General features: G+C 60.0%; 54 protein-coding genes, 2 tRNA genes and 1 pseudogene (2 of these 57 cut by a window edge). 30 read left to right on the top strand and 27 right to left on the bottom strand.

The genetic code is table 11. The features are described from left to right. The 5 genes from PSH86_RS25680 to PSH86_RS30735 all read right to left on the bottom strand — a co-directional run. Nucleotides 1–786, bottom strand: the 5' portion of a protein-coding gene (locus PSH86_RS25680; RefSeq protein WP_305485779.1) for a hypothetical protein. The gene continues 111 nt to the left of window position 1, outside the view; only the first 786 of its 897 coding nucleotides appear in the window; its start codon is at nucleotides 784–786; the stop codon falls past the left edge of the window. Nucleotides 787–960: 174 nt separating this feature from the next. After that, complete coding sequence (locus PSH86_RS25675; protein ID WP_212801452.1) at nucleotides 961–1,188, bottom strand: hypothetical protein; 228 nt, start codon at nucleotides 1,186–1,188, stop codon at nucleotides 961–963. A 307-nt stretch (nucleotides 1,189–1,495) separates the two neighbouring features. Next, on the bottom strand, nucleotides 1,496–1,936 hold the full coding sequence (locus tag PSH86_RS25670; protein ID WP_212801451.1) for a hypothetical protein: 441 nt from the start codon (nucleotides 1,934–1,936) through the stop codon (nucleotides 1,496–1,498). A 508-nt stretch (nucleotides 1,937–2,444) separates the two neighbouring features. Continuing rightward, nucleotides 2,445–2,521 (bottom strand) — tRNA-Met (locus tag PSH86_RS25665). Nucleotides 2,522–2,624: 103 nt separating this feature from the next. Further along, nucleotides 2,625–3,368 carry a methyl-accepting chemotaxis protein gene (locus PSH86_RS30735; RefSeq protein WP_370873835.1) on the bottom strand — a complete coding sequence of 248 codons (744 nt, stop codon included), beginning with the start codon at nucleotides 3,366–3,368 and terminating at the stop codon, nucleotides 2,625–2,627. 1,645 nt (nucleotides 3,369–5,013) lie between these two features. On the opposite strand from PSH86_RS30735, the gene PSH86_RS25655 reads away from it, so the two are divergent. After that, on the top strand, nucleotides 5,014–6,231 hold the full coding sequence (locus PSH86_RS25655) for an MFS transporter (RefSeq protein ID WP_305485774.1): 1,218 nt from the start codon (nucleotides 5,014–5,016) through the stop codon (nucleotides 6,229–6,231). A gap of 222 nt (nucleotides 6,232–6,453) precedes the next feature. Here PSH86_RS25655 and PSH86_RS25650 read toward each other — a convergent pair whose 3' ends face one another. Next, nucleotides 6,454–8,754: a calcium up-regulated protein gene (locus tag PSH86_RS25650; protein ID WP_116833451.1), complete on the bottom strand. Its 2,301-nt coding sequence runs from the start codon at nucleotides 8,752–8,754 to the stop codon at nucleotides 6,454–6,456. Between the two features lie 511 nt (nucleotides 8,755–9,265). Between PSH86_RS25650 and PSH86_RS25645 the strand changes: the two genes are divergently transcribed. From PSH86_RS25645 to PSH86_RS25600, 11 genes and pseudogenes are all read left to right on the top strand, one after another. Further along, the gene (locus PSH86_RS25645) at nucleotides 9,266–9,835 is read left to right on the top strand and encodes a hypothetical protein (RefSeq protein WP_249015555.1); all 570 of its coding nucleotides are present in this window, start codon (nucleotides 9,266–9,268) and stop codon (nucleotides 9,833–9,835) included. A gap of 38 nt (nucleotides 9,836–9,873) precedes the next feature. Next, a complete protein-coding gene (locus PSH86_RS25640; protein WP_305485770.1) occupies nucleotides 9,874–10,974 on the top strand; it encodes an ankyrin repeat domain-containing protein in 1,101 nt (366 codons plus the stop codon). Nucleotides 10,975–11,507: 533 nt separating this feature from the next. Next, nucleotides 11,508–12,722 (top strand): annotated as a pseudogene (locus PSH86_RS30730) (chemotaxis protein); the annotation flags it as partial. A gap of 42 nt (nucleotides 12,723–12,764) precedes the next feature. After that, a complete protein-coding gene (locus PSH86_RS30725) occupies nucleotides 12,765–13,670 on the top strand; it encodes a methyl-accepting chemotaxis protein (RefSeq protein WP_370873834.1) in 906 nt (301 codons plus the stop codon). A 195-nt stretch (nucleotides 13,671–13,865) separates the two neighbouring features. Next, the gene (locus PSH86_RS25630) at nucleotides 13,866–14,324 is read left to right on the top strand and encodes a hypothetical protein (protein WP_305485764.1); all 459 of its coding nucleotides are present in this window, start codon (nucleotides 13,866–13,868) and stop codon (nucleotides 14,322–14,324) included. After that, nucleotides 14,321–15,781: an ATPase domain-containing protein gene (locus PSH86_RS25625; protein ID WP_163856664.1), complete on the top strand. Its 1,461-nt coding sequence runs from the start codon at nucleotides 14,321–14,323 to the stop codon at nucleotides 15,779–15,781. Before PSH86_RS25630 ends, PSH86_RS25625 begins: the two co-directional genes overlap by 4 nt. Nucleotides 15,782–15,790: 9 nt before the next feature. Beyond that, nucleotides 15,791–16,828: a HAMP domain-containing sensor histidine kinase gene (locus PSH86_RS25620; protein WP_163856669.1), complete on the top strand. Its 1,038-nt coding sequence runs from the start codon at nucleotides 15,791–15,793 to the stop codon at nucleotides 16,826–16,828. 94 nt (nucleotides 16,829–16,922) lie between these two features. Next, nucleotides 16,923–18,119: an enoyl-ACP reductase FabV gene (gene fabV, locus PSH86_RS25615; RefSeq protein ID WP_109754918.1), complete on the top strand. Its 1,197-nt coding sequence runs from the start codon at nucleotides 16,923–16,925 to the stop codon at nucleotides 18,117–18,119. Between the two features lie 140 nt (nucleotides 18,120–18,259). Then, on the top strand, nucleotides 18,260–18,703 hold the full coding sequence (locus PSH86_RS25610; protein ID WP_109754917.1) for a DUF3592 domain-containing protein: 444 nt from the start codon (nucleotides 18,260–18,262) through the stop codon (nucleotides 18,701–18,703). A gap of 3 nt (nucleotides 18,704–18,706) precedes the next feature. Then, nucleotides 18,707–19,294: a hypothetical protein gene (locus tag PSH86_RS25605; RefSeq protein WP_109754916.1), complete on the top strand. Its 588-nt coding sequence runs from the start codon at nucleotides 18,707–18,709 to the stop codon at nucleotides 19,292–19,294. A 216-nt stretch (nucleotides 19,295–19,510) separates the two neighbouring features. Further along, on the top strand, nucleotides 19,511–21,574 hold the full coding sequence (locus PSH86_RS25600; RefSeq protein WP_305485758.1) for a calcium-binding protein: 2,064 nt from the start codon (nucleotides 19,511–19,513) through the stop codon (nucleotides 21,572–21,574). Between the two features lie 61 nt (nucleotides 21,575–21,635). On the opposite strand, the gene ychF is transcribed toward PSH86_RS25600, so the two are convergent. The 8 genes from ychF to PSH86_RS25560 all read right to left on the bottom strand — a co-directional run bounded on the left by ychF (nucleotide 21,636) and on the right by PSH86_RS25560 (nucleotide 28,556). Continuing rightward, nucleotides 21,636–22,736 (bottom strand): redox-regulated ATPase YchF, encoded by a 1,101-nt coding sequence (gene ychF, locus PSH86_RS25595; protein ID WP_109754914.1) that lies wholly within the window; start codon nucleotides 22,734–22,736, stop codon nucleotides 21,636–21,638. Nucleotides 22,737–22,758: 22 nt separating this feature from the next. Further along, nucleotides 22,759–23,343, bottom strand: a complete 585-nt coding sequence (gene pth / locus PSH86_RS25590) for an aminoacyl-tRNA hydrolase (protein WP_003185374.1) — start codon at nucleotides 23,341–23,343, stop codon at nucleotides 22,759–22,761. 166 nt (nucleotides 23,344–23,509) lie between these two features. Beyond that, nucleotides 23,510–24,112, bottom strand: coding sequence for a 50S ribosomal protein L25/general stress protein Ctc (locus tag PSH86_RS25585; protein ID WP_109754913.1), 603 nt, complete (start codon nucleotides 24,110–24,112; stop codon nucleotides 23,510–23,512). Nucleotides 24,113–24,255: 143 nt separating this feature from the next. After that, nucleotides 24,256–25,197, bottom strand: coding sequence for a ribose-phosphate pyrophosphokinase (locus tag PSH86_RS25580; RefSeq protein WP_003171603.1), 942 nt, complete (start codon nucleotides 25,195–25,197; stop codon nucleotides 24,256–24,258). A 47-nt stretch (nucleotides 25,198–25,244) separates the two neighbouring features. Then, a tRNA-Gln gene (locus PSH86_RS25575) sits at nucleotides 25,245–25,319 on the bottom strand. Between the two features lie 37 nt (nucleotides 25,320–25,356). After that, nucleotides 25,357–26,208, bottom strand: a complete 852-nt coding sequence (gene ispE / locus PSH86_RS25570; protein WP_109754912.1) for a 4-(cytidine 5'-diphospho)-2-C-methyl-D-erythritol kinase — start codon at nucleotides 26,206–26,208, stop codon at nucleotides 25,357–25,359. A 1-nt stretch (nucleotide 26,209) separates the two neighbouring features. After that, nucleotides 26,210–26,827 (bottom strand): lipoprotein insertase outer membrane protein LolB, encoded by a 618-nt coding sequence (gene lolB, locus PSH86_RS25565; RefSeq protein ID WP_109754911.1) that lies wholly within the window; start codon nucleotides 26,825–26,827, stop codon nucleotides 26,210–26,212. 4 nt (nucleotides 26,828–26,831) lie between these two features. Further along, nucleotides 26,832–28,556, bottom strand: a complete 1,725-nt coding sequence (locus tag PSH86_RS25560; RefSeq protein ID WP_060740651.1) for a tetratricopeptide repeat protein — start codon at nucleotides 28,554–28,556, stop codon at nucleotides 26,832–26,834. 172 nt (nucleotides 28,557–28,728) lie between these two features. Here PSH86_RS25560 and hemA point away from each other — a divergent pair, with 172 nt between their 5' ends. The 6 genes from hemA (at nucleotide 28,729) to PSH86_RS25530 (ending at nucleotide 34,108) form a co-directional block, all read left to right on the top strand. Then, a complete protein-coding gene (hemA, locus tag PSH86_RS25555; RefSeq protein ID WP_116833445.1) occupies nucleotides 28,729–30,018 on the top strand; it encodes a glutamyl-tRNA reductase in 1,290 nt (429 codons plus the stop codon). Then, a complete protein-coding gene (prfA, locus tag PSH86_RS25550; RefSeq protein WP_063324387.1) occupies nucleotides 30,015–31,097 on the top strand; it encodes a peptide chain release factor 1 in 1,083 nt (360 codons plus the stop codon). Before hemA ends, prfA begins: the two co-directional genes overlap by 4 nt. Nucleotides 31,098–31,111: 14 nt before the next feature. Beyond that, a complete protein-coding gene (prmC, locus tag PSH86_RS25545) occupies nucleotides 31,112–31,942 on the top strand; it encodes a peptide chain release factor N(5)-glutamine methyltransferase (protein ID WP_305485746.1) in 831 nt (276 codons plus the stop codon). After that, entirely contained in the window at nucleotides 31,936–32,691 is a 756-nt protein-coding gene (locus PSH86_RS25540) for a molybdopterin-synthase adenylyltransferase MoeB (protein WP_176689141.1), read from the top strand. The genes prmC and PSH86_RS25540 overlap by 7 nt, the downstream gene beginning before the upstream one ends. Next, nucleotides 32,684–33,475: a glutamate racemase gene (gene murI, locus PSH86_RS25535; RefSeq protein WP_163856691.1), complete on the top strand. Its 792-nt coding sequence runs from the start codon at nucleotides 32,684–32,686 to the stop codon at nucleotides 33,473–33,475. The genes PSH86_RS25540 and murI overlap by 8 nt, the downstream gene beginning before the upstream one ends. 114 nt (nucleotides 33,476–33,589) lie before the next feature. After that, nucleotides 33,590–34,108, top strand: coding sequence for an acyloxyacyl hydrolase (locus PSH86_RS25530; RefSeq protein ID WP_025215451.1), 519 nt, complete (start codon nucleotides 33,590–33,592; stop codon nucleotides 34,106–34,108). A gap of 72 nt (nucleotides 34,109–34,180) precedes the next feature. Here the strand turns inward: PSH86_RS25530 and PSH86_RS25525 are convergent, their stop codons facing one another. The 6 genes from PSH86_RS25525 to PSH86_RS25500 form a co-directional block, all read right to left on the bottom strand. Further along, complete coding sequence (locus PSH86_RS25525; RefSeq protein WP_163856702.1) at nucleotides 34,181–34,486, bottom strand: YkgJ family cysteine cluster protein; 306 nt, start codon at nucleotides 34,484–34,486, stop codon at nucleotides 34,181–34,183. A 27-nt stretch (nucleotides 34,487–34,513) separates the two neighbouring features. After that, nucleotides 34,514–35,287, bottom strand: a complete 774-nt coding sequence (locus tag PSH86_RS25520; protein WP_163858949.1) for an SDR family oxidoreductase — start codon at nucleotides 35,285–35,287, stop codon at nucleotides 34,514–34,516. Nucleotides 35,288–35,410: 123 nt separating this feature from the next. Next, the gene (gene phrB / locus PSH86_RS25515) at nucleotides 35,411–36,862 is read right to left on the bottom strand and encodes a deoxyribodipyrimidine photo-lyase (RefSeq protein WP_305485733.1); all 1,452 of its coding nucleotides are present in this window, start codon (nucleotides 36,860–36,862) and stop codon (nucleotides 35,411–35,413) included. A gap of 14 nt (nucleotides 36,863–36,876) precedes the next feature. Beyond that, nucleotides 36,877–37,824, bottom strand: a complete 948-nt coding sequence (locus PSH86_RS25510; RefSeq protein WP_305485731.1) for a MerR family transcriptional regulator — start codon at nucleotides 37,822–37,824, stop codon at nucleotides 36,877–36,879. Next, nucleotides 37,824–38,786: a DUF523 and DUF1722 domain-containing protein gene (locus PSH86_RS25505; RefSeq protein WP_305485729.1), complete on the bottom strand. Its 963-nt coding sequence runs from the start codon at nucleotides 38,784–38,786 to the stop codon at nucleotides 37,824–37,826. The genes PSH86_RS25510 and PSH86_RS25505 overlap by 1 nt, the downstream gene beginning before the upstream one ends. 174 nt (nucleotides 38,787–38,960) lie before the next feature. Beyond that, a complete protein-coding gene (locus PSH86_RS25500; RefSeq protein WP_109754903.1) occupies nucleotides 38,961–39,947 on the bottom strand; it encodes an NAD(P)/FAD-dependent oxidoreductase in 987 nt (328 codons plus the stop codon). 196 nt (nucleotides 39,948–40,143) lie between these two features. On the opposite strand from PSH86_RS25500, the gene PSH86_RS25495 reads away from it, so the two are divergent. Together PSH86_RS25495 and hemH are read left to right on the top strand one after the other, a co-directional pair. Next, a complete protein-coding gene (locus tag PSH86_RS25495; RefSeq protein ID WP_232201169.1) occupies nucleotides 40,144–41,043 on the top strand; it encodes a TIGR01777 family oxidoreductase in 900 nt (299 codons plus the stop codon). Between the two features lie 13 nt (nucleotides 41,044–41,056). Continuing rightward, nucleotides 41,057–42,082, top strand: a complete 1,026-nt coding sequence (gene hemH, locus PSH86_RS25490; protein WP_116833440.1) for a ferrochelatase — start codon at nucleotides 41,057–41,059, stop codon at nucleotides 42,080–42,082. A gap of 142 nt (nucleotides 42,083–42,224) precedes the next feature. Here hemH and PSH86_RS25485 read toward each other — a convergent pair whose 3' ends face one another. Then, nucleotides 42,225–43,499, bottom strand: a complete 1,275-nt coding sequence (locus tag PSH86_RS25485) for a uracil-xanthine permease family protein (RefSeq protein ID WP_305485722.1) — start codon at nucleotides 43,497–43,499, stop codon at nucleotides 42,225–42,227. A 2-nt stretch (nucleotides 43,500–43,501) separates the two neighbouring features. Continuing rightward, entirely contained in the window at nucleotides 43,502–44,140 is a 639-nt protein-coding gene (upp, locus tag PSH86_RS25480; RefSeq protein WP_003185330.1) for a uracil phosphoribosyltransferase, read from the bottom strand. Between the two features lie 173 nt (nucleotides 44,141–44,313). Between upp and PSH86_RS25475 the strand changes: the two genes are divergently transcribed. Continuing rightward, nucleotides 44,314–44,871, top strand: coding sequence for a hypoxanthine-guanine phosphoribosyltransferase (locus PSH86_RS25475; protein ID WP_060614135.1), 558 nt, complete (start codon nucleotides 44,314–44,316; stop codon nucleotides 44,869–44,871). Nucleotides 44,872–44,874: 3 nt separating this feature from the next. Then, nucleotides 44,875–45,348, top strand: a complete 474-nt coding sequence (locus tag PSH86_RS25470) for a WbuC family cupin fold metalloprotein (RefSeq protein WP_109754899.1) — start codon at nucleotides 44,875–44,877, stop codon at nucleotides 45,346–45,348. A 135-nt stretch (nucleotides 45,349–45,483) separates the two neighbouring features. On the opposite strand, the gene dauA is transcribed toward PSH86_RS25470, so the two are convergent. Continuing rightward, entirely contained in the window at nucleotides 45,484–47,226 is a 1,743-nt protein-coding gene (gene dauA / locus PSH86_RS25465; protein WP_109754898.1) for a C4-dicarboxylic acid transporter DauA, read from the bottom strand. 286 nt (nucleotides 47,227–47,512) lie between these two features. On the opposite strand from dauA, the gene PSH86_RS25460 reads away from it, so the two are divergent. The 3 genes from PSH86_RS25460 to PSH86_RS25450 all read left to right on the top strand — a co-directional run bounded on the left by PSH86_RS25460 (nucleotide 47,513) and on the right by PSH86_RS25450 (nucleotide 48,998). Next, on the top strand, nucleotides 47,513–47,998 hold the full coding sequence (locus PSH86_RS25460) for a hypothetical protein (RefSeq protein ID WP_249015548.1): 486 nt from the start codon (nucleotides 47,513–47,515) through the stop codon (nucleotides 47,996–47,998). A gap of 60 nt (nucleotides 47,999–48,058) precedes the next feature. Beyond that, nucleotides 48,059–48,346: a PA4642 family protein gene (locus PSH86_RS25455; protein ID WP_109754896.1), complete on the top strand. Its 288-nt coding sequence runs from the start codon at nucleotides 48,059–48,061 to the stop codon at nucleotides 48,344–48,346. A gap of 187 nt (nucleotides 48,347–48,533) precedes the next feature. Next, complete coding sequence (locus PSH86_RS25450; protein ID WP_109754895.1) at nucleotides 48,534–48,998, top strand: hypothetical protein; 465 nt, start codon at nucleotides 48,534–48,536, stop codon at nucleotides 48,996–48,998. Nucleotides 48,999–49,052: 54 nt separating this feature from the next. Here the strand turns inward: PSH86_RS25450 and mqo are convergent, their stop codons facing one another. Both mqo and PSH86_RS25440 read right to left on the bottom strand, forming a co-directional pair. After that, entirely contained in the window at nucleotides 49,053–50,558 is a 1,506-nt protein-coding gene (gene mqo, locus PSH86_RS25445; RefSeq protein ID WP_116833437.1) for a malate dehydrogenase (quinone), read from the bottom strand. A gap of 737 nt (nucleotides 50,559–51,295) precedes the next feature. Next, a complete protein-coding gene (locus PSH86_RS25440; protein WP_109754893.1) occupies nucleotides 51,296–51,529 on the bottom strand; it encodes a hypothetical protein in 234 nt (77 codons plus the stop codon). Nucleotides 51,530–51,713: 184 nt separating this feature from the next. Here PSH86_RS25440 and PSH86_RS25435 point away from each other — a divergent pair, with 184 nt between their 5' ends. Then, nucleotides 51,714–52,298 (top strand): YajG family lipoprotein, encoded by a 585-nt coding sequence (locus tag PSH86_RS25435; RefSeq protein ID WP_003205489.1) that lies wholly within the window; start codon nucleotides 51,714–51,716, stop codon nucleotides 52,296–52,298. A 133-nt stretch (nucleotides 52,299–52,431) separates the two neighbouring features. Here PSH86_RS25435 and PSH86_RS25430 read toward each other — a convergent pair whose 3' ends face one another. Further along, entirely contained in the window at nucleotides 52,432–52,638 is a 207-nt protein-coding gene (locus tag PSH86_RS25430) for a hypothetical protein (protein ID WP_047735959.1), read from the bottom strand. 340 nt (nucleotides 52,639–52,978) lie between these two features. Between PSH86_RS25430 and PSH86_RS25425 the strand changes: the two genes are divergently transcribed. Beyond that, a complete protein-coding gene (locus tag PSH86_RS25425; RefSeq protein ID WP_109754892.1) occupies nucleotides 52,979–53,260 on the top strand; it encodes a hypothetical protein in 282 nt (93 codons plus the stop codon). A gap of 299 nt (nucleotides 53,261–53,559) precedes the next feature. Here PSH86_RS25425 and PSH86_RS25420 read toward each other — a convergent pair whose 3' ends face one another. Continuing rightward, on the bottom strand, nucleotides 53,560–54,726 hold the full coding sequence (locus tag PSH86_RS25420) for a 1-acyl-sn-glycerol-3-phosphate acyltransferase (RefSeq protein ID WP_109754891.1): 1,167 nt from the start codon (nucleotides 54,724–54,726) through the stop codon (nucleotides 53,560–53,562). A 138-nt stretch (nucleotides 54,727–54,864) separates the two neighbouring features. Here PSH86_RS25420 and PSH86_RS25415 point away from each other — a divergent pair, with 138 nt between their 5' ends. The 3 genes in view from PSH86_RS25415 to PSH86_RS25405 are tightly spaced (at most 36 nt apart) and all read left to right on the top strand, a layout consistent with a single transcriptional unit that may run on beyond the window. Next, nucleotides 54,865–55,047: a CPXCG motif-containing cysteine-rich protein gene (locus PSH86_RS25415; protein WP_109754890.1), complete on the top strand. Its 183-nt coding sequence runs from the start codon at nucleotides 54,865–54,867 to the stop codon at nucleotides 55,045–55,047. 11 nt (nucleotides 55,048–55,058) lie between these two features. After that, nucleotides 55,059–55,319: a putative signal transducing protein gene (locus PSH86_RS25410; RefSeq protein WP_109754941.1), complete on the top strand. Its 261-nt coding sequence runs from the start codon at nucleotides 55,059–55,061 to the stop codon at nucleotides 55,317–55,319. A 36-nt stretch (nucleotides 55,320–55,355) separates the two neighbouring features. Continuing rightward, on the top strand, nucleotides 55,356–55,893 hold the 5' portion of the coding sequence (locus PSH86_RS25405) for an SOS response-associated peptidase (protein ID WP_109754889.1). The gene runs 86 nt beyond the window's last position; only the first 538 of its 624 coding nucleotides appear in the window; the start codon lies at nucleotides 55,356–55,358; its stop codon lies off the right edge, out of view.

Raw genomic sequence — 55,893 nt, 5'->3', positions numbered from 1 at the left:
ATCTGTCAGCACTAGGCTGACTCTGATATCAGCGCCTTCTAAGTAACCACGCTTATGAAGTTCGGGAAGCAGTTTTGGCATCAGTCCGGGGATGAGTCGCTCCAGACATTCGAGAAAGTCATGCTCTTTATCCATCTCTGTAATCGCAAATATGCTGTGGCCAGAGAACACATATCCACCGCCAATAGGTGCATATGTAGTGCCATCGCTTACTTGAACGAATGAGTTGTATCGTTTCTTGCGCAGTGTTTTGCGCTGATCAGATGTCAGTTTCTCTGCTGGCTGCATTCCTTTGAGAACCCAATGTGCAATCGACTCAGGCCAATTTCTGTGGATCGTTTCTACTATGTCAGCATCCGTCCAATCATCATGGCTGTAGATGCTGATTGCGTAAAAGTCGTCCTCGGTTACTCGAGCAAAGAGGAGCGGTCCTGTTCGGGCAATGTAGCGACCCTTTAGCTCTGTGCCTAGATGTAAGTGATATACACCCCAATCGCTGAGCATCAGATCAGTTTTACCAATTTCATCTATGAGCTTGCTCAGGTGCGGGGACAGGTCCTGACCTTGTTCTACTTTTTTTTTGATCTGTGTCCAGCCAAGTAGGTGTTCTGGCGGGCAATGAAAAACATCCGATACTAGGAGCGCTCGAGGCTTCACGGGTATACGTCGTTGCGCTGCGTTGAAGTAGTGGACGGGCACGTCCTCAGTGATTCCTTTCGTGTCGAGCCCCCATTTCGCTCCCATAATTTCTTTGAGCATGTCGTGCCAGTCGGCCTTAAAGTCCATTATCAATTCCATTTTGGCGCCCTCCGGCTCGCGTCTTTTGATCTTATACGCCTAGTACTATTTGTAAGGGGTGCCGAGCTTGTCGGTCCGGCACGCCTAGAAACATGGATGCGAACTGCGATTTGATCGTGTATGCAGAACTCGTCCATGGAAGTGTTCTCAAATCTGCTTTGGTTAAGCGTACACAGTCAATTTCATGCCAGTCGCGACCACTTGGTACTCGGTCTCAGAAACCTGGTTCACAGCTCCGCCTCCCTGAATTTGATAACGCTTCAATCCAGGCGTGTGCCTTACCTCGCCACTAAGCAATCGTTCTGTGAGCACGTCTTGGAATACCTGAATCTGATAATCCAAATTGTCTGGCCCTACCGCAACGATTTGTCCCGCGTACTGTTCAGCCATTTTGGTGTCTCCGTTGAGTTTGAACAGCAACAATAGCCGCAGTTTGTTCATGCCGTGGGGGGAAATTGCAGCGATCCGTCTGTGGAAAAAGTATCGGAGAGTTGCTCCCCATTCGGGGGCAGCGGTTCGCGCACAATGGTGGTTACGAGCCTGCTGGCAGTTGATCGTGCATACCAGCGTCGCGCAGCTCGCTCCTAGAGAGAATACGCGGGTTCCAGGGGGCGTTAAGGAGGTGCGTGAAGCCATGCGTGAATTGCTCAGCCTTGAGTCCGACGGAGTTCGTCCATGCAACGGTTTTAGCGTTGCGCTACTGCGACGGCTCAATGAGCTCGACGTGAAAAACTACCTCACTTGGAATCGTCACACCCGCCTCTGGGCGAATTGAGACCTCCTGCTCTTCTGGAAATTTTGGTTGCTCTGACTCCATGGCGATCACGCCGTATCTGTCAAACAGCGCGTCATCGATCCAGTAGACAACACCTGGCACTACGTTCCCCTCTCTATCATGCGTAGCGAAGAATTCTGCAGTCTCTTTGTTTCGCGTCGTGGAGATAAACGCGGAGCCCCACGTCCCTGTTTCTATCTGTTGAGCATTAACGGCGTTTTCTATGGAGTCTCCATAGGTGAAAGTCCCATCATGGCGTGCTTTGCCGTCGTATTTTGGGGTCACCGTTGTCTTCTCGCCGCTCACCTTGATCAAACCTGCTGATGCGGTGTGAGTCGTGAGCGAGACGCCTCTATAGAGCATATTTCCACCTCTCGATGAGCGTAAACGGTAGGTATCAGAATGGATACTGGGTCGTCTGATGAGGGCCAGCGATTTAACAAAACTCAACATCTGATCGAGGAGACGAATCTATCAAAACCTGACATTTATTTGAGTGCTGTGCCTAGCGCGATGTTGAGAAATGTTGAAGTGGTACCTAGTCGGAGCGGATTTGTGCGTGGCCAACACGGCCTGTTAGCAAATGTTAGTGTCCTAGCGGGTGTAGGCGGTCGCTCTGTTACCCATTGCGGATGTGGTTGTGGAGGAGGGCGGACCTTGCAGGCGATGAAGATTCGGTTTGAGGTATGTAAGCACGTGTCACTCCATCCGTGGGCTTGGGATATAGAGGCTGACTGTAGCCATGGGAGGCGTGTGGCGCAAATCACTCATTCCCTGAACGTAGGAGCTGCCTCGCGATGGGTGTCAGGCCGGTTTGTTTTCTTCGGGCATAAAAAAACGGCTTATCTTTCGATAAGCCGTTTTTAGTACTTGGTGGCTACACAGGGACTTGAACCCCGGACCCCAGCATTATGAATGCTATGCTCTAACCAACTGAGCTATGTAGCCAAGTGGCGCGCATTATTCGCCGGTAACGAAGATGTGTCAAGCGTAAATCTGAAATATTTCTCTGCGCTTTCAACCGCTTAACAATCCTCGCTGCAAATCCTTGTCAGCCGAGCTGAAATCTCCCGGTGTTGGCGCTCAAGGCCTGGCTTCCCTGGCTCAGCGTGTCCGCCGCCAGGTTCACCGCTCGTGCGCCTTCGAGCAAGCGCATCGCCGCCTGGTCGACCTGCTGGATATTGCCACTGACCTCATCGGCGGTGCTGGCTTGTTCATCCACGGCAGTGGCGATCTGCGCCAGGGTGTCGGTGACGCTTTGCACCGCGCTGGCAATTTCTCCCAGGCGTTCGCCAAGGCCGGTGACCGCTTGGGCGTCGGTCTGGGCCTGGCCGCAGGCAGCTTCCATCAGGCTGACGGCTTCGTTGACCGTGGCGCGCAGGCTGTCGACAGTGGCGGCAATCTGTTGCGTGGAGGACTGGGTGCGTTGTGACAGGCTGCGCACCTCGTCGGCCACTACCGCGAAACCACGGCCCTGTTCTCCGGCGCGAGCCGCTTCAATGGCGGCATTGAGGGCCAGCAGATTGGTCTGCTCGGCCACGCCACGGATGGTATCGACCACCAGTTGAATCTGTTGCCCCTGTTCACTGACTCGCCCCAATGCGGCGGCGGTTTCGTTGAGGCGCTGGTTGAGCTGCTGGATGCTCGCCGTGGTGCGTTGGCTGTCGCGGCTGCTGTCGGTGGCAATGCGGCGGGTTTGCTGGGCGCTGTCGGATGCCTGTTCACAGCTCTTCGCCACGCCTTGGGAGGTGGCGGCCAGTTGCGTCGCGGCGGCAGCGATCTGGCTGATCTGCATCTGTTGGGCCTCGACTTCTCCCAAGGCGCCGCTGGAGTGCGTATTGAGGGTGCGCACGGCATTGCTCAACTGCAACGTTTCGTGGTCCACCCCCAGCAGGCTGGTGCGCAACTGCACCACGGCGACGTTGAGGGCAGTGCTGATGGCCGCCAGTTCATCGCGCCCTTGCACCGGCACTTGCAGGCTGAGATTGCCGTCGCGCAGGGCTTCGGCCAGCAGGGTGATACCACTGGCGCTGCGCCGGATCGACGCTTGCAGGCAAACAAAAAGATACAGCGCGGCCAGCAGCAGGCAGCCCAGCACCGTCGCTACCAGGGTGAACTGGCGGATCGCCGAACCGTGGTAATGGTCCAGGCGCGTATCCAGTGCCACCAGCGACTGTTGCCGCAGGGTCGCCAGATCAGCGAGAAGGGCATCCATGTGTTTCTCGAAGTCTTCGGGCTTGAGGTTGATGGAGCCGCCGAACACGCCGTCATCCAGCACTTTCAGGCCAGCATCCAAGTGCTTGAGGCTGCCCTGGTACTGTCCGGCCCAGGTTTGCAATTCGCTGGGCAGGCGGGTTTCCAGGAGTGCTCCGGTCTTGACCAGTTGGTCCCGTGCGTCACCGATACGGCTGCGCAGGTCCCGCAGTTGCAGGCGACTCTGCAGCGTGAACTGGCCCGACACCACGGAGGCCTGGCCGACGCTGGCCAGGCGGCCGACCCGTTCGATCAGGTCGGGCGTCTGCTGAGTTGAAATCTGGGTCAGCAGATAGGTTTCCAACCAGGAGGCGAGGGTCAGGCGGTTGTCCATGACCATCTGCTCGCGCAAGGCTTGCAGGGCGCTGAGAGCGGCGGTGAAGCGGTCGTAGCCGTCGGGCCACCAGCCCACGCTGCCCAGGCTTTTCGAATCCAGACCGTTGAGGCTGGTTTGCAGAGCTTGATAGCGGGCGAGGGTATCGGCTTCAGCGCCTTCGGTTTGCAGGGTAGTGGCCAGGTCACTGGCGGCCTGGTTGAGGGCCGGTTGAACGGCATCGAATGCCGCCATGGCAGCCAGCGTCGCCGGGGTTGGTTGCCGATTGGTTTCGGTGGCACGCCAGCGGGCGGCGCGGTTGCGCTGGGCGGTGAGCAAGTTGTCGAGGTTATCCAGGGCCAGCAATTGGCGCACCCCGGTGCGTTCCCCGGAAATCAGACTGAGTTTGTCGCGATAATCCTGGCCGATTAGCCACAGGCTGCCCATGAGCGGCAGGATAAAAAGCAGGAACAGCAATTGGAATTTGCGGGCGAAGCCGAAGTGCCCCAACAATCTGATTCCGGGTGATAAAAAAGCCTGCATGCCCATACTCCCCTGAACACCTTTGCACTGTTTTTGTGCGTTTCTACACAAGTGCTGAAACAGGTGCCCTTTTAAAAGGCCTCGAAAGTTTGTCCAAATCGGCTCGGTAGGCCAGCTCTGTAGCGAAACTTCCCATTCTCGGTCCCCTTTGTAAGGGGCCGCGTTGTAGCTGATTAACAAGGCAAGATTCAGACCATGGCGTTGAGCTATCACCTTGGATTTCGACAATTTTTCAAGGTCGATAGCTAGCTAAGGGGATAGCCTTGCTGCACCGAAAAATGGCACATTGACGCACCTGCCCGCGTGCGCCCTCTGTCGTATGGAAACTCCCATGGCTATCAGCAATACCCAGGCTGTCACCCCACCCGTTACTGCCCCGGCGCAAAGCAGCCCGCTGGTCATGCGGATCATCGGCGCCGTGGCGCTGGCGCACCTGATCAACGACTTGATCCAGGCGGTGCTGCCCTCGATTTATCCAATGCTCAAGGACAGCTATGGCCTGACGTTCACCCAGGTTGGCTTGATCACCTTGACGTTCCAGTTGACCGCTTCTTTGTTGCAGCCTTGGGTCGGTTATCACACTGACCGCCACCCCAAGCCCTGGCTGCTGCCGGCCGGAACGGTGTGTACGCTGGTCGGCATTGTGATGATGTCCATGGTCGGCAGTTTTGCCTTGATCCTGTTGGCGGCGGCATTGATCGGCATCGGTTCGTCGACCTTCCACCCGGAAGCGTCGCGGGTGGCGCGATTGGCCTCGGGCGGCCGCTTCGGGCTGGCGCAATCGACGTTCCAGGTGGGCGGTAACGCCGGCTCGGCCTTCGGCCCGCTGCTGGCGGCGGCGATCATCATTCCCTACGGGCAAGGCAATGTGGCCTGGTTCGGGTTGTTCGCACTGTTTGCGCTGTTCGTGCTGTACCGCATCAGCCGCTGGTACGCCAACCACCTGAGCTTGTTCAAGCTCAAGCAAGGCCAGGCGGCCACCCATGGCCTATCCAAGGGCCGGGTCTTGAGTGCGCTGGTGGTGCTGGGGCTGCTGGTGTTTTCCAAGTACTTCTACATGGCCAGCTTCACCAGCTACTTCACGTTCTATCTGATCGAGAAGTTCGACCTGTCGGTGGCCTCTTCGCAGTTGCACCTGTTCCTGTTTCTCGGAGCGGTGGCGGCGGGGACTTTCTTCGGCGGGCCGATTGGCGACCGGATCGGGCGCAAGGCGGTGATCTGGTTCTCGATCCTCGGCGTGGCACCGTTCACCTTGATCCTGCCTCACGTCGACCTGTTGTGGACCAGTATCCTCAGCGTGGCCATCGGTTTCATCCTGGCCTCGGCGTTCTCGGCCATCGTCGTGTATGCCCAGGAATTGGTGCCGGGCAATGTCGGGATGATCGCCGGCGTGTTCTTCGGGCTGATGTTCGGTTTCGGCGGGATTGGCGCCGCGTTGCTGGGGCATCTGGCGGACATCCGTGGCATCGAGTACGTGTATTGGTTGTGCTCGTTCCTGCCGTTGTTCGGGGTATTGGCGATTTTCTTGCCGAGGACTCGAAAGGCCTGAGGCGGGGAGCATCGATGTGACTGAGCCTGCGCAATCGCGAGCAGGCTCGCTTCCACATGGGGTTCGGGTGTTCATAGCATCTGGGCACGACACAAAAACCTGTGGGAGCGAGCTTGCTCGCGAAGGCGTCGGCACCTCCAGTATCAATGCAAACTGACCCTGCGCAATCGCGAGCAGGCTCGCTCCTACAGGGTCCCGCTCCTCATGCCTGCGATTCACCCCTCAAGGACGGTAGATACTGGCCTGGATGGCGCCAGGGTATTGCTTGTACCCGCCCGTGTTGCACAGTGGTGTCGACAGTTGGTAGTCGCCCGCCGTCGTGGCGTTGGCGGTGCGCACATTACCGGCCGCGAACCCAGAGTAATCCTGAAAGGCATCGAACGAGGCGATTGGCTCGTCGAAGTAGTTGCCACGGGAAGGGTCGAAGATCGAGAGAGTGATCGCTACGCCACCAGGATATGCAGCTTCGGCCTCGATCAACACCGTCTCGTAGGGATACAGGGTTTGTGGGGACGGCCCGGCGGAGGTGGGGGATGGATTGAACACCGTGGCCACCAGCGTGTTCGGGCTCAGGTTGGTCAGCGCGATGACCAGGTAATTGGCGGCGTTGCCGCTGTAGGTGTAGGGCCGCGTCAAGGCGAACGCCCAACCGTTCCTGCTGTTAAAGAAGTCGTCCTTCGAGCCACCGTTGTCCCACACTTGGGTGAGCGCGATTTCTTCCGGATAGATTGACCAGTCCGTCGAGTCGGCGATCCAGTATTTGAAGTAGGTCCCGTCGATCGCCGCAGTGATGTACTGCGCATAGGCGGGCACACCGTCGATGGGGTTGTCATTGACGTCCAGGTATTGGTAGATCTGGAATTTGGCCGGCAGCAGCATCTGCATCACCGACAGCACGTAACCGTGCTTGGCGGCTGTCACCATGTTTCCGGTTTCACCGGAGTTCCAGAACAACCCGTCGGGCGCTTTGGAGGCGATCAGCGTATAGGTGACCTCCAGCTTGGCCCAGTCGGTCAGTATCGCGTTTTCCATGCTGCCGAAAGTGCTCAGCAACCCTTCGAAGGTAGCGCTCAATTGCCCCCAGAGGTCGGCGTAGGCCACCTGGAACAGGCTGGGAGAAACACTCGAACTCTGGGCCGCGACCGCCACATTGATGCCGCTCTGGAGAACGTTGGCCGCGACGGCGAAATAATTGATGTCGCCTTCCATCGTCTCCGCCGAGAGCACGGTGTAGATGACGCCCGAGAGCACCGCCAGGATGATGCCGCCGATGTTGGTCGAGTCACCGTCCTCGAAGCCGGCATCCTGGCCCAGCTCGGAGAGCAGCGCCCCCTGGTCCACGAACAACTGGGTGTGGAAGCTGCTGTAGCAGGCGAACAGGCTGTTAACAGCGCTCGCTGCGCTGAGCTCCAACTTGAGTTGATCGACCACGGGTTGCCAGACTTGCGGCTCGAATGCGCTGTAGTCCAGGCCGAGCATGTCTTGTCGGTAACCATCCAGGGTGCTGGCGCCGTTGGTGTACTGTTCGCGCAGGATCAAATGGGGTTGATTGTTCATGGCGGCCAGTTTGCTGTTGATCCAGTCGTAGACCACCTGTTGGTCAGGCGTAAAGGCTGGAAAGGGCGGGTCGGACGCCGGCAAGGCCATGATGCTGTCCAGGGGAGTGGTGGGCATGAAGTACCATTGGCCCGAGGTGTCGGTATCTTGCATCTGTACCGAGCCCTCTGCGATGTCGACACTCAGGTACTGGTTCGAACCGCTGTTCTGGAGGGTGGTGGGGCCCAGTCCCGTTCCCCAGAGCCAGGTCTGCTCGACCGGGACGGGCACGTTCTGTGTTGTGTTGATTGCCGTACTGCTGCCTGCATCCTGACCCAACACCAACCCGCCGAGCAGCCCACTGAGCAGCCGTCCATCGGCGGTGATTTGCCAGATTTGGTTGGGCGAACCGGCCACGAAGGGGCTCAACGTCATGCCGTCGGAACCGGCGGTGAGTACAAAGGGCACGCCTTTCACGGGCGCGACGAGGCTGCTTTGCACATTGACCCAACGAGTCGGTGGCCAGACCTGATAGTGATTGCTGCTCGAGGCCCAGCAGGCTTGGCCGAGGGTGTTGTACAGCACCAGGTTACCGTCGTTCTGTACGCGCAATTCCTGAGGGTCGATGCCGTTGGTATAAGGCGACCACGCCACGTTGCCGTCGCTGGTACCCAGGACCAGGTTGCCATCGGTCTGGACGTCGAAATAGGCACCGTCGTCGGTGTTCGTGGCCCAGATCGCGCTACCGGTGAACGAGCTGTTGGCCGACACGGGCCCCGTGACGACCTGGTACAGCACCAGATTGCCGTCAGTCTGCAGCAGCAACACATAGCCGTTGCCGGCCGCTGCCGCCCACTGACCGGGCAGCATCCGCGTATTGGGTGGAATGTTGCCGCTGTCGGCCTGGACCGGCTCGCCGAGTGGCACGGTGCGGAAAATGCTGGGGTTGGTGGATGTTGCCAGCGCTGTATCGCTCAGGTTGTTCATGTGAATCTCCTTTTCACTGCATTGGATGGACGCCTTGCGGTTGTTGTCGGAAATGAGCGACGGGGCATGGGCCGGGCTGCGGTCGCACAAATACCGCGCGTCTATGCCCACTGCGCCGACTCGATCGGTCGGGAAACCTTGCAAGTTTGGTGTTGCAACCAGGCCTGGAGGCGCATCAACAGATCCAGGAGGTGGTTTGGATGAGGGGGTCAGCCAGGCTGATGTCTTGCAATGCGGCCAGTCGCTGGCGACGGTGTGGAAACGGAGGGGGCAGGTCTCTTTATATATCCATAGGTTGCGAGACGGTTCATACGAATCTCCCTATCTGCGGATGAAGGCGTTTGAGTGATATGCCTTGCAGAACGCGCATGAAGTGTAGCCCGGCATTCATACCCTGCCTGAGGTTCTTCGAAGCGATTCCGGGAGGTGTCATACTTCGCTGAACCCACGTACTGCCATATCGAGCGGGCGCCTGCCTCCAGCCGTCGCTCAGGCCAAACGCGAGACTTTCATGGAAGTAACGGCACATCACATCGCAAAGAATCGGCATCTGGCACAGACCTTGGCGACCGCGTTCGATATTGATTTCGCTCCTGTGCCTGACGAGTCGGTATGGTTTACCGTCAAGGCGCCAGAGTCTTTCCTGCCTATCGCCACCGAAGGCGCTGGCGGTGTATTCCTGCAGGGGGGGGCCAGCGATTCGATTCTCTACGTCACCTCTGAGGGGCAGGCTGGAATAGTCGCGGCTTCGCTCGCGGAGTTTTTGCAACTGGTGATGGCTCATCCCTATTGGTTTGATCTGTTGAAATTCTCTGGAGGCGGCCAACTGCGAGAAATGGAGCGAGTTGCCCGGTACCTCGAAGAGGATCTGCTTGAAGATAAACCTAGCATTCAGATGTCTCGTGACATCGTTGCGCAGGCATTACTACTCGCTAGCGCACCAGGTCCGATTTCCGCACTTCACTTTGCTGTTACAAGTATCGGTGCAGGGGTCTCAGTGCAGGCACCGGATGGCACCGAGTGCAGTGGGCTCTTTGGTTCATTTGTCGTGGAAGACAATCGGATGTGGCGTGAGGTTTAACCCCATCGAGATGGCTGTTACCAATGAAATCCAGTTTTATGATGAAGACCTTTTTGATCAGAACGGTGACCGCCACCATGGGTAAGCGTAAACGCAAGACATTGCCGAAGGATTTCGCTCAGTTGCTGGAGCACGCCTCGTTTGCCGAGCTGGTCGCCGTGTTCGATGAATGCGAGCTTGAAGCCACCGGCGGTTACAGCAAGAGCACCGCGCTGGGCTTCTACAACTGTCCCGATGAACTGGCCCGCTGGCTGGTGGAGCAGGGCGCCGACATCAATGCCCGCGACACTTACCAACGAACACCCCTGCACCATCGCAGTTCGAGTTGGATCGGCGGTGTCGACCTGCTACTGGATCTGGGCGCCGATATCGAGGCGCAGGATTACCAGGGCTACACGCCGCTGCATGCCGCGGCCAACAGTCACAAAGCCGAGGCCATCGCTGCCCTGATCCGCCGCGGCGCCAGCGTCGATGCCAGGAGTCGGCAGGGACAGGATGTGCTGCATATTGCCCTGGCGACTACCCGCAATGCCGATATCGAGGCCACCGCGAAAATCGCCCAGACTCTGCTGGCCGCAGGGCTGCAATCCGATGACGGCATGCTCGCCGAGGTGCAGCGCATCGGCCGTGAATTCGAATTTCATCGGGCCTCTTTCAACCCGGACTATCTCGAGGCAACGGACGCTGCCCTGGCCAGTCTTTATCGTCTTTTCGACGTCACTCCCGTTGCCTCCCGCAAGGTTCACGACGGTCAGGCCGCTATCGTCGTCACGGCCAATGGCTGGCCTGACCAGCATCAGCAACTGTGGGAGCTGCTGGTGCCATCCTCTGGCGCCGCAGCGACGACGCAAGGTGAGGTGATCCGCATCAGTGGCCGTATCTCCCGAGAGATTCACCACAACGGCTCGGCCAACTGGGACGCGGATTTCAAAGCGATGTTGGCGGCTCTGGTTGACCACGTGGGCAGCGCCGTGTCCTTGCCGGCGGCCGAACTCGCTGAAACACGGGCGCTGGCAGTTGCTCTGCGCAATGGCAACGATGACGCCGAGCACACTGATCGTCTTTGTGAATTGGCTGTGCGCTGGGTCATCGCCAACCCGCAGCCGGTGCCATTGGCGATGCCCTCCTATAGTCGATAACGCGACGGGGTGCCCAGCCCTTTTCAGGATCAAATGGCCCGGCGTGACGCCTCAGATATTCCCGGTAAGGCACGGTGTTCACGTCGCTTGTGGACACTTTCATCCGGATGATGGGGCCCGGCGAATTACGCCTAAAGCACTATTTTGTATAAGTCCTAAGTTCGATTTTGTACAAATCTCGACCGTGTTAATTTGCTGTTGTGGTTATTGGTCTGAATGGATTCTGCGGCATTATTCAAGGGTGACCCTGTGGTTACTGGACAAGCAGGCTTCGCATTCTTTCCAGCTATCGCCCTTACTGTCCTGGACATAAGGCCTTCGGTTCCTGACTTGAATACCTCTACTGCTTTTGTGCCCCCAACCTGCCACGTTTCAAATACTTATAAAGCAGCTGTATCGCCGTGCCCTTTCCAGGCAATTGCCTCGTAGGCCGCGTAAACAGCCGTGATCGATGCTTATTCGCTGCGTCGTGCATGAGTTAGAGACCGTCGTCTTTAACGCTGGCAATAAATAGAAATCAGGCAGGGGATGATATGAAGTTCAAGTCATTGCAGGCACGCATTTGTGTCACGGCAGGCGTTTGCCTGTTTGTTTCATCGGTCAGCCTGATTATCTACGGGCTCTTTACCGCACGGGCCAATGAGCAATACGTGGCCACCGAAGTCTCGGCGCTGGTGGAAAAATCAACCATCCGGGAAATTCAGAACCTGGCCGAATCCCGGGCCAACGCCATTCAGGCCAAGTTGCAAAATGCCCTGGATGCGGCCCGCACCATGGCCAATGCATTTGCCGCCAGCAAGGCCACGCAAAGCCCCCTGGCATTGGGCCGGGAGCAGATCAATACGGTGTTGCTCGGCGTCCTCAAGGACAACCCCGATTTCAATGGCACCTATTCCTGCTGGGAACCGGATGCGCTGGACGGACAGGATCTGGCATCGCGCAACACCCAGGATGGCAGTAATCCACAGACAGGGCGCTTCACGCCTTACTGGACCCGCAGCGCCGGTGGCCATGTCGCGGTGCAGCCGTTGGTCGAGTATGACTCGCCGGATCGTCACCCCAATGGTGTGCCTAAAGGCGGTTGGTACAGCGGCCCGCGCGACACCCTGAAGGAAAGCGTGCTGGACCCCATTCCTTACGTGGTCCAGGGTAAAAACGTATGGCTGACCACCTTGTCGGTTCCGATCGTCGCCAATGGCAAGTTCTATGGTGTGGTCGGGGCGGACTACGATATCGCCTTTATCCAGAAACTCAGCGAGCAGATGTCCGCCGAGCTCTACGGTGGCAAGGGCACGGTGTCGATCCTGAGTAACCAGGGGCTGGTAGTCGCGGACAGCCAGCGCACTGATCTGATTGGTCAGTCCATCAAGGCCTTGCTGCCTGAGTCCTGGGAAAAAGTGCTGAGTGATATCCAGGGCGGTCGTAGTGACGGCTTGCTCAACCCTCAAACCCAGAATATCGAAGTGCTGATGCCCATTACGCTCGGTCGTACTGGCAAGCCCTGGGCGGTACTGATTCGCCTGCCCAAGGCCGTGGTCATGAGCCAGGCCATTGCCCTGGAGCAGGAGTTGCAGGCGCGCAGTATCAGCAACAGCATCTGGCAAGTCTCGGTAGGCTTGGGTATTTCGCTGCTGGCCCTGGCCGCCCTGTGGTTTGCCGCCGCGAAAATCGTCGGGCCGATCCGCGAGGCCGCGGCCTTGGCCGCCAACATCAGCCTTGGGGATTTCTCCCGGCGTCTGGTGCAGAAATCCGAGGATGAAGTCGGGCAGTTGTCTGCGGCCCTTAACGACATGTCTGAAAGCCTGCAACGGCAAGTGCGGGTGGCCGAGCGCATTTCCGAGGGAGACCTGGACCTGGAGGTTCGCTTGTCTTCGCCCCACGATACCCTGGGCAAGTCACTGGAGAAGATGGTCAGCAACCTCAACCAACTGATTTCCGAGGTTCAAATCAGCGCCACGCAGATTACCGGCAGCTCGGCGCAGGTTACCGACCTGAGCCAGTCACTGTCCGATGGCGCGTCCAATTCCGCCTCGTCCATCACCGAAATCAGTGCGGTGATGACGCAAATGGCGGCGCAGACCCGGGACAACGCCGCCAACGCCAAGAAAGCCGATGAGCAATCCCAGGCGTCGCGAGCCGATGCGGGGGAGAGCGATAAACTGATGAGCGAGCTGATTGCCGCCATGGCCGAGATCGACAATTCGGGCAAGGACATCACCGCGATCATCACCACCATCGACAACATCGCTGCACAAACCAATTTGCTGGCCCTGAACGCGGCCATCGAAGCGGCCCGGGCCGGTGAGCTTGGGCGCGGTTTTGCCGTAGTGGCCGATGAAGTGCGCAGCCTGGCCGCCCGCAGCGCCGAGGCCGCCCAGCAGACGGCCGCGCTGATCGCCGACTCCTCGAGCAAGACCCAGCGCGGCATGATCATCGCCGGCCGGACCGCCGAATCGCTGAAAAACATCGTCAATGGAACCAGCGCGGTTTCCAACCTGGTTTCGCTGATCTATCAAGCCTCCAGCGAGCAGGCTTCGGGCTTGCAGCAGGCCAGCATCGGTTTGGAGCAGATCGATGAAGTGACACAGAAAAACCAGTCCAACTCACAAGAGTGCGCGGTGGCGGCCAAGGACCTTTCGGAGCGGGCATCGCTGATGCAGCGTGTGCTGGGGCGCTTCAAGGTCAAAAGGGGTTAGTTTTTTCCAGCCCGCTCCAGGCGCCAGCCTGGGGCGTGATGATGCTAAATCCCCTGTATCAGCGAGTGATACCGGGGATTTTTCAGTTTAGGTAAGTGGCCTGGCTGGGTTTATCCGCTGACTGCGGATGATCGCAATTGCATTGCTTTGCCCAGCGCAAGCTCGATAACGCCCTTGAGGGTGTACTATCGATACTTGCCCATCGGATATCAGTTAGCTATGTCCACGCTAAGCGAAGAGAGCCGTCAGATCGTAGCTTCTCTGACGCACCGCGTCGGCCCCAACGCTGACATTGCCAAGACCGCCGACGCGATCATTTCGATTTTGCAGGATATCGAGGCGGCCCTTACGCCCGTCATCGGCCAGCAAGGGGTTGCCGCGCTTTATCGCCGCAGCCTGCATCTGTGTGGGGCTGCCCATCCGCGCCTGACCAGTACCTGCGACAAGGTACAGCCCGGGCAGGTCCTAACGGCCCTTAAATCCGTACTCGTTGAGCAAAGCGAAGCCGATGCGCTGTTTTTCGGTGAAATGTTGCTGACTATTTTCTACGAGTTGCTGACCACGTTGATCGGGCCTTCGCTCACCGCGCGTTTGCTTCGTGGCGTGTGGGAACCTTCCTTGAGCGACACCCCTTCGCAGGAAAATTCGCCATGAGCACCAAAGTGACTATCAACCGCTTGGCCACCGGCGTGCCAGGGCTGGACGAGGTCTTGGGCGGAGGATTGCCGGAGTTTTCCTTCAATCTGATCGCCGGCCCGCCCGGTTGCGGCAAGACCACCCTCGCGCACCAGATGATGTTTGCCCTGGCGACCCCCGAGCGTCCCGCGCTGTTTTTTACCGTGCTGGGCGAGCCGCCGCTGAAGATGCTGCGTTATCAGCAGCAGTTCGATTTCTTCGACAGCGACGCGATCAATCAGTCGATTCGCTACGTCAACCTGGCTGACGACACCCTGGCCGGGGATCTGGACGAAGTGCTGCGACGCATTGTCAGCGAGGTGGAGGCTCACTCCCCGGCGCTGGTGTTCGTTGACTCGTTCCGTTCGGTGGTGCTGGCCAGTCAGACCCAGGACAACCCGAATAACAACCTGCCGCAGTTCGTCCAGCAACTGGGCATGTTGATGACCACCTGGCAGGCCACGACTTTCCTGATCGGCGAATACTTTACCGAAACCGATACCAACCCGATTTTCACCGTGGCCGATGGGCTGATCTGGCTGCGCCAGAGCGTCCAGCGCAACTCCATGGTGCGCAAGATGGAAATCATGAAGATGCGCGGCCAGCCGACGCTGCCGGGTCTGCACACCTTCCGTATCGCTTCGTCGGGGATCAAGGTATTTTCCCCCGCACCCTTCAACCCGGGCGAATCGCCACTGGCATTTCCCATCAAGCGCCTGGCCATGGGCGTACCGCAGCTCGATGAAATGCTCGGCGGTGGCCTGCCACGCGGGTATTCCTTGTTAGTGGCGGGGCCGTCCGGTTCGGGCAAGAGCATCCTGGCGGCGTCCTTTCTCGCCGAAGGCGTGCGCAACGGTGAAACCGGCGTGATTGCGGTGTTTGAACAGCGTCCCAATCATTCCCAGAACCCCACGCTCGCCAACCTGATTCAATCTGGAAAAATCGGCCTGGTGGATAGCCGCGCGCCGGATCTGTCCATCGATGAAATCGTGCACTTGCTGCTCAGCGAGATCGCCCGCCTGAAAGCGACTCGGGTGGTCATCGATTCGCTGTCGGGCTTCGAACTGGCGCTGGCGCCGACCTTCCGCGAAGACTTTCGCGAGTCGTTGTCGCGCATGGTCACGGCGCTGACCAGCGCCGGCGTCACGGTGTTGCTGACTTCGGAGCTGGAGGATCGCTACACCGACCTGCGTTTCAGTCCTTACGGCACGGCGTTCCTCACCGACGCCATCATCGTTCAACGCTACATTGAAGTGCAGAGCCGTTTATTGCGCATCATGGCCGTGGTCAAGGTCCGCGCCAGCGCTCACTCCGATGAGTTACGCCTTTATCGCATCGACGACAACGGTTTACAGATCGGCGAAATGTTGCCGGATCGGGAGGGGTTGCTCGGCGGCCGGCCTACCCTGCAACGTTCCGGCCATGGCACGGGATGAGTCACGGTCATGGATAAGGGCAATGGCAAGAGTGAGCAAGCGAAGGCCACGGTCGCTCGCGAGTTGTTCTTGCTTGGTCAGAAAACCGTCGAGGCGCGGGCGGTGTTGGCGGCGTTGCAGAAGGAACTGAGCGACGCCAACACCCAACTCGCCGATAAGCAACAGATCGAGCAATTGATCGAGGCCAACCAGCAGTTGGTCCTGGCGATCCTGTCGGCCCAGTCCGAGGCTGAAAAGCCAAAAAACACACCGGCGGCAGAGCAACAACAGCTGTATCTGGACATGCGCGAAGCCAATGAACTATTGGTTATCGCCGCCCTCAGTGCGCAACACCTGAAGGCCTCGGCCGAACGCGCGCTGGAGCGCCAGCGTAGCGTCCTCGCCCTGGTGGCCCATGAACTGCGCAATCCGCTGGCCCCCATCAGCATGATTGCCGGCCGGCTGTCGCGGGTGCCCAGTGAAGAACTGCCGCGCATGCAGAAGTTGATCGAAGGCCAGGTGCGGCACATGTCTCGATTGGTCGAAGACTTGCTCGACGTCTCTCGGGTCAAGACCGGTAAGTTTCGCCTCGATTGCCAGGTTGTCGATATCGTCCAGATCATTCGTGAGTGCATCGACAACTGTCGGCCGGTCATGCTCGCGTGTGACTTGCATTTGAGGACCGAATTACCCGAGTGTGCCTTGTCGATGAACGGAGACCCGGTGCGGCTGGCTCAGATACTCGGCAACTTGCTGGGCAATGCCGCCAAGTACACGCCCGCTGGCGGCACCGTCAGGCTTTCGGCTACCGTCGAGGCCGGCCTGTTGGAGATCAGCATCCGCGATAGCGGCATCGGGATCTCGGCCCAGGCGCTGCCGTTCATTTTCGAGCCATTCGTGCAGGACGTTCACGCCGTCGGTTTCAATGGTGCTGGCTTGGGTATTGGTTTGACGGTGGTGCGCGAGTTGGTCGAAAGCCATGGCGGCACAGTGATTGGCAAGAGCGGGGGGGATGGCCAGGGGAGCGAGTTCATCGTGAGGTTGCCATTGGTGAGTCAAGCCACGTAAGGCTACATTCACCGTGACGCTTCCACTTTCCAGGCGTCTACGACTTTAATGGCCAGTGTTGGCGCTCTACATCCTGGAAGAGGCAGATCCTTTTATGATCATCAAACCGCGCGTTCGTGGCTTTGTCTGTGTGACCACCCACCCCACTGGCTGTGAAGCCAACGTCAAGAGTCAGATCGACTACGTGACCGCCCAAGGTCCCATCACCGCTGGGCCAAAGAACGTACTCGTGATCGGTGCATCGACCGGCTACGGGCTGGCTGCGCGGATAACCGCCGCTTTTGGTTGTGGCGCCAAGACCCTGGGGGTGTTTTTCGAGCGTGAAGGTGATCCAGGCAAGCTTGGCACCGCTGGTTGGTACAACACTGCGGCCTTTCACTCGTTCGCCGAGTCAGAGGGCCTCTACGCCAAGAGCATCAACGGCGATGCGTTTTCCGATGAAATCAAACAACAGACCATCGACGTCATCAAACGCGACTTGGGCAAGATCGACCTCGTTGTCTACAGCCTGGCCGCGCCACGCCGGACACACCCCAAGACCGGTGTGGTATTGAGTTCTACCCTCAAGCCGCTCGATAAGGCCGTGACTTTGCGGGGCCTGGACACGGATAAAGAAGTGGTCAAGGACACGACCCTGGAACCGGCGACCCAGAGCGAAATCGATGGCACGGTGGCCGTAATGGGCGGCGAAGACTGGCAAATGTGGATCGATGCGCTGCACGACGCAGGTGTCCTGGCCGACGGGGCGAAAACGACCGCGTTCACCTACCTGGGCGAAAAGCTGACGCATGACATCTACTGGAATGGCTCCATTGGCGCGGCCAAGAAGGACCTGGACCAGAAAGTCCTTGGCATTCGTGAGCGACTGGCTGCCCTGGGGGGCGATGCGCGGGTCTCGGTATTGAAAGCCGTGGTGACTCAGGCCAGCTCAGCGATCCCGATCATGCCGCTGTACCTGTCATTGCTGTTTAAAGTCATGAAGGCGCAGGGCACGCACGAGGGGTGTATCGAACAGGTCCATGCGCTCTACAAAGACAGCCTGTACGGCCATTCTCCCGTGATGGATGAGGAGGGGCGCCTGCGCGTGGACTACAAGGAACTGGCTCCCGAAGTCCAGGATCGCGTCAAGCAACTCTGGGATCAGGTCAGCACCGATAACCTTTACGAGCTGACTGATTTTGTCGGTTACAAGGCGGAGTTCCTGCGTCTCTTCGGTTTCGGCATCGAAGGGGTGGACTACGAGGCTGACGTCGATCCGGACGTCAAGATTGCCAACCTGGTCCAGGCATAGGTCATAGGTCTGGAAGCTGCCTCGACGCTTCATGCAAGAGGCAGCGGCTTCTCCTGGCCCTGAATAATTTTGTTGGGGGGATAGCGAGACTTCTTTGTTATCCTGACGGCCTCTTTCATGGATGAACGCCGAGATAAACCATGGCTAACGACACCCCGTCACGTATCGGGACAATTCTGCTGGGCCTGCTTTTTGCCCTGATTGGCATTGGCTTGTTGGGCATTGCCGTCAATCTCACAATCGATCGACGCGACTTTCTCGCCCGGGCACAGACTGCCGATGGCATTGTCAGCCACTTGAATGCCGGTGGTTCGCATCCTGAGATCGCTTTCACCACCGCCAGCGGCGAAAAGATCTCCTACCCCCAAGGCGGTTTTATCTTCGGTTACCAGAAGGACCAGCCGGTGCGGGTGCATTATTTGCCCGAGCAGCCGGCGGGCAGCGCCATCGTCGATGCCCCGGCCGCCCTGTGGGGCACCTCTGGAGTATTGGGATTCATCGGCCTGGTGTTCACTTTTGTCGGCCTGCTAAAAGCCATCCGGCCGCGCGGCCGCGGTGCGGTTCATTCACATAAAGGACTTTGACGTATGAGCTACAACATCCCACTCCCGGTCAATGAAAGTCGTTGGCAGTACCAGACCGCCAGCGGTGGAGGCCTGACTGTGGTCATGGTGGCGGGCAGTGGCGGCTCGATTATCCTGCGCTCGCCCCAAGGCGAAGACATCAGCTACCGCTATGGCGGGGTCGGCGTGGGGGCCGGGTTTGGCGCGAGGCTGCCGCGCTTCGGCAAGATCAATATCCAGATCAAGGGCAAGGGCGTGAGTGCGGCCGGCGCGGCTGAGGCGTTTCCCAGCACCGGCAAGGTGTTCGTCAGCGACGCCCTGGTCAGTCGTGACCTGACCAGTGACGACATCACTGGCCCTTGCATGTATACCGAAGTGGGCGTGGGCCTGGGGATTGGCGGCTCGGCCACGGCCCTGCTGTTCGGGCTCGATCCCAAGCTGCTGGCATTGTCGATGGCGCTGAACGCCAACCCGGCGACCGCGCTCATTGCGTCCACCACGGTCAACCGGCAGTTGGCGAAGTCGGCCAAGGGCGCGTTGGTCATGGCAGGCATTAATGCTGGTTTGCAGGCCGGTGGTGGCGGGGCGATCTATATAGGCTATCTGTTCTAGGCCGTAGCGAATCTCAAGTACCTCTATGCCACGCCCATGAAAAAGCCGCGAACCAACGCGGCTTTTTGCTATGCGCACCTTTTTCAGCCCTCCAGCGAGGCCAGACGGCTAAAAAAAGCCATCGGTCGGACGCTGCTCGTGTCAGCGATGGGGCCGCGTGCAAATCCTTCCTGCTCCACTAGAGTGACGGATCCAATGCCCTTAAAGGATTAACCCATGGCAACCACCGACAACACGACGGTCAGTACTCATACCGTGAGAACTGGCCCGGGCACAGTCCAGGTCGACCTCACCGGCCAGTTCGATGATAACCAGAGCATCGTTATCCAGCCGGACGGCAAGATCCTGGTCGGTGGCTATGCGGAGTACCTGGCATGGGGCTACCCCGGGGCGCCAGGCGAGGAAAGCTACGGCTACGAACAGAACCATAGCGTTATCCGCCTGAACGCAGATGGTAGCCTGGACACCGGCTTCCATGACGGCGGTGTCGACATCGTCCCCGCCGCGACAGCCCCGGCGTCGCGCTACGAGCTGACGGCGGTGCAACCTGATGGCAAGGTGCTGATCGCCACAGCGCTGAACACCGGCGTTCAGGTGGAGCGCTTCAACAGCGACGGGACGCGCGATGCGACCTTCGGTCAAAACGGCGCTATCACGGTCGATATCAGCCATGACTTCAAGGACATCGACCTGACGGTCAATACGGATGGCACGTTCCAGATCAGCGCCCGCGGGTTTGACCAGGCTACAGTGACCAGGCTCGACAATGACGGCACTTTCGTCGATGGCTTTGGCGACCATGGCGTGCTGACCGTCAACATTCCCGAAGACGAATACTACAACGGCGCAATTTCCACTGCGGTACAGGCCGATGGCGGCGTCGTGGTCGGGGCTGCGTACAATGCCGCCGGCGCGGGTGAGCCGACGTACGCGTTGCAGCACTTCAATCCCGACGGTCAGCTGGATACCCATTTCGGTGATGGCGGTGTTCTCTACTTGAGTGCTGCCATGGGGTTTGGCGAAGACTCAGTGGTCACCGTGCAGGCTGACGGCAAGATCATCGTCATGGGCCATGGCGAAGGCTCCACCTCGGCTACTGTGGTGCGGTTTAACGCTGACGGTTCCTTTGACACCAGTTTTGGCTCCAATGGCAGGGTGACCTTCGAGGCCGACACGCCTGTGGCTGTGACGGTGCAGGCCGATGGCAAGATCCTGGCGACCGGTACGAGCGGTGGGGATTTCAGCATCATCCGCTGGAACGCGGATGGCAGTGTGGATACAAGCTTCGGCAGCCAGGACGGCAAGCTCCATGTGGACGGGTACGTCGGTGAAGAAATCTTGCAGGGTAGCGACGCCGCCGAAATTATCCGTGGCCTGGCGGGAGATGATGTGCTTCAAGGCAACGGCGGGCGCGACCTTCTGCAAGGTGGCGTTGGCGCTGACATCTTCCGCTTCACCGAACTGAGCGACAGTTTTCGCACTGCGACGCAAAGCCACAGCGACCGGGTCCAGGACTTCGACGCCTCTCGGGACCGCATCGACCTGATTGCCTTGGGCTTCACCGGCATTGGCGACGGCCATGACGGCACCTTGGCCGTCCAGGCCAGCACAGACGGCACGCTCACCTACCTCAAGAGCTACGACGCCGATGCCTCCGGGCTACGATTTGAACTGGCCTTGGACGGTAACCTGGTGGGGCAATTGAACAGCACCAACCTGGTGTTCACCGCGCCCACTGTTGAAGGTGCGTCTACCGCGGATACGATTACCGGTTCTGCCTTGTCGGAAGTCATCTATGGCCTGGACGGCAATGACCGTATCGACGGCGGCGCTGGAGCGGATGTAATCATTGGCGGCGCGGGCGCCGACCGTCTCAACGGCGGAGACAGAGCCGACATCTCGTTGTGGACCGATAACCGGGAAAACGCCGACGTGTTCCGCTACACCTCTACCGAAGACAGCTACCGTACTGACAGCCAGAGCTTTACCGACCTTATCGAAGGCTTCACGGTTGACGACAAGATCGATGTGGCGACGCTGGGCTATACCGGCTTCGGAGACGGTACGGGCACTACGCTGAAGATGGTTTACAACCAGGAACTGGACCGCACTTATCTGGCGGATGTGGGAGCAGACGCCCAAGGCCATCGGTTCCAGATCGCGCTGGCCGGGGATTGGCGGGAAAACCTCGACGAAGATGACATGATCTTTGCGCCCGACGCCGGGATAGGGCTGATCGGGGTAGCGGCAGAGGTCGATCAAGGGCATCTATTGACGTGACGTCTGCTTGAGAAGGTCGCGTGGCAGTGAGTGCTGCCACGCGATAGGCTCAGGAAAGCCGTCAGACGTTGAAACGGAAGTGCATCACGTCGCCATCCTTGACGATGTATTCCTTGCCTTCCAGGCGCCATTTACCGGCTTCCTTGGCACCGGCTTCGCCCTTGTACTGGATGAAATCGTCATAGGCGATGACTTCGGCGCGGATGAAGCCTTTTTCGAAGTCGGTGTGGATCACGGCCGCGGCTTGTGGCGCGGTGGCACCGACGCGAACGGTCCAGGCGCGGACTTCTTTTACGCCTGCGGTGAAGTACGTCTGCAGGTTGAGCATTTCATAGCCGGCGCGGATCACGCGGTTCAGGCCAGGTTCTTCCAGGCCCAGGGCCTCCAGGAACATGTCCTTCTCTTCGCCGTCTTCAAGCTCGGCGATTTCCGCTTCGATCTTGTTGCAGACCGGGACGACCATGGCGCCTTCTTCTTCGGCAATGGCCTTGACCACATCCAGGTGCGGGTTGTTCTCGAAGCCGTCTTCAGCGACGTTGGCGATGTACATGACCGGTTTGGTGGTCAGGAGGTGGAAGCCGCGAATGATCTGCTTCTCATCGGCACCCATGTTCTTGATCAGACTGCGGGCCGGCTTGCCCAAGGTGAAGTGGGCGATCAACTGTTCGAGCAGGGCTTTCTGGGCGACGGCTTCTTTGTCGCCACCCTTGGCGTTGCGAGCGACTTTCTGCAGTTGCTTTTCGCAGCTGTCGAGGTCAGCGAAGATCAGTTCCAGGTCGATGATCTCGATATCGCGTTTCGGGTCGACGCTGTTGGAGACGTGAATCACGTTTTCGTCTTCGAAGCAGCGGACCACGTGGGCGATGGCGTCGGTCTCGCGGATGTTGGCCAGGAACTTGTTGCCCAGGCCTTCGCCCTTCGAGGCCCCGGCCACCAGGCCGGCGATGTCGACGAACTCCATGGTGGTCGGCAGCACGCGTTCCGGGATCACGATGGCCGCCAGGGCCTCCAGGCGTGGGTCGGGCATCGGCACGATGCCGGTGTTCGGCTCGATGGTGCAGAAGGGGAAGTTCTCGGCCGCGATACCGGATTTGGTCAGGGCGTTGAACAGGGTGGACTTGCCGACGTTAGGCAGGCCGACGATGCCGCAATTGAATCCCATGGTGTTTCCCCTCGGATAAGTGTCAGGCCTTCTGGCTGTGCAGGTTTTTCATCGCGCGGTTCCATTCACCGGCGAGGATATCCGGCAGCACGCCGAGGGCAAAGTCGATGCTGGCATCGAGTTTTTCCTGTTCGGCGCGAGGCGCACGACCCAGGACAAAGTTTGAAACCATACTGGCTACGCCCGGGTGGCCGATGCCGAGCCGCAGGCGGTGAAAGGTATTCTGATTACCCAATTGCGCGATGATGTCGCGCAACCCGTTGTGCCCGCCATGGCCGCCGCCTTGCTTGAGCTTGGCAACGCCCGGAGGCAGGTCGAGTTCGTCGTGGGCCACCAGGATTTCTTCAGGCTTGATGCGGAAGAAACCGGCCAATGCCGCCACGGCCTGGCCGCTGCGGTTCATGTAGGTGGTGGGGATCAACAGACGAACATCCTGACCCTGATGCGAGAAGCGCCCGGTCAGGCCGAAATATTTGCGATCGGCCGCCAGGCTGACGCCTTGTGCGTGCGCGATGCGCTCAACAAAAAGGGCCCCTGCGTTATGCCGGGTCTGTTCGTATTCAGCGCCTGGATTTCCCAGGCCAACGATCAGTTTAATGGCAGTCACGATAGGGGCCCTTCCTGGAGTGTGGATAACAATGTCGCAATCAGGCGGTGTTGCGACAGTGGACGAAAATGGAGGATTTACCGTTAAGTAAACTTCGCGTTCTCGCCCGCTGTCTCGCTACGTTCCAGTCCGCGATGTTTCCGGTCACTCCGGCGACAGAGTGAAATTACTCTGCAGCGCCTTCTTCAGTGGCTTCTGGAGCAACACGTGGAGCGTGGACGTTGGCAACAGCCTTGTCATCGCCGTGTGCCAGAGCAACAAACTCAACGCCTTTAGGAGCCTTGAGGTCGGACAGGTGAATGATCGTGCCGACTTCGGCGTTAGCCAGGTCGACTTCGATGAATTCAGGCAGGTCTTTCGGCAGGCAGGTCACTTCGATTTCCGAAACAACGTGCGAGATTTCGCCGCCTTTCTTGATCGGAGCAGCTTCGCCAACGAAGTGCACAGGCACGATAGCGGTCAGTTTCTGGCCAGCTACTACGCGTACGAAGTCGGCGTGCATCACGTGGCCTTTGGCCGGGTGACGCTGCAGGGCCTTGATCACGACGTTTTGCTTGGTGCCACCAACGTTCAGCTCGATGATGTGGCTGTAGGCCGCTTCGTTTTCGAGCAGTTTGGCAACTTCTTTGGCCAGCATGCTGATGGACTCAGGGGCTTTGTCACCACCGTAGACTACAGCTGGAACCAGGCTTGCGAGACGACGCAGGCGGCGGCTCGCACCTTTCCCCAGGTCGGAACGCACTTCAGCATTCAGAGTAAAATCGTTCATGTTGTATCTCCAAAGTAACCACATTCACCCCAGCGCTTGCGACCAGCGCTAAAGGCGATATGGGCAAAAAAGCCCCGCCCCGACAGTGAATGTCGGGGCGGGGCGCTTTTCGTCAACGAGATGTCGCGGTGAGGGCAGGGCCCTTAGCGGAACATCGCGCTGATCGATTCTTCATTGCTGATGCGGCGAACCGCTTCGGCAACAACCGGTGCGATATCCAGTTGACGGATACGCGCACAGGCTTGTGCTGCTGCGGACAACGGGATGGTGTTGGTCACCACCAGTTCGTCCAGCACGGAATTTTCAATGTTTTCGATCGCTCGACCCGACAGCACAGGGTGTGTGCAGTAGGCAAAGACCTTGGCGGCGCCATGCTCTTTCAGGGCCTTGGCCGCGTGGCACAGGGTGCCGGCGGTATCGACCATGTCGTCGACCAGAATACAGGTACGCCCTTCGACGTCGCCGATGATGTGCATCACTTCGGAGTGATTGGCTTTCTCACGGCGTTTGTCGATGATACCCAGATCCACGCCCAGGGATTTGGCAACGGCCCGTGCACGCACGACGCCACCAATGTCCGGGGACACGATCATGAGGTTTTCGAAGCGCTGATCTTCGATATCATCCACCAGGACCGGGGAGCCGTAGATGTTATCCACGGGAATATCGAAGAAGCCCTGAATCTGGTCAGCATGCAAGTCAACCGTGAGGACACGATCGATGCCGACTACGGTAAGCATGTCAGCCACGACTTTCGCGCTGATTGCCACACGTGCGGAACGCGGACGGCGATCCTGACGGGCATAACCAAAGTAAGGAATAACAGCAGTGATACGAGTAGCCGAGGAACGGCGGAAGGCATCAGCCATCACGACGAGTTCCATCAGGTTATCGTTGGTCGGAGCGCAAGTCGGCTGAATAATGAAGACGTCTTTACCGCGAACGTTTTCATTGATCTCGGCAGTGATTTCGCCGTCGGAGAACTTACCGACAGAAATGTCACCGAGAGGGATATGCAGCTGACGTACGACACGCCGAGCCAGATCGGGGTTGGCGTTCCCCGTAAAGACCATCATCTTGGACACGCGCAGTACCTGAAGGCTGAGGGTATACCTGGATGAGTATAGGAAAATGGCAGGGGCGGCTGGATTCGAACCAACGCATGGCAGGATCAAAACCTGCTGCCTTACCGCTTGGCGACGCCCCTGTATCTGTTGCTGCGAGTGCCCAGCACTCGATTCCTTTTAGAGCAGGTTTTGTAGCTTGCGATGCAACATCGAAACGTTGCTTCCTTTTGCTACAAACCCCGTAAGGGTCTCTGTCAGAAGGGCCGAGACTTTATCAGCTTCAGCTTTGCTTGGGAAGCCCCCAAACACACAACTTCCAGTTCCGGTGAGTTTTGCTTCGGTAAATTTACCTAACAAATTCAATGCGTTACGAACATCTGGATAACGCCTTGCTACCACCGGTAAGCAGTCATTTCGACTGTTTCCCTTGGGAACGGGGCGCACTTTAATGGGAGGAGAGTTACGTGTCAACAGCGGATCTGAAAAAATTTCTGCTGTACTTACAGAGACTTGCGGCACCAGTACCAAGTACCAGGGTTCTTCGGGTTCCACCGGGGTGAGTTTCTCCCCTACGCCTTCGGCGAAAGCGGCGTGGCCACGCACGAAAACCGGCACGTCGGCACCCAGTGTCAGGCCCAGCGCCGCCAGGCGATCCGCGTCCCAGCCCAACTGCCAGAGGTGGTTTAGCCCCAGTAAGGTCGTCGCGGCATTTGAGCTGCCGCCACCGATACCACCGCCCATGGGCAGGATTTTTTCGATCCAGATATCGATGCCCAGCGAACACCCGGATTGTTCCTGGAGTTTTTTCGCCGCCTTGACGATCAGGTTGCTGTCGTGGGGGACGCCATCGAATTCGGTGTGCAGGTGAATCACACCGTCGTCGCGCACGGCAAACGTGATTTCGTCGCCGTAGTCCAGGAACTGAAAAATCGTCTGCAGCTCGTGATAGCCGTCGGGGCGGCGACCGAGGATGTGCAGCATCAGGTTGAGCTTGGCCGGGGAGGGCAGGGTCAGGCGTGCAGCGGTCATGTCATTGCCCCAGCTTGCGCGGCTGCCATTGCTTGATCACCAGCGTGACGTCGAGATTGCTGCCATGCAGCTTGATGCGCTCGGGCAGCCAGTAGCCGTTCTGCTGGGCATAGCTCAAGTATTCGATCTGCCAGTCATCCTGGTCCAGGTTGGACAGGCGGCTGTCGGCGTCGAGGGTCAGGCGGCTTTTACTGTCCGGTGCCGGCAGCCCGCGAACCCACCAGGTCAGGTGGGATACCGGCAGTTTCCAGCCCAATTGTTCTTCCAGCAGCGCTTCGGGGGTGGGTGCCTCGTAGCGTCCCTGGTTGGCGACTTCCAGCGAAACCTGGCCCGGCCGGCCGGTCAATCGTGCCGCGCCGCGACCCAGTGGGCCCGACAGGCGAATGTCGTAGTAGTCCTGGCGTTGCAGCCAGAAAAGCGTGCCACTGCCCGAGTCCTTCGGCGCGCGAATGCCGATCTTGCCGTCGATCTGCCAGCCGTCGAGGCCGCTCAGTTGTTGCTTGTGCTCGCGCCACTGGGCCTGGTTGCCCTGGCCCTGGACGGATTCACGGGCGCCGAAGCCCGCGCAACCGGCGAGCAAGGCAATGAAGCTGAAAACGATGAAATGGCGCAAAAACATGATTTTAAAGAGTCTCGGATCCGGTCAGGCGTTTGATGGTGCTGCGCAGGATAGGGCTGTCAGGCTGATCCTTGAGGAATCGGCTCCAGATCTGCCGCGCTTCACGTTGCTTGCCGTTGGCCCACAGGACCTCGCCCAGGTGAGCGGCGACTTCCTGGTCGGGAAAACGCTCCAGGGCCTGGCGCAACAGGCGTTCGGCTTCGTCGAGATTGCCCAGGCGGAAATTCACCCAGCCGAGGCTGTCGAGCACCGCCGGGTCTTCCGGGTTGATCTGGTGGGCCTGTTCGATGAGCAGCTTGGCTTCGTCATAGCGGGTGGTGCGATCCGACAGCGTGTAGCCCAGGGCGTTGAGGGCCATGGCGTTGTCCGGGTCGCGCTGGATGATCAGGCGCAGGTCTTTTTCCATCTGGGCCAGGTCGTTGCGTTTTTCCGCCAGCATCGCACGGGTGTACAACAGGTTCAGATCGTCCGGGTACTGCTTCAAGGCTTGTTGCAGCACGTTCCAGGCCTTGTCGCCCTGATTGTTGGCCGACAGGGTTTCGGCTTCGATCAGGTACAGCTGGATGCCGTAGTCCGGCTGGGAATCGCGCTGTACGGCTAGGCGGCTCTGGGCGTCGGCGGTCTTGCCATTGCTGATCAGGATATCGGCCTGGCGCAACTGCGCCGGCAGATAGTCATTGCCCGGGCCGACCTGGGCGTACTCGATCAGTGCGCTCTCGGGGTCATTGCGTTCCTCGGCGATGCGACCCAGGTTCAGGTGGGCCGAGTCGACATGGCTTTCCCGGGCGATCAGGTCCTCCAGGTAGCCCTTGGCCTCTTCCCAGGCCTTGGCTTCCAGGCAGACCAGTGCCAGGGAGTAGCGCAACTCGTCGTCTTCCGGGTATTGCTGGACCAGGCTGGAGAACTCCACCTTGGCGTCGTCCATGCGGTTGTTTTCCACCAGCATGCGGGCATAGGTGAGGCGCAGGCGTTTGTCGTCCGGGTATTTCTTGATGCTTTTTTCCAGCAGTGGCAGCGCTTCGTCGCCGCGATTCAAGCCTTGCAGCAGGCGCGCGCGCAGGAGGATAGGTGCCACCTCGCCGGCTTCCGGCGGGTTGTCTTCCAGCAGGGTGAGGGCGCCCTGGGTGTCACCATCCTGTTGCAGCAGCAAGGCCTTGCCGAAAATCAGCTGGCCGTTGTTCGGGTGGCGCTGCAACAGGCGATCGAAGCTTTTCATCAGGCCGTTGCGGGTTTCCTGGTCGGTATCGGCGGCGGACAGCGCCAGGAAATCGAAATGGGTGTCGCCCTTGCCCAGCAGGACCTTCTCCATATACACCATGGAGTCGTCGTAGCGCCCGGCCCGGGCCAGTTGCACGGCGGCGGCGCGCTGCGCTTCCAGGTCATCGGGAGCATTCCTGGCCCAGATCAGTGCGGTATCCAGCGCGGGCTGGTCGGCGCCCAGGTATTCGGCAATGCGAAAGGCCCGCTCGGAGATGCCCGGGTCCTGGGTGTTGATGGCCTGGGTCACGTAGTTGTCCAGCGCGATGTCGAAGCGATTGCGCTGGCCTGCCAGTTCGGCGCTCAACAGGCTGAAGATGGTTTCTTCGCTGAACGAACCGTAGACCTTGGGTTTTTCAGGTGCCTGCACGCTGTCTTCGACCGGCGGCGTACCGTCCGTCGAAACGGGGGCCATGGACTGGCAGCCGCTGAGCAAGGCAAGGGCGAGGAGCAACGCGGAAGATCTATTCATATAGGAAGAGGACGACTAACCTGCGGTCGGATCATCATGACACAAGCCTTGAGTCAAACATAACCGCCCCGTCGATTTACCATCCCGGGCAGGGCGATAGAGATCGAGTGGTTGTTCTGAATCTGACGAAGTAGGACAATTGCCGGCTTCACGTCACCATCAGCGACCTTGAATGGCCTTCCTTGCACTCGGTATTAACCACAAGACTGCTTCAGTAGACGTCCGCGAGCGCGTGGCCTTTACGCCTGAGCAGCTGGTTGAGGCCTTGCAGCAGCTCTGCCGACTCACCGACAGTCGCGAAGCTGCGATCCTCTCCACCTGCAATCGCAGCGAGCTTTATATAGAACAGGATCACGTTTCAGCCGATTCAGTCCTGCGCTGGCTGGCCGAATATCACAACCTGAGCCTTGAAGAGTTGCGCGCCAGTGCCTATGTGCACGAAGACGATGCGGCCGTTCGTCACATGATGCGTGTCGCCTCGGGGCTCGACTCGCTGGTGTTGGGCGAACCACAGATCCTCGGCCAGATGAAGTCGGCCTATGCCGTGGCCCGTGAGGCCGGCACCGTCGGCCCGCTGCTGGGGCGCCTGTTCCAGGCTACGTTCAACGCCGCCAAGCAGGTGCGTACCGACACGGCCATCGGCGAGAACCCGGTGTCCGTGGCGTTTGCCGCTGTCAGCCTGGCAAAACAGATTTTCAGTGATTTGCAACGCAGCCAGGCGCTGCTGATCGGCGCTGGCGAGACCATTACCCTGGTCGCCCGCCATCTCCACGACCTGGGTGTGAAGCGCATTGTCGTCGCCAACCGCACCCTGGAGCGGGCCAGTAGCCTGGCCGAGCAGTTCGGCGCCCATGCGGTGCTGCTCTCGGACATCCCGGCCGAACTGGTACACAGCGACATCGTCATCAGTTCCACCGCCAGCCAGTTGCCGATCCTCGGCAAGGGCGCTGTGGAAAGTGCCCTGAAGCTGCGCAAGCACAAACCGATTTTCATGGTGGACATTGCCGTTCCCCGGGACATTGAGCCGGAAGTCGGCGAGCTGGACGACGTTTACCTCTACAGCGTCGACGATCTGCACGAGGTGGTCGCCGAGAACCTCAAGAGCCGGCAGGGCGCGGCCCAGGCGGCGGAAGAGATGATCAGCGTCGGTGCCGACGACTTCATGGTGCGCCTGCGCGAGCTGGCCGCGGTGGATGTGCTCAAGGCGTATCGTCAGCAGAGCGAACGCCTGCGCGACGAGGAACTGCAAAAAGCCCAGCGCCTGCTGGCCAACGGCGGCAGTGCCGAAGAGGTGCTGGTGCAACTGGCCCGCGGCCTGACCAACAAATTGCTCCACGCCCCCAGCGTCCAGCTCAAGAAGCTGACCGCCGAAGGTCGCCTCGATGCGCTGGCCATGGCCCAGGAACTCTTTGCCCTCGGTGAGGGCTCACCGGATAGCTTTTCGGATAAAAAACCGCAATGAAAGCGTCACTGCTCAACAAGCTGGACATCCTCCAGGACCGTTTCGAAGAACTGACCGCCTTGCTGGGCGATGGCGAGGTCATTTCCGACCAGAACAAGTTCCGCACCTATTCCAAGGAATACGCGGAAGTCGAGCCGATCGTCGCCACTTATAAACAGCTGCTCAAGGTGCAGGGCGACCTCGAAGGTGCCCAGGCGCTGCTCAAGGACAGCGATCCGGATATGCGCGAGATGGCGGTGGAGGAAGTTCGCGAAGCCAAGGAGCAGTTGCTCGAACTGGAAAGCAACCTGCAACGCATGCTGCTGCCCAAGGACCCGAATGACGGGCGAAACGTATTTCTTGAAATTCGTGCCGGTACCGGCGGTGACGAGGCGGCGATTTTCTCCGGTGACCTGTTCCGCATGTATTCACGCTACGCCGAGCGGCGCGGCTGGCGGGTGGAGATTCTCTCGGAGAACGAAGGCGAGCACGGCGGCTATAAAGAAGTCATCGCCCGGGTCGAAGGCGACAATGTCTACGGCAAACTGAAATTCGAATCCGGCGCCCATCGCGTGCAACGCGTGCCGGCCACCGAGTCCCAGGGACGCATCCATACCTCGGCTTGCACCGTGGCGGTATTGCCCGAGCCGGACGAGCAGGAAGCCATCGAGATCAACCCGGCGGACCTGCGGGTCGATACTTATCGTTCCTCCGGCGCGGGCGGCCAGCACGTCAACAAGACCGACTCGGCGATCCGCATCACGCACTTGCCGTCGGGCATCGTGGTCGAGTGCCAGGAAGAACGTTCCCAGCACAAGAACCGCGCGCGGGCGATGGCCTGGTTGTCGGCCAAGCTCAACGACCAGCAGACCAGCGCCGCCGCCAATGCCATCGCCAGCGAGCGCAAGCTGCTGGTGGGCTCGGGGGATCGTTCCGAGCGGATCCGTACTTACAACTTCGCCCAGGGCCGAGTCACCGACCATCGTGTCAACCTGACCCTGTATTCCCTCGACGAGATTCTTGCCGGTGGTGTCGATGCGGTGATCGAGCCGTTGCTGGCCGAATACCAGGCCGACCAGTTGGCTGCGATTGGCGAGTAAGCACAGGTGAATAAATGACCATCATCGCCAGTCTGTTACGCGCCGCCGAACTGCCGGATTCGCCCACGCCGCGGCTGGACGCCGAGTTGTTGCTGGCCGCTGCGCTGGGCAAGTCCCGCAGTTTCCTGCACACCTGGCCCGAGCGGATCGTGCCCAGCGAGGCGGCGTTGCTGTTCTCCGAATACCTGCGCCGGCGTCGTTCCGGCGAGCCGGTGGCGTACATCCTCGGGCAGCAGGGCTTCTGGAAGCTCGACCTGGAAGTCGCGCCCCACACCCTGATCCCGCGTCCCGACACCGAGTTGCTGGTGGAAACCGCGCTGGCGTTGCTGCCGGCGACCCCGGCCTGGGTCCTGGACCTGGGCACCGGTAGCGGCGCCATTGCCTTGGCATTGGCCAGTGAGCGAGCGGCCTGGAAAGTCACGGCGGTCGACCGGGTGCTGGAAGCCGTGGCCCTGGCCGAACGTAATCGCCAGCGCCTGGACCTGGGCAACGTCACGGTGTTGAGCAGCCACTGGTTCAGCGCGTTGGAGGGCGAGCGTTTTACATTGATCATCAGTAATCCGCCTTACATCGCGGCCAGCGATCCGCATCTGGTCGAGGGCGACGTGCGTTTCGAGCCGGCCAGTGCCCTGGTCGCGGGACCGGACGGTCTGGATGACCTGCGCCAGATCATTGCCCAGGCCCCCGGGCATCTTGAACCGGGCGGCTGGTTGATGCTTGAACACGGTTACGATCAGGCCGAAGCGGTGCGTGATTTGCTGCGAGCCCAAGGCTTTGTTGAAGTCCATAGCCGCAAGGACCTGGGCGGTCACGAGCGCATCAGCCTGGGGTGCCTGCCGTGCTGAACGATCAGGAGCTGTTGCGTTACAGCCGGCAGATTCTGTTGCAGCACGTCGACATCGACGGCCAATTGCGTCTCAAGCAAAGCCGCGTGCTGATCGTCGGTCTTGGCGGTCTTGGCGCCCCGGTGGCGTTGTACCTGGCCGCCGCCGGGGTGGGGGAGATGCACTTGGCGGATTTCGACACCGTCGACCTGACCAACCTGCAACGCCAGATCATTCATGACACCGACAGCGTCGGCCTGAGCAAGGTCGATTCGGCGATGCGTCGCCTGACGGCGATCAACCCCGAGGTCCGGCTGGTGCCTCACCTGGCGGCCATGGATGAAGACAGCCTGGCCGCGGCGGTCGCGGCGGTGGATGTGGTGCTCGATTGCTCCGACAACTTTTCGACCCGCGAGGCGGTGAACGCGGCCTGTGTCGCGGCGGCTAAACCGCTGGTCAGTGGCGCGGCGATTCGCCTGGAAGGGCAGTTGTCGGTGTTCGATCCGCGTCGCCCCGAAAGCCCTTGCTACCACTGCCTCTACGGCCACGGCAGCGAAGCCGAGCTGACCTGCAGCGAAGCCGGCGTGATCGGGCCGTTGGTGGGCTTGGTAGGCAGTCTGCAAGCCCTTGAAGCCTTGAAGTTGCTGGTCGGTTTCGGTGAGCCGTTGGTGGGGCGCCTGCTATTGATCGATGCATTGGGCACGCGTTTCCGTGAACTGCGGGTCAAGCGTGATCCAGGCTGCAGCGTCTGTGGTGGTCGGCATGAGTGAAGCGCCGGTCGGTGTGCTTGACTCGGGTGTCGGCGGGTTGTCGGTGCTGGGGGAAATCCGTCGGTTGCTGCCCGATGAGTCGCTGTTGTACGTGGCTGACTGTGGGCATATTCCCTACGGCGAGAAAACCCCGGAATACATCCGACAACGCTGCTCGATCATTGCCGACTTTCTCCTGGGCCAGGGCGCCAAGGCGCTGGTCGTGGCGTGCAACACCGCAACGGTGGCTGCCGTTGCCGATCTGCGCCGTGATTTCCCCGATTGGCCCATCGTCGGCATGGAGCCGGCGGTCAAGCCGGCGGCTGCCGCGACCCGCAGCGGTGTCGTCGGTGTGCTGGCCACCACCGGTACCTTGCAGAGCGCCAAGTTCGCCGCGCTGCTCGACCGTTTCGCCACCGATGTGCGGGTCATCACGCAACCCTGTCCGGGGCTGGTGGAACTGATCGAGGCGGGTGATCTGCACAGCCCGGCCTTGTATCAGTTGCTGCAACATTACGTCGAGCCCTTGCTGGCGGCTGGCTGTGACACGTTGATCCTGGGTTGCACGCACTATCCGTTCCTCAAGCCATTGCTCGCTCGGATGATTCCGGAGCACATCAGCCTGATCGACACCGGTGCCGCCGTGGCCCGGCAACTCCAGCGCCTCTTGACTGAGCGCGGGCTGTTGGCGGAGGGGCCAGCCAGTGAAACGCATTTCTGGACGAGTGCAGACCCGATACATTTAAGAAAAATCCTACCCACGCTATGGCATTCGTCTGGCGTTGTGCGAAGCTTTGATCTGTAAAAAAAACGTGAAAATTGTGTAAAACAGGCTGAACTTCTGTTTTAGCGCAGATTTCTATAGCTCTGTCTGTTTGTAAGAAAATCAACTAAGTCTGTTCGGAAAAGGATGTTTCTAATGAAGCGCTTATTCTGTTTTGCCGCGTTTGCGGCTGCATTGTTGGGGCACACTTACACTGCACAAGCAGCGGGAGTGGAGTTTGGGGTTGGCCAGACCAGCGACTCGACCATGACTTATCGCCTGGGCATGCAGTTCGACTGGGACAAGAGTTGGCTGCAAAGTGATGTCGGTCGCCTGACCGGCTACTGGAGCGGCGCCTATACCTATTGGGAGGGGGACGAGACGTCCAGCAACCACAGCCTGTCGTTCTCGCCTGTGTTTGTGTATGAGTTTTCCGGCCAGAACGTGAAGCCTTACATTGAGGCGGGTGTCGGTGTGGCGTTGTTCGCCAATACCGAAGTGGAAGACAACAAGCTCGGTACGGCTTTCCAGTTTGAAGATCGCATCGGGTTCGGCCTGCGCTTCAACGGTGGACATGAAGTGGGCATTCGCGCCACTCATTACTCCAACGCCGGCATCAAGTCGACCAACGACGGTGTAGAAAGCTACGCGCTCCACTACACGATGCCGCTGTAACAAAACAGCTTGAGAACTGTGGGAGCGAGCAGGCTCGCTCCCACAGTAAATCAGCTCTGTCAGATCATTCCTTTATCGATACGCCGTCGCAATCCCCTGGCGTTCTTCCAGGCATTCCGGCGCCCCCATCTCGAATTCGCGGCAGATCAGCGGGCGCTTTTCGTAGATGCTGCACATCATGCTGTCCCGATCCAGGGCCGCGCACCACCCGTCATCAAGCCGCAGCATGACCTCGCCACCCCAATCGTCCGTGTCGATAAAACGCTCCGGGACCCCGGTGTCGGTGATCAGCATCACTTCCAGCTGGCAGCAGCATGCCGCGCACGTCGAACACGTGACAGCCGGTGCCGGGATTTCATGCAGGGGGATGGTTTTCATGGCGCGCAGTGTAAGGCAATCGACGGCTCAGGGTTGTCCCTTGATCGGATAGCCGTTTTTTGCCTGGCATGAGTCGGTATCGGCCGGCATGGTTTCGGTCGAAGAAGGTAAGGGCCAGAGTGCGGTCATGCATGCGATGGGGAGCGCGACTTCCTGCGGGCGTTCGACCAGTTGTTCGAGCACATACCGCGCCGCTTCGTCCGCTGACTGGTGGGCCTGCGTTGGAAAGCAACTGTCGGGCCCCAGCGATGGACCGTCATACCCAGGGTGCACCAACGTCACATCGATACCTGCGGATGCCAGCCCAGCTCGATCCGATGTGAACAGATAACGCATTGCATTGCCACCCGTTTCGTTTTGCGAGGGCGGCAGATAAGTTACCGGGCTGGCAATGCCCACCAGATGAGGTTCGGCCCCGGCGCGCAGCAAAGGCATGGCCACTTCAATGCAGAAACTGGCGGCCAGCAGGTTGCTGCGCACGATGTGTTCTATCAAGGTGTGATCGGCCGGCTGTCCGTCAACGTACTCAGCCGTTCCGAGATTGAGGATCACGCTGTCCAAGGCGCCCCATTGGCGGGCGATTTGTTCGCCGATTTCGCGCACGCTCTGACTGTCAGTCAAATTGCCAGGCACTGTCAGCACTTGTCCTGGATAACGTACCGAAAGGCTGTCGCACGATCGGGCCGAGCGCGAACTGACGGCCAGATATGCGCCTGTCTCCAGGATCGCTTCAGCCAACGAAGCGCCGATTCCGTTGCCAGCCCCGGTGAGCCAATAGCGCCGCGGCAGTCTTAGACCCATTCCATGCTCCTTTCGATTGGACAGCGTACTGATTAAGCGCATTTTCAGTAGAGTCCATACGACTTGTAAGACTATATGTCATCGGGTAAATAATGCACCCCACAGGCCGGCATTTCTTGTTCGCTAATCGCCCATCCCTTCAGTACCTGCATCCTGGCGCGCTGGCAGGTTTCTGAACGCTGCCAGCGCACGCGCCCTGGATTCGCGCAAATCGACGATCGGTGCCGGATAATCCACTGCGCCAAACAAGCCGCCTTGGGTATTTGGGCTATGGACCCGTTGGCTGTCCAGATCGTTCAGTCCAGGTAACCAGCGTTTGATGAACAGGCCTTCGCGATCAAATTTTTCCGACTGGCTCATTGGGTTGAAGATGCGGAACCAGGGCGCCGAATCGGTGCCGGTGGAGGCGCTCCACTGCCAGCCGCCATTGTTGGCGGCCAGGTCGCCGTCGATCAAGTGCTGCATGAAAAAACGCTCGCCTTCGCGCCAATCGATCAACAGATTCTTGGTCAGGAACATCGCCACGACCATCCGCAAACGGTTGTGCATCCAGCCGGTCTCCAGCAACTGGCGCATGGCCGCATCGATAATCGGCAGGCCGGTGCGTGCTTGCTTCCATGCCTCCAGTTCTGCGGGGGCCTCGCGCCACGCCAGCGCCTCGGTTTCCGGGCGAAAGGCGCGATGGCGCGACACGCGTGGATAGCCCACCAAAATATGTTTATAGAACTCGCGCCAGAGCAGTTCATTGATCCAGGTCACTGTTCCGGCACTTCCGCTTTCGAATTCACCCTGGTTGGCTTGTAGCGCGGCGTGCAGGCACTGACGCGGCGACACCACCCCTGCCACCAGATAGGCCGATAGCTGGCTGGTGCCCGGCCTGGCGGGAAAGTCCCGTTCGTTCTGGTAGTCGCCGATGTGTTGGTCGACAAAGGTGTCCAGGCGCCGACGGGCTTCGGTTTCGCCAGCGGGCCAGAGGGCGCGTAGCGCTTCGCTGGGTGGGGGGAATCCAGCGACTTGCGTCGGCACCGGATCACGGGCAATGCCGGTGGGAGCCTGCCGGAGCGGTGTGGCGACCAGGCTCGGCAAGGAGAAATGCAGGCGGCTGTAGCAGACCTTGCGGAACTGGCTGAACACTTGGAAATAGTTGCCGGTCTTGGTCAGTACGCTGCCGGGCTTGAACAGCAATTGGTCGAGATGGCTGTGAAATTCAATGCCTTGGTCATTCAAGGCGCGGGCGACCTCGGCGTCGCGTCGCGTTTCATTCAGGCCGTACTCTTCGTTGACATGCACGGCGCCGATGTTCAGCTCGCGACACAGTTTGAGCAGCACCTCTGGGGCCTGGTGCCAATGCGCTGCGTCGCGGATCAGCAGCGCAATGTTCAATTCGTCCAGGGCCGCGCTCAACGCGCCGAGGTTACGTAGCCAGAAATCGATCTTGCACGGTGCATCGTCATGGGCGCGCCATTGTTCGGGGCTGGTCAGGTACACCGCCACGCATGGGCCCTGGGCCGCTGCCGCCGCCAGGGCGGTGTTGTCGTGCAGGCGCAAGTCGCTGCGCAGCCAGATCAGTTGCATGCTGTTTTTTCCATCTAAAGGAGTGCTCTGCGGCTCAGTTCGCGATGAGCCGATAACGGGTCTACGGCCCAGGACACGTCAACCAGCGAGACGCCTGTGGATAACCTGGCGTGGTGGATAGACGCGGCCGGGCCGGCAATGATGATCGGGCAATCGATGCCGCCCAACAGCCGGGGCAGTTGGGAAAGGTTGAGGGCATGACTGGAATACAGCAGTACGCCCCGGGCCTTGAGGCGTTCCACCGCCAGGGCCAGTTCGCCCGGCGGTAGAGGGCTGTCGAATACTTCCACCGGGCAGTCAGCGCTGCTGGCCAGCCAGGCAGTGAGCCACAGGTGCGGCTCCTGGGGCGAGTCTGAATGATTGACCAGCAACAATGGTGCGCCGCGCAGCTGACGGTTGTTGTGGTAGATGCGGCTGCCGAATTTGCTGCGCAGCCACGAGTACAGGAAGACCCGTTCCAGCTGCGCGCCGAACTGGCCCTGCCAGTGCAGGTGCAGCTCGGCCAGCAACGGCAAGAGCAATTGCTCGCACACGGTCCAGGGCGGGTATAGCGCCATCGCCTGATTGACCAGGTCATCGATCTGGCGCTCGGCCAGTTGCGTCACCGCCAGCACCAGGGCATGACGTTGGGGCTGCCAGTCATTCTCTGGCGCCTGCGTGGGTTCGCTCGGCGGCTGCGGTGTGTCCAGCAAGGGTTTGATCTTGCTCACGGCAACGCCACGATCGATCCAGGTGAGGATGTTCAGGATCCGTTGCACATGATCGGCATTGAACAGTCGGTGGCCCTTGGGCGTGCGGTGCGGCACGATCAGGCCGTAACGGCGCTCCCAGGCCCGCAGCGTGACGGCGTTGACACCGGTTTGCCGGGAGACCTCGCGTATGGGCAGCCAGCCTTGTGCCAGGGCCTGGGCAAAATCGGCCCCGAGGTCTTCGCGGGCGCTGGAGTCGGGCTCGTTGCTCATCAAATAGCGTTTCGCAGGCTGAGGTTTTCCGGGTGCGGTTGCAGGTAGACCTGCTGTGCCAGGTAAGGATCGGGGTGCTGGCGCAAGTGATGCTTGAGCAACGTCAGTGGCACTACCAAGGGCACGATGCCGAGGCGATATTGCCCGATGAGATGCTGTACTTCCTGTTTGTCCTCGGCGTCGATGGCGCGCTTGAGGTAACCGCTCAGGTGTTGCAGCACATTGGTGTGGGTGCGGCGGGTCGCGCATTTCTTCAAGGCCGCCATCAATGCACTGAAGTAGCGTGGGCCCAGCTCATCAGGGGCGGTCCTGCCCATGTTGCCCAACAAGGAGCCCAGGACCTTGTACTGCACCGGGTTGTGGGCCATCAGCAGGTATTTGTAGCGCGAGTGGAATTCGATCAGGCCGCGACGGGTCAGACCCTGGCGACGCAAGGATTGCCAGGCGGCATAGGCAAACACGCGGGTCAGGAAGTTCTCCCGCAGCACCGGGTCGTTGAGGCGACCGTCTTCCTCCACCGGCAGGTCGGGGTGGTGGGCACAAAAGGCCTGGGCATAGATGCCGCGCCCGCCGCCGTCCTGGGTCACGCCGTTGTGGTCGTAGACCTTGACCCGCTCCAGCCCACAGGACGGCGATTTCTGCATGAAGATGTAGCCGCAAATGTCATCCAGTTCCCCTGCCATCTGCTGCCCATAGTCGGCCAGTGGCCGGGTCACGTTGAGGTCGCGATTCACCGTGCCCAGCGCCTCAGGGTGTCCGGGGTTGCCTACCAGGCGGATCGGTTCGCGGGGGATACCCAGGCCAATGGCGACTTCGGGACATACCGGCACGAACTCGAAATAGTCGGCGAGGGTGCGGCTGCACAACTGCGATTGCTTGTGCCCGCCGTTAAAGCGAACTTCAGCACCCATCAGGCAGGCGCTGATGGCGATTCTGGGTTTGGCGATGGCTGCGCTGGGCATGGGCGACCTCTGATTGCTAAATCTTGTACAAATTTATGTATATGTACAATATTTTTATCATAGGCTCGAACCCGCGCAAGTCAATCGGATTGAGTAGCGAGGCGGCGTCAAACTGTGTCGAAGGCAGGCTGCTGTCTCTTTCGACAGCAGCGTAAAGCGATGGGGTGACGCGATCTATTGCAGGCTTGCATGCAGGCGGCGGGCAGCTTCCTGGCCGCTTAGCCATGCGCCTTCGACCCGGCCGGACAGGCACCAGTCACCACACACATACAGGCCCAGGTCGGCATCGGCCAGGGCGCCCCATTCGTGGTTGCCAGCGGGGCGGGCGTAGAGCCAGCGATGGGCGACACTGAAGCTTGGTGCGGGCATGGCGCTGTGCAGCAGTTCGGCGAAGGCGCCGTGCAGGTGTTCGATCACCGCTTCCTTGGACAGGTCGATGTGCTGCCGGCTCCAGTCGCTGGTGGCATGCAGTATCCAGGTATCGAGCTTGCTGTCGCGTCCGGGTTTGCTGCGGTTGCGGGCCAGCCAGTCGAGGGGGCTGTCCTGTACGAAGCAGCCTTCCATGGAGGTATCCAGCGGCTTTTCGAACGCCAGGGCCACTGCCCAGGTCGGGTCCATCTTTACCCCCGCTGCCACGCCAGCCAGCTTCGGCACGGCCGCCAGCAACGCGGTGGCCTGGGGTGCGGGCGTGGCGATCACCACCTGGCCGAAGGGGCCGTGGGTGAAACCTTCCGCGTCCTGCAAATGCCAATGTTCCTGGCCGCGGTACACCTCGGTGATCCGGCAGGAAAACTGCACTTGCAACTTGCCGAGCAGGGCACGGGTGATGGCGCTCATGCGCGGAGTGCCGACCCAGCGGGTCTGTTCGTCCGGCGAAGGGCTCAGTTGCCCGCCCTGGAAATTGTAGAGTTGCGGGTTCCATTCCGCGGCCCAGCCGTTGGCTTGCCAGCGCTGGACCTCCGTGACAAAGCGCCGATCGCGAGCGGTGAAGTATTGCGCGCCCATGTCCAGGGCGCCGGCATCGCTGCGTTTGCTCGACATGCGTCCGCCACTGCCGTGGCTTTTATCGAAGAGTTGAACGATATGCCCGGCCTCCGTCAGGGCCTGGGCGGCTGAAAGTCCGGCGATGCCGGTGCCGATGATTGCGATAGGTACAGTCATGAGGGCCTCGTTTACCTTTCTGTACAGACTACGCCGTCGTTTAAACCTGTACAATTCGGGTTTTTGGTATAAGTTTTACCGTTCGCGTTTGGACAGGTTGTCCTATTGTTAAACACAGACCCTGTCCGATACGAAAAATCCCTGCTTATAAAAATAGACTAATGGGCCGGGTAAAACGCGATGCGAGGAACATCTCATGCACATATTGCTGACCGGCGGTACTGGTTTGATCGGACGTCAGCTCTGCCGCCTCTGGTTGGAGCAGGGACATCGCTTGACGGTATGGAGTCGCCGGCCTGAAGAGGTGGCGAAAATCTGTGGGGCAAAAGTGCGCGGCGTTGCCAGGCTCGAGGACATCGATGTGCCGGTGGACGCGGTGATCAACCTCGCGGGAGCGCCCATTGCCGACCGGCCTTGGAGCCACAAACGCAAGATGTTGCTATGGAGCAGTCGCATCACATTGACGGAAGTTTTGCTGGCGTGGCTGGAGCGTTGCGAACAGAAACCGCAGGTGTTGATTTCCGGTTCGGCAGTGGGCTGGTACGGCGATGGTGGCGAGCGCGAGTTGACCGAGGAATCGGGACCGGTGAGCGAAGATTTTGCCAGTCAGTTGTGTATCGCCTGGGAAGAAACCGCGCAGCGGGCCGAGGCGCAGGGCATGCGCGTGGTACTGGTTCGTACCGGCCTGGTCCTGTCTGCCGAGGGCGGCTTTTTGTCGCGGCTGTTGCTGCCATTCAAACTGGCGCTGGGCGGGCGTATCGGCAATGGTCGGCAGTGGATGCCGTGGATTCATATTGACGATCAAATCGCCCTGATTGATTTTCTTCTGCACCGCTCTGATGCCAGCGGTCCTTATAATGCGTGCGCTCCTAACCCGGTGCGCAACCGCGATTTTGCCAAGGCCTTGGGGCGCGTGTTGCATCGGCCAGCTGTGGTGCCGATGCCGGAGCTTGCGTTGAAAGTCGCATTGGGGGAATTGTCACTGCTGTTGCTCGGCGGCCAGCGCGCCACGCCGGCCCGACTGCAGGCGGCGGGTTTCACATTCCGGTTCACTGATTTGCCCGCGGCCCTGGAAGACTTGTCCAGCCGCCTTTGAAATAGGACGTTGCATGACCGATCACGCGTTGCTTCTGGTGAATCTGGGTTCGCCTGCCTCCACTTCGGTGGCCGATGTGCGCCGCTACCTCAATCAATTCCTGATGGATCCGTATGTCATCGACTTGCCATGGCCGGTACGGCGCTTGCTGGTGTCGCTGATTCTGATCAAGCGTCCCGAGCAGTCGGCTCATGCCTACGCTTCGATCTGGTGGGAGGAGGGGTCGCCGTTGGTGGTGCTCAGTCGTCGGCTGCAACAGGCCATGACCGTGCAGTGGACCCAGGGCCCGGTGGAACTGGCGATGCGTTATGGCGAGCCGTCCATTGAATCGGCGCTGGTGCGCCTGGCGAGCCAGGGGCACAAAAAGATCACCCTGGCGCCGTTGTACCCGCAGTTCGCTGACAGTACCGTCACCACGGTGGTCGAGGAAGCGAAGCGGGTTGTGCGGGAAAAGAAGCTTAATGTGCAGTTCTCGATTCTCCAGCCGTTCTACGACCAGCCGGAGTACCTCGACGCCTTGGTGGCCAGCGCCAAGCCCTACCTGATGCAGGATCACGATCACCTGCTGTTGAGTTTCCACGGCTTGCCCGAGCGACACCTGACCAAGCTCGACCCAACGGGGTTCCATTGCTTCAAGGATGCCGACTGCTGCAAGAACGCACCGCCGGAAGTCATGGCCACCTGTTACCGCGCCCAGTGCATTCGCACGGCCGAACAGTTCGCCCAGCGCATGGGGCTCAAGGAGGGCCAGTGGTCGGTGTCGTTCCAGTCGCGGCTGGGCCGTGCCAAGTGGATCGAACCCTACACCGAAGCGCGCCTGGATGAGTTGGCCAAAAGTGGCGTGAAGAAAGTCTTGGTGATGTGCCCGGCGTTCGTGGCCGATTGCATCGAGACCCTGGAGGAAATCGGCGATCGCGGGCGCGAGCAATTCCGCGCGGCAGGAGGGGAGGAGCTGGTGCTGGTGCCGTGTCTCAACGACGAGTCGCAGTGGGCGAAGGCGTTGAGTACGTTGTGTGAGCGGGCGCCCATCGCTTTGTGAAATTCAAGGGCCCCATCGCGAGCAGGCTCGCTCCCACAGTGGATCTCGAGTGATCACAAAACTGGTGTTCACAACAGATCCCATGTGGGAGCGAGCCTGCTCGCGATAGCTATCTGACTGACAACAAAACCTCAAGCTCGAATCAGATCAGCGGCTCATCCGCCTGCTTCTGCTTCCAGCTGTCATTGCCCGGCAGCAGCAGGTTCAGGGCGATCGCCACTACCGCGCACAGCGCAATGCCTTTGAGGCCGAAGTCGTCCGGGCCGGTGCCGGTGCCCACCAGTACACCGCCGATGCCGAACACCAGGGTCACCGAAACGATCACCAGGTTGCGGGCTTCGCCTAGGTCGATCTTGTGGCGGATCAAGGTGTTCATGCCCACCGCCGCGATCGAACCGAACAACAGGCACAGGATCCCGCCCATCACTGGCACCGGGATGCTTTGCAGCAGCGCGCCGAACTTGCCAATGAACGCCAGGCTGATGGCGAAGATCGCCGCCCAGGTCATGATCTTCGGGTTGTAGTTCTTGGTCAGCATCACCGCACCGGTCACTTCGGCGTAGGTGGTGTTGGGCGGGCCGCCGAACAGGCCGGCGGCGGTGGTGGCGAGGCCGTCACCGAGCAGGGTGCGATGCAGGCCGGGTTTTTTCAGGTAGTCGCGACCGGTCACGCTGCCCACGGCAATCACGCCGCCGATGTGCTCGATGGCTGGCGCCAGGGCCACCGGTACGATGAACAGGATCGCCTGCCAGTTGAATTCAGGTGCAGTGAAGTTTGGCAGGGCGAACCACGGCGCGGCGGCGATTTTCGCGGTATCCACCACACCGAAGAAAAACGCCATGGCAAAGCCCACCAGCACGCCGGAAATGATCGGCACCAGGCGGAAAATACCTTTGCCGAACACCGCGACGATCAGGGTGGTGAGCAGGGCTGGCATCGAAATCAGCATCGCGGTTTGATAATGAATCAGTTCGGTGCCGTCGCCGGCCTTGCCCATCGCCATGTTGGCCGCAATCGGCGCCATGGCCAGGCCGATGGAAATGATCACCGGGCCAATGACCACCGGCGGCAGTAGCCGGTCGATGAAGCCGGTGCCCTTGATCTTCACCGCCAGGCCCAGGAAGGTGTAGACGAAACCCGCCGCCATCACGCCACCCATGGTCGCGGCCAGGCCGAACTGGCCCTTGGCGAGGATGATCGGTGTGATGAAGGCAAAGCTCGACGCCAGGAACACCGGCACCTGGCGTCCGGTGACGATCTGGAACAGGATCGTCCCCAGGCCGGCGGTGAACAGCGCCACGTTAGGGTCCAGCCCGGTGATCAGCGGCATCAATACCAGCGCGCCGAAGGCGACGAACAGCATCTGCGCGCCGGACAGGACCTGGCGCCAGAGCGGGTCGTTGAACTCATCCTGCATGCTCAAGCGTCCTTCTGCTTGGTGCCGAAGATCTTGTCGCCGGCATCGCCCAGGCCCGGGATGATGTAGCCATGCTCGTTGAGTTTCTGGTCGATGGACGCGGTGTAGATGGTCACATCCGGGTGAGCGTCCTGCACGGCCTTGATGCCTTCGGGCGCCGCGACCAGCACCATGGCGCGGATGTCCCGGCAACCGGCTTTTTTCAACAGGTCGATGGTGGCGACCATGGAGCTGCCGGTGGCGAGCATCGGGTCGATGATCATCGCCAGGCGCTCGTCGATTTCCGGCACCAGTTTTTCCAGGTAGGTGTGCGCCTGCAGGGTCTGCTCGTTGCGAGCCACGCCCACGGCGCTGACCTTGGCCCCGGGGATCAGGCTCAGTACGCCCTCGAGCATGCCGATGCCGGCGCGCAGGATCGGCACCACGGTGATCTTCTTGCCGGCGATTTTCTCGACCTGGACCGTACCGGCCCAACCGTCGATTTCATAGGACTCCAGGGGCAGGTCCTTGGTGGCCTCGTAGGTGAGCAGCGCACCGACTTCCTGGGCGAGTTCACGGAAGTTCTTCGTGCTAATGTCAGCGCGGCGCATCAGGCCGAGTTTGTGTCTGATCAGCGGATGGCGGATCTCGAGGATGGGCATGGGGAAGGCTCCGGCGGCGGGCAAAAAAACCGGCCTAGATTAATCTATCCGAGGGTGTTGTCCTATAGACAATACAGAACGTTAGTCCACAAACGCTTGATCTGGCCGGGCGGGATGCGTACCTTTGCCGGCTTTTCCGAACCCGTCCCCCTCAATCTCTCCTGGAGAGCGCCATGTCCGCTGATCTCGAGCATATCCGTCAAATCATGCGAGAGGCTGACTGCCTGTACACCGAAGCTGAAGTCGAAGCGGCCATCGCCCGTGTCGGTGCGCAAATCAACGACCAACTGGCGGATGCCAACCCGGTGGTGTTCTGCGTCATGAACGGCGGGCTGATTTTCTCCGGCAAGTTGCTGACCTACCTGAACTTCCCCTTGGAAGCTTCCTACCTGCATGCGACCCGTTATCGCAACGAAACCAGCGGCGGCGATCTGTTCTGGAAGGCCAAGCCGGAAGTCTCGTTCATCGACCGTGATGTGTTGATCATCGACGACATCCTCGACGAAGGTCACACCCTGGGTGCGATCATCGATTTCTGCAAACACGCCGGCGCTCGTGCCGTGCACACCGCCGTGCTGATCGACAAGGACCATGACCGCAAGGCGCGGCCTGACTTGAAAGCCGATTTTGTCGGCCTGCCGTGCGTCGACCGCTACATCTTTGGCTACGGCATGGACTACAAAGGCTACTGGCGCAACGCTAATGGCATTTTTGCCGTCAAGGGGATGTAATCGATGACTCGGCCAAGTTTTCTGGAACGCGCACTGTTCGACGATTTGGCCGAAAAAGCTGCGGCCAGTCCTCGCGGGCGGCAGCACCATAATTTCCATGCGATGGACGAGCCGTGCCACCGCATGGCGGTGGGCTTGCAGCCTTCGACCTACATTCCACCGCACCGCCACCTGAGCGCCGACAAGGCGGAAACCTTGCTGGTACTCAAGGGCCGGTTGGGTGTATTGATCTTCGACGACGCCGGTGCGGTGGTGGATAAGCGCATCCTGCAGGCCGGTGGCGATTGCCTCGGGGTCGACCTGCCAGCCGGCGTGTATCACGGCTTGGTGGTGCTGGAAGCCGACAGCCTGATGTTCGAATGCAAGGCCGGCCCATACCGGCCTGTGGGCGAGGGCGAACTGGCCGACTGGGCGCCCCGCGAAGCCGAGCCAGGCGTGGCCGAGTACCAGGCCTGGATGCGCGCGCAGTTCGACTGAACGATGCGGCAGCAGGGCTTCTGTGGCGAGGGGATTTATCCCCGCTGGGTTGCGAAGCGACCCCGAGATTGTTGGTGTGCCCAAGAGCTTGCGAGTGCTCCGCACTCGAACGGGGATAAATCCCCTCGCCACAGATCAGACAAATCTTGAATGAGCGGCGCTGCCGGCTGCGAGCCATTTTTCGCTTTTGACCCGCGCCTGCTCCAGGGTTTGCACATACGCCAATTGGCGCTGCTCGCGATGAATGCCGGCACGGCGCAATTTCAGGCGCACCCGGGGGGCGGTCGCCACCAGGATCAGGCCGATGCCCTGCTTGCGATAGTCTTTCAGGATATTTTCAAAAGCGGCCAGCGCGGTCATGTCCAGCATCGGCACGGCGCTCATTTCCACCACCACCACGCGCACCCCCGGATCGAACTTGCGCAGCACATCCAGGGCTTTTTCGGCTGCACCGAAGAACAGCGGCCCACGGATTGCGTAGCAGCGTACATGCTCGGGCATGTCCAGCAAGGCTTGATGGAAGTGACGAGGCAGTTCGGCGCTGTCCGTCAGCTCGCTCATGCGCTTGATGAACAGGCCGGCGGCCAGCAGCAGGCCGACGGCAACCGCCATGACCATGTCGAACAAAACGGTCAGGCTCAGGCAGGTCAGCAGCACCAGTACGTCGCTGCGCGGCGCAATGCGCAACGTGTGCAGGACATGCCCGGCTTCGCTCATGTTCCAGGCGACTATCACCAGCAGTGCCGCCAGGGCAGCCATGGGCAAGTAACTGAACAACGGCGCCAGCAGCACCATCGCCAGCAGTACCACGAGGCTATGAATGATCGCGGCCAGCGGTGAAGAGGCGCCACTGCGCACATTGGTCGCGCTACGGGCAATGGCCGCCGTGGCGGTGATACCACCGAACAGCGGCGCCACGACGTTACCCAGGCCTTGGCCGATCAGCTCGGCGTTGGGGTCGTGCTTGCTGCCGGTCATGCCGTCCGCCACCACGGCGCACAGCAGCGATTCGATGGCGCCAAGCATGGCAATGGCGAAGGCCGGGCCCAGCAATTGGCGGAGCAGGTCATAGGACAGCACCAGGGGATGGCCCTGGCCATCTGGCAGGTTCCATGGCCAGTCAAAGCGCGGCAAAAACGGCGGGATACCGGGATGGCTGATGCCATCGACCACATAGCTGAAACGCTCACCCAATGTCGCAACCGGCCAACCGCCGCGTTCCAGCACCAGTCCCAATAGCGCCCCGACCAGCAAGGCCACCAGATGCCCGGGAACCCGTGGTACCCAGCGTGGCCAGGCAATCAGCACCGCCAGGCAACTGATGCCGATGATGCCATCGCCGAGTCGGGCACTGGGCAGCGCCACGATCAATTCGCCCAGCTGTTCGATGTAGTGCTTGGCTTGCCCGACGGTGGTCAGCCCCAGCAGATCCTTTAGTTGCAAGGTGGCGATGACCACGCCGATCCCGGCGGTAAAGCCGAGGATGACCGGATAGGGAATGTATTGGATCAGTCGCCCGGCGCGCATCAATCCCAAGGTGATCAGAATCAGGCCGGCGAGCATGGTGCACAACAACAGGCCACCGAGGCCGTATTGTTGGGTAATGGGCAGCAGGATCACCACGAACGCCGCCGTCGGCCCGCTGACGTTGAAGCGCGAGCCGCCGGTGAGGGCGATCAAGGGCGCGGCCACCAACACCGTGTACAAGCCGTGTTGCGGCGGGACGCCGACGGCAATTGCCAGGGCCATGGCCAGTGGGATGGCGATAATACCGACGGTCAGCCCGGCCACCAGATCGCCGCGCAGGCGTTCAAGGGTGTAACCGGCGCGCCAGCTTTGGCGCCAAGCGGCGAATAACGGTGGGGCGGAGAAAGACATGGGTACTCCACGCACGAAAGAAAGGAAACCCCCTGAGCCTTGGCAAACACAGGACCCGTGGCGAGGGAGCTTGCTCCCGCTCGAGTGCGTAGCGCTCGCAAAATTCTGGGGCAACTGCGCAGCCCGGCGGGAGCAAGTTCCCTCGCCACAAAGGCATACACCTGCTGGGCAAGGCTGATGGCTCTCTGAGTATGCCGCGCTCGTCGTGTGTAAGTATTGATCCGGGTCGTTATTTTTACCGTCCAGGCTCATGCTAGAGTGCCAGGCCAAGACCCTGGAGCCTGTCATGAGTGTATCGATCCGCCGCTGCGCCGCTCTGCTGTTGATGTCCAGCCTGCCCCTGGCAGCCGTTGCCGCGCCGATGCACAGCCAGTTCCTGCCCCCCGATGACCTGGTGGTGCGCCAGGAGCAGCCTGAACAGCAGCAATTGCTGCAAGTGACCGAGTATTCGGTGGTGCTGGGTAACCAGCGTCAGTCCAACCAGCAACCGATACCGGTCACTTCTCCCTTGCTGGTGCGCCTCAAGGGCAAGCCGATGAACAAGGGGGCCACCCTCAACCAGGTGATCCTCAACTTCGACGGCGAAAGCAAGAGCCTGAAGAAGCCGGTCTTCGACGAGGCGAGCAAGACCCTGACGCTGTCTTATCCACAGGCCCAGTACCGGGTGGTCATCGATCTGTTGCGCAACAACACGGTCTACGTGCAGTTTCTCACCTATGCCAATGGTCATATCTGGGCCGACCTGCACACCGGTGCCGAACGCCCGCGTTGAGCCTGGGCGTTGCCGGGGGTAAACTGCCCGCCCCGTGAACTGTGCGAGCTGGAGCCGGCAATGCGTAAAGACAAGAAACAAGTGATTGGCGACGAGATTGGCGATGAACAGATCAAGCTGTTCCTCAATTTCGAACCGGTCGATGCCACTTCGCCGTCGCTGCACAAACTGATCAAGGCCTACCGTGGCCTGCGGGTCGACGATTTCGAGCGCTTCCTGACGTTTTTCGTCGAAGCCGGTCATGACCTCAATGGCAAGGATGAGCATGGCAACGATTTCGTGGCGTTGGTCCAGGACCAGCGCAATGCCGAGGAATATATCGAGTTGATCAAAAAAGCGCGTGGCTGATTGCGTTAAAGTATTGTCAGCGCCCTTCGGGGCGTTTGAAGTTCCGTCAGTGTTCCTGCGTTTTATTCAACCGGGTCCGAAAGGTTATGTCACCATTCGGGCTGTTTTGTTTTAACTGCATTTCCATTACTTTTGCACTGAAGCCAAGTGGCTTCAGTCTGATTGTTCAAATGGAGTTGTATTTATCATGGAAGATAAAAGCAGATATATCGCCGGGGCGTTATTGTCTCTGGTCGGTTGTACGGCAAGTTCGGTTTCCAGTGCGTTCGATGAGATCGTCAATGTGGAAATCTTCAATGCAACGTCAGCGGTCATCGTACCGGGCAGCGATTTCACGTGGTCCCTGGCCCCGGAAAACGCAGGCCACAGTTTTTCGGTGAATCCCGGTGAGAGCCAGGAGCTAACCTATTACCTGCCCCAGTCGCGCGCCGAACGGGAATCGTTTACCTACACTCAAGGAAGGCGCACCTGTCATTTCAGTTTCGGGCATATCGCCAGAGCGCCGTTGAGCGACCAGCAGACAATGCCTTATCTTCGCTGGGCTGAAGCGAAGCCGGCAGGTTCTTGTAGCGCAGAGTTATTGGAAGTCGAAGATGACGACGATTATGTTCGTCATGGCGGAAGTCGCGTCAAGTTCAGCATGAAGTCATAACGCGGATAATAAAAAGCCTCCCGTTTGCGCGGGAGGCTTTTTATAAGTGCAGTATCAGGCGTAACTTTGAGCCTTGTTGTCTTCAACCAATTCCAACGCAATGTTGTTTTGCGCGTTGATCTTGCGATACAGCGCGGCGTCGGTTTCCAGCACTTTTTCCCGGGCCGGGAAGATCTCTGCGAGCTTGGCGGCCCATTCGCCCTTGGCCTTGTCCGGGAAGCAGCGTTCGATCAGTTCCAGCATGATCGACACGGTCACCGAAGCACCTGGCGATGCGCCGAGCAGGGCGGCGAGGGTACCGTCCTTGGCCGCCACCAGTTCGGTGCCGAACTGCAGCACGCCACCTTTCTTCGGATCCTTCTTGATGATCTGCACCCGTTGGCCGGCCACTTCCAGGCGCCAGTCCTCGGCTTTCGCCTCGGGGTAGAAGCGTCGCAGGGATTCCAGGCGTTGTTCCATGGATTGCATCACTTCGCTGATCAGGTACTTGGTCAGGTCCATGTTGTCCCGGGCCACGGCCAGCATCGGGCCGATGTTGCCGGCGCGTACCGACAGTGGCAGGTCCATGAGCGAGCCGTGCTTGAGGAACTTGGTGGTGAAGCCGGCGTACGGCCCGAACAGTAGGGACTTCTTGCCATCGACCACACGCGTGTCCAGGTGCGGTACCGACATGGGCGGCGAACCCACGGCCGCCTGGCTGTAGACCTTGGCCTGGTGGTGCTTGACCACTTCCGGGTTGTCGCAACGCAGCCACTGGCCGCTGACCGGGAAGCCGCCGAAGCCCTTGCTTTCCTCGATGCCCGAAGCCTGAAGCAGCGGCAACGCCGCGCCGCCGGCCCCCAGGAACACGAACTTGGCATCGACGTCGCGGCTGCTGCCGGAATTGACGTCCTTGATGCTCACGGTCCAGCCACTGCCGTTGCGCTTGAGGCCGGTGACGCGCTTACAGTATTTGACCTGGGTGTCCGGGGCGCTGGTCAGGTGCTTGAGCAACTGGTTGGTCAGGGCGCCGAAGTTGACGTCGGTACCGTTCATGACACGGGTCGCGGCGATGACTTCGTCGGTCGGCCGGCCTGGCATCATCAATGGCATCCACTCGGCCATCTTGGCCTTGTCTTCGGTGTATTCCATGTCGGCGAAGGCGTGATGCTGGCGCATCAGCTCGAAGCGCTTCTTCAGGAACGACACGCCTTTCTCGCCTTGCACGAAGCTCAGGTGTGGCACCGGGGCGATGAAGGACTTGGAGGAACCGAACGTGCCTTTTTGAGTCAGGTACGTCCAGAACTGCTTCGACACCTCGAACTGGGTGTTGATGTGCACGGCTTTCTTGATGTCGACAGTGCCGTCGGCCGCCTGGGGCGTGTAGTTGAGCTCACACAGCCCGGCGTGGCCGGTGCCGGCGTTGTTCCACGGGTTGGAACTCTCCGCGGCACCGGAATCCATCAGCTCGACGACTTCCAGCGAAATCGCGGGGTCGAGCTCCTTGAGCAGGACGGCCAGGGTGGCACTCATGATGCCGGCCCCTACCAGAACTACATCGACTGCTTCGTTATGCGCCATTTAACGCGTCTCCAAAATCTGCAGCACCAAATTGTCGGCATAGCGGCCAGGAGTGGCGGGGCAGGTCAGTTGCGCCCCAGTTATCCATGGCCAGGATCGCCATGTCCGAATCTTCGCAATTTTTCGCACCTACTGCGGATGCATGCAGCCTGGCCTCAAGAGTCACATGAACTCATTTAAGCGCTGGGCAGGCAATTCGACTTATGGCCGAGACATCCGTTCGTGCAACCAAATCCGTAGCGGACAGGCTTCAGGCGCCGGTTCTTGAGCGATATCCGGTCCTGTGTCGTTGGGCTGTTTCAGACGCTAATGGTGCTTGTTCAGACGCAAAACTCTTCATTTGCTCGCCACACTCTCGTGAAGTTGTGAAAACCCGTTTTTTCACGCTCTTTTGAAGACGTGAACCTCAAAAAAGGGCTGTCCCAGCCTGGCACTGCGCCCGGTTTGGTCGCCCCCATGTAGTACATGACAGGCAAAACGGGCAGACAGCTCAGTGACCGAGCGTAATGACAGCTCTGCAGATTCGCGAAAAGTGGGGATTTGCCTGAAGAACAGCAAGCGCGCCAGCTTCACTCGATCTGTGTGGGCGGCTCTCTGTGGGCGTTGCGGGGTGCCAATACCAGCGCATCAGCGGTGTTGCGAGGCCCGATCAGGAGACGTCCTTATAATCGGGGGGAGATTGTATCGAAGAAACGCAGGGAAATGGTCGTGTTTAATGACTTTTATTAGCCGTCTGGTCAGATGGTCAACAGCTGTCGGTTGCGTGGGCGAGCACTAAGCGGTTGCACACGGGCGCTGGCGGGCAATGGCTGGTGCAACCAGTTGAGACGAATCTCGTCGATTTCCACCCAGCCTTCGCCCATGGGTTGCAGGCTGCATTGCTTGAATGCCTGGCAACGGCCATTGCGATCGAGCAGGGCGAAGCTGCGGTGATGTGGGCGTGGGGTGAACAGGGAAATAAGGAAGCGCATGATCGAATACCGGGTCAGGGAGCTTGGGATAAGCCTGACAGCGGGCCATGACATGCCGGTGTAAGGACCGTGACAATGGGGTGACAGGAACCGGCAGCCACGGCCCGTGTCAGACATCTGGTTCACGGCGATGGCGCACCGCTATACTGCCGGCTTGTTTGTGCCCGATTCTGGAGAGAAGAGCATGTTGCAACGCCTGTTGTTCGGTTTGATCGCTGTGACCAGTCTGACCCTCGTCGGCTGCGCCCACAGCCCGCAACAACTTAACCCGGAGCCCAAGCTCAACGCCCAGTTGGCGCCTGTGGGTCGTGGCCAACCGGTGGTGGTGCGGGTCGTGGACGGTCGTCCGTCGCCGACGCTCGGCACCCGTGGCGGGTTGTATCCGGAAACCAGCGTGATCACGGTGCAGGGCGCGCAGATCCTGCCCAAGCTGCAGGCCCAGGCTGAAGCCGCGGTGCGTTTGCTCGGTTTCACGCCGACTGCCAATGCCTTGAATGCCCCGCAACTGACCGTGACCCTGGCCGAGCTCAAGTACCAGTCGCCCAAGGAAGGCATGTACGTGACCGAAGCCACCATCGGCGCGACCTTCCGCTCCGACGTGCAGAACGCCAACCGCCGCTACAGTGGTCGTTACGGTGCTTCCCTGGACCAGCGCTTCGGCATGGCACCTAACCAGGACACCAACACCAAGCTGGTCAGCGACGTCTTGAGCGATGCCCTGACCCGGCTGTTCAAGGACCCGACCATTGGCCAGGTGCTGGCAGAGTAAGTAATACGTCCGATAACCCCTGTGGGAGCGAGCCTGCTCGCGATAGCGGAGTGTCAGCCACTTTAGTATTGACTGATCCACCGCCATCGCGGGCAAGCCTTGCTCCCACAGGGGTTTTTTATGGGTGATATCCTCAGGCTGCCTGGGAATACAGCTCCAGCACACTGATCCCGGTCAGCAGGTCGGTCTCTGGAAGGTCGGCATGTTGATGGCCGCCGAGGGCGCAATACACCAGCCAATGTCGGTCCTGCACGTTGAAGGACAGGCTGTCGACGAGGTTCTGTTGTTCGTCGCTCGGGCTGATGAGATAGAGGCGATCCTGGTTTTCAGCGTGCAGCATGACGGGTTCCGGGCAAGTTTGAAGGGCGACAGAGTGGCCTAATCAGATGACGAAACCGTGACGCAAAGAATTATGATGGATTGAACCTTTCTCTTGTGGCGAGGGGATTTATCCCCGTTCGAGTGCGCAGCACTCGCAAGCTCTTGGGCGCTGCAGAAATCCTGGGGCCGCTTCGCAGCCCAGCGGGGATAAATCCCCTCGCCACAAAATCACTTGGTCATCACCGCAGGGGATCGTTACTGGTCGGAAAAAACGGCGCAGGGCGGCAGGCTTTCGGTAGAATCCGCGCCCTGTTCGTAGGCCCGGATGTGTCCTGTCCGTTTTTCGCTTGAGGTTCGTGATGTCGTCGCATCTGCTTTCGTTGTTCGCCGCCCACCCCGCCAAACTGATCAACCTGCTGGCGTTGCTGTTTGCCTGCCCGGGTGGTTGGGTGTTGCATGCCACGCGTCGCCGTGAACAACGGGCGCGGGCCTGCCTTGAAGCGCGCAATCGCGAAGGTAATGAACGATTCGAAGCTCTGCTGGACCTGGCCACCCAGCGGATGAACCGGTTTTTCTACCGGTTTGGCTTTGGCTGCCTGGCGCTGGCGTTGCTGGTGTCGTGGATCAGTACGCAGTTCTGACGAAGCACCTTTCACGGCAATCGAGGATTGCCAGGCAAAAGTGCTTGCAGGGCAAATGAGGATTGCCAGGCAGAAGTGCTTTTGTGGCGAGGGAGCTTGCTCCCGCTGGGCTGCGAAGCAGCCCCCTCGAACGGTCAACCCCAACGCTCTGACTAACCGCAAGCCCGTTTTGCGATTGCTGCGCAATCGAGCGGGAGCAAGCTCCCTCGCCACAGAAGCCACAGAAGCCACAGAAGCCACAGAAGCCACAGAAGCCACAGAAGCCACAGAAGCCACATCAGGCTCTCGCAAGCGTGGCTTTAAAGCGCCAGCCCCGCCTTGACCCGATACTGATTACGCACCGGCGTCGCATATTGCAGCACCAGAAATGGCCGGTGTTCCGGTGGGCAGGCGTCCAGCCGGCGTTGCCATTCCTGTTCGGCCTTGGCCAGCTCTTCGGCGCCAAACACCTCGGCCGCTGTCGGAACCTGCAACTGCGGGTCGGCGTCGGCCCATTGGGCGTAGGCCAGGTAATGCACCGGGAACAGCCGGTAGCCGCCGAGAATCTGCCGGTCCATCTCCTGGGCCAATTGCTTGGTGTCCTCGTAGAACTCGGTGATCGGCGCGGCGAAGTTCACGTGGACCCGGCCCTTGTAGCCGGTGATGCCCTTGGCGATGCTCACGTCGTCCTCGCCTGGCGCCTTGGTGTAGGTGCCGGTGGTGGCGCGGATGTACAACTCGCGGGCCTTGGCCTGGTCGCACGGGTCGTATTCGTAGCTGATCGACACTGGTGTGAGGTTCAGCGACTGGATCACCTCGCCGAACGGCTCGTCCTTGCGGCTCATGTGGAACATCTTGAGGATCGCCGATTCGGTCCGGTCGTCACCGTCCTTGGCCCGCCCTTCGGCCTGGGCGATCCAGATCGAGGCGCAGTCGTTGCGGATCGAATGGTTGATGTACGCCGACAACAATTGGTACGCCGCCATTTTTTCCCGGCGTCCGGTGATGGAGCGGTGCACGATGAAGCTCTTGTTCAGGCGCATCAGGTCGCTGACAAAGGGCTTTTGCAGCAGGTTGTCGCCAATGGCGATGCGCGGCGTCGGCAGGCCGGCGTGGTACACCGCGTAGTTGACGAAGGCCGGGTCCATCACGATATCGCGGTGGTTGGCGATGAACAGGTACGCACTGCCCGACTTGAATTGCTCCACCCCGGTGTAGGTCACGCCATCGGTGGCGCGCTCAATGGTGTGGTCGACGTAGAACTCCACCTTGTCCTGCAACGTGGCGACCGACGTCACACCAGCGAACTCACGGCGCAATCTTTGCGCTATAAGGGGTTTGAGCATCCAGCCGAAGGCGCCGGCCAGGCGTGGGAAGCGGAAGTGGGTGAGGATATCTAGAAACGCCTTGTCGCCGAGCAGCCGTGCCAGCACCGCTGGGACTTCACTGTCGTCGTAAGGTCGGATGGCATCGAATTCGCCCATCATGCTCTCTTGTTGGAAACGGCTAGGGTAAGTAAAGGTTCGATCAAAAAACGACGGGGCACGGTCTGGAAGATAAGCCAGACAAAAATAGCCCTGCAAATAGACCGGCGATTATACGCACAAGTCACCTGGGAGACCGCGATGCTGGAAACCGCTCTGTATGAATGTCCGTATTGTGGCGAGGAAGTGGAGACTTCGGTGGATCTGTCCGGTGGCGATCAGACCTATATCGAGGACTGTCAGGTCTGTTGTCGCCCGATAACTTTTGTACTGCAGGTCCACGGTGAAGAGTGGCATCTCGAGGTCTTTAGCGAAAACGAGTGATGGGGGCGTCCATGCGACGAATCTATGAGCTGGAAAATCTGATGGAAGGCGAGTTGCTCCAAGGCATGCTCGCCAGCGAAGGCATCACGGCGCACCTGGTGGGGCGTGATCTGCTGGGCGGTGCCGGGGAACTGCCGATGCACGGGCTGTTGGGGCTGGCGGTGGAGGACGATCAGGCGCAATACGCCCGGGAGTTGATCGCCGAGTACAATGCCGCGCTGCCATTGCCCGGCGATGAACCGGACAGTTACCCCGGCACGCTGGTCTGCTAGGCTGGCGGCCGTTTGATCAAGAGTCGTGTTGCCCCCATGTGTGGACGTTATGCCCTGTTTCGCTGGAACCCCGCCTTTGCGGCCCTGCCCGGTTTTCCCGCCGATCAGAAGGCCCAATGGAATATTTCGCCCAACGATTCGGTGCTGATGCTGCGGGCCGGCGCCGATGGCCAGCGCGAACTGGCCCGAGCGCGCTGGGGCTTGACGCCACCGTGGCTGACCGACCTGTCCCGCACCCCGGCCCATGCGCGGGCCGAAACCGTGGCCGAGCAGCCGATGTTCCGTGAGGCCTTGCGCCTGCGCCGCTGCCTGCTGCCGGCCAATGGTTTCTATGAATGGCGTGGCGGCACGCGCAAGCGTCCGTACTGGCTGACACCGGGGGAGGGTTCGTCGTTGTTCTTTGCCGCGATCTGGGAGGCGTATCCGGTGCAGGAGCAGGTGTGGCTGAGCACGGCGGTCATCACCCAACCGGCGGCGGGTCAACGTCGGCCATTGATCCTGGACGAAGAAGGCCAGCGCCTGTGGCTCGATCCCGCAACCCCGCTGCATGCCTTGCAAGGGCTGCTGGCCAGCG

This window comes from Pseudomonas sp. FP2300 (genome assembly GCF_030687595.1).
In the GTDB taxonomy this organism is placed as follows: domain Bacteria; phylum Pseudomonadota; class Gammaproteobacteria; order Pseudomonadales; family Pseudomonadaceae; genus Aquipseudomonas; species Aquipseudomonas bijieensis.
The sequence above is the reverse complement of the archived record's forward strand: the minus strand, read 5'-3'. Positions and strand labels throughout refer to the sequence as shown.

Excerpts from the sequence above, each read along its gene's own strand:
- PSH86_RS25675 (WP_212801452.1), bottom strand. The coding sequence starts at position 1,188 with ATGGCTGAACAGTACGCGGGACAAATCGTTGCGGTAGGGCCAGACAAT.
- PSH86_RS25670 (WP_212801451.1), bottom strand. The coding sequence starts at position 1,936 with ATGCTCTATAGAGGCGTCTCGCTCACGACTCACACCGCATCAGCAGGT.
- PSH86_RS30735 (WP_370873835.1), bottom strand. The coding sequence starts at position 3,368 with ATGCAGATCAGCCAGATCGCTGCCGCCGCGACGCAACTGGCCGCCACC.
- PSH86_RS25655 (WP_305485774.1), top strand. The coding sequence starts at position 5,014 with ATGGCTATCAGCAATACCCAGGCTGTCACCCCACCCGTTACTGCCCCG.
- PSH86_RS25650 (WP_116833451.1), bottom strand. The coding sequence starts at position 8,754 with ATGAACAACCTGAGCGATACAGCGCTGGCAACATCCACCAACCCCAGC.
- PSH86_RS25645 (WP_249015555.1), top strand. The coding sequence starts at position 9,266 with ATGGAAGTAACGGCACATCACATCGCAAAGAATCGGCATCTGGCACAG.
- PSH86_RS25640 (WP_305485770.1), top strand. The coding sequence starts at position 9,874 with ATGATGAAGACCTTTTTGATCAGAACGGTGACCGCCACCATGGGTAAG.
- PSH86_RS30725 (WP_370873834.1), top strand. The coding sequence starts at position 12,765 with ATGTCTGAAAGCCTGCAACGGCAAGTGCGGGTGGCCGAGCGCATTTCC.
- PSH86_RS25625 (WP_163856664.1), top strand. The coding sequence starts at position 14,321 with ATGAGCACCAAAGTGACTATCAACCGCTTGGCCACCGGCGTGCCAGGG.
- PSH86_RS25620 (WP_163856669.1), top strand. The coding sequence starts at position 15,791 with ATGGATAAGGGCAATGGCAAGAGTGAGCAAGCGAAGGCCACGGTCGCT.
- fabV (WP_109754918.1), top strand. The coding sequence starts at position 16,923 with ATGATCATCAAACCGCGCGTTCGTGGCTTTGTCTGTGTGACCACCCAC.
- PSH86_RS25610 (WP_109754917.1), top strand. The coding sequence starts at position 18,260 with ATGGCTAACGACACCCCGTCACGTATCGGGACAATTCTGCTGGGCCTG.
- PSH86_RS25605 (WP_109754916.1), top strand. The coding sequence starts at position 18,707 with ATGAGCTACAACATCCCACTCCCGGTCAATGAAAGTCGTTGGCAGTAC.
- PSH86_RS25600 (WP_305485758.1), top strand. The coding sequence starts at position 19,511 with ATGGCAACCACCGACAACACGACGGTCAGTACTCATACCGTGAGAACT.
- ychF (WP_109754914.1), bottom strand. The coding sequence starts at position 22,736 with ATGGGATTCAATTGCGGCATCGTCGGCCTGCCTAACGTCGGCAAGTCC.
- PSH86_RS25585 (WP_109754913.1), bottom strand. The coding sequence starts at position 24,112 with ATGAACGATTTTACTCTGAATGCTGAAGTGCGTTCCGACCTGGGGAAA.
- ispE (WP_109754912.1), bottom strand. The coding sequence starts at position 26,208 with ATGACCGCTGCACGCCTGACCCTGCCCTCCCCGGCCAAGCTCAACCTG.
- lolB (WP_109754911.1), bottom strand. The coding sequence starts at position 26,827 with ATGTTTTTGCGCCATTTCATCGTTTTCAGCTTCATTGCCTTGCTCGCC.
- PSH86_RS25560 (WP_060740651.1), bottom strand. The coding sequence starts at position 28,556 with ATGAATAGATCTTCCGCGTTGCTCCTCGCCCTTGCCTTGCTCAGCGGC.
- hemA (WP_116833445.1), top strand. The coding sequence starts at position 28,729 with ATGGCCTTCCTTGCACTCGGTATTAACCACAAGACTGCTTCAGTAGAC.
- prfA (WP_063324387.1), top strand. The coding sequence starts at position 30,015 with ATGAAAGCGTCACTGCTCAACAAGCTGGACATCCTCCAGGACCGTTTC.
- prmC (WP_305485746.1), top strand. The coding sequence starts at position 31,112 with ATGACCATCATCGCCAGTCTGTTACGCGCCGCCGAACTGCCGGATTCG.
- murI (WP_163856691.1), top strand. The coding sequence starts at position 32,684 with ATGAGTGAAGCGCCGGTCGGTGTGCTTGACTCGGGTGTCGGCGGGTTG.
- PSH86_RS25530 (WP_025215451.1), top strand. The coding sequence starts at position 33,590 with ATGAAGCGCTTATTCTGTTTTGCCGCGTTTGCGGCTGCATTGTTGGGG.
- PSH86_RS25525 (WP_163856702.1), bottom strand. The coding sequence starts at position 34,486 with ATGAAAACCATCCCCCTGCATGAAATCCCGGCACCGGCTGTCACGTGT.
- PSH86_RS25520 (WP_163858949.1), bottom strand. The coding sequence starts at position 35,287 with ATGGGTCTAAGACTGCCGCGGCGCTATTGGCTCACCGGGGCTGGCAAC.
- phrB (WP_305485733.1), bottom strand. The coding sequence starts at position 36,862 with ATGCAACTGATCTGGCTGCGCAGCGACTTGCGCCTGCACGACAACACC.
- PSH86_RS25510 (WP_305485731.1), bottom strand. The coding sequence starts at position 37,824 with ATGAGCAACGAGCCCGACTCCAGCGCCCGCGAAGACCTCGGGGCCGAT.
- PSH86_RS25505 (WP_305485729.1), bottom strand. The coding sequence starts at position 38,786 with ATGCCCAGCGCAGCCATCGCCAAACCCAGAATCGCCATCAGCGCCTGC.
- PSH86_RS25500 (WP_109754903.1), bottom strand. The coding sequence starts at position 39,947 with ATGACTGTACCTATCGCAATCATCGGCACCGGCATCGCCGGACTTTCA.
- PSH86_RS25495 (WP_232201169.1), top strand. The coding sequence starts at position 40,144 with ATGCACATATTGCTGACCGGCGGTACTGGTTTGATCGGACGTCAGCTC.
- hemH (WP_116833440.1), top strand. The coding sequence starts at position 41,057 with ATGACCGATCACGCGTTGCTTCTGGTGAATCTGGGTTCGCCTGCCTCC.
- PSH86_RS25485 (WP_305485722.1), bottom strand. The coding sequence starts at position 43,499 with ATGCAGGATGAGTTCAACGACCCGCTCTGGCGCCAGGTCCTGTCCGGC.
- upp (WP_003185330.1), bottom strand. The coding sequence starts at position 44,140 with ATGCCCATCCTCGAGATCCGCCATCCGCTGATCAGACACAAACTCGGC.
- PSH86_RS25475 (WP_060614135.1), top strand. The coding sequence starts at position 44,314 with ATGTCCGCTGATCTCGAGCATATCCGTCAAATCATGCGAGAGGCTGAC.
- PSH86_RS25470 (WP_109754899.1), top strand. The coding sequence starts at position 44,875 with ATGACTCGGCCAAGTTTTCTGGAACGCGCACTGTTCGACGATTTGGCC.
- dauA (WP_109754898.1), bottom strand. The coding sequence starts at position 47,226 with ATGTCTTTCTCCGCCCCACCGTTATTCGCCGCTTGGCGCCAAAGCTGG.
- PSH86_RS25460 (WP_249015548.1), top strand. The coding sequence starts at position 47,513 with ATGAGTGTATCGATCCGCCGCTGCGCCGCTCTGCTGTTGATGTCCAGC.
- PSH86_RS25455 (WP_109754896.1), top strand. The coding sequence starts at position 48,059 with ATGCGTAAAGACAAGAAACAAGTGATTGGCGACGAGATTGGCGATGAA.
- PSH86_RS25450 (WP_109754895.1), top strand. The coding sequence starts at position 48,534 with ATGGAAGATAAAAGCAGATATATCGCCGGGGCGTTATTGTCTCTGGTC.
- mqo (WP_116833437.1), bottom strand. The coding sequence starts at position 50,558 with ATGGCGCATAACGAAGCAGTCGATGTAGTTCTGGTAGGGGCCGGCATC.
- PSH86_RS25440 (WP_109754893.1), bottom strand. The coding sequence starts at position 51,529 with ATGCGCTTCCTTATTTCCCTGTTCACCCCACGCCCACATCACCGCAGC.
- PSH86_RS25435 (WP_003205489.1), top strand. The coding sequence starts at position 51,714 with ATGTTGCAACGCCTGTTGTTCGGTTTGATCGCTGTGACCAGTCTGACC.
- PSH86_RS25430 (WP_047735959.1), bottom strand. The coding sequence starts at position 52,638 with ATGCTGCACGCTGAAAACCAGGATCGCCTCTATCTCATCAGCCCGAGC.
- PSH86_RS25425 (WP_109754892.1), top strand. The coding sequence starts at position 52,979 with ATGTCGTCGCATCTGCTTTCGTTGTTCGCCGCCCACCCCGCCAAACTG.
- PSH86_RS25420 (WP_109754891.1), bottom strand. The coding sequence starts at position 54,726 with ATGATGGGCGAATTCGATGCCATCCGACCTTACGACGACAGTGAAGTC.
- PSH86_RS25415 (WP_109754890.1), top strand. The coding sequence starts at position 54,865 with ATGCTGGAAACCGCTCTGTATGAATGTCCGTATTGTGGCGAGGAAGTG.
- PSH86_RS25410 (WP_109754941.1), top strand. The coding sequence starts at position 55,059 with ATGCGACGAATCTATGAGCTGGAAAATCTGATGGAAGGCGAGTTGCTC.